At 70.2% G+C, this 57671-nt stretch carries 45 protein-coding genes and 3 rRNA genes (2 of these 48 cut by a window edge); 22 read left to right on the top strand and 26 right to left on the bottom strand.

Going from position 1 to position 57671, the window contains the following annotated elements:
• From SMD20_RS20900 to SMD20_RS20880, 5 genes are all read right to left on the bottom strand, one after another.
• Nucleotides 1–95, bottom strand: the start of a protein-coding gene (locus tag SMD20_RS20900; RefSeq protein ID WP_329583671.1) for a cytochrome P450. It extends 661 nt beyond the left edge of the window; the window shows 95 of its 756 coding nt (coding positions 1–95); its start codon is at nucleotides 93–95; its stop codon lies beyond the left edge, outside the window.
• A gap of 53 nt (nucleotides 96–148) precedes the next feature.
• Nucleotides 149–910 carry a DUF998 domain-containing protein gene (locus tag SMD20_RS20895; protein WP_329583669.1) on the bottom strand — a complete coding sequence of 254 codons (762 nt, stop codon included), beginning with the start codon at nucleotides 908–910 and terminating at the stop codon, nucleotides 149–151.
• Entirely contained in the window at nucleotides 907–2118 is a 1212-nt protein-coding gene (locus SMD20_RS20890) for a glycosyltransferase (protein WP_442942490.1), read from the bottom strand. The genes SMD20_RS20895 and SMD20_RS20890 overlap by 4 nt, the downstream gene beginning before the upstream one ends.
• An 81-nt stretch (nucleotides 2119–2199) precedes the next feature.
• Entirely contained in the window at nucleotides 2200–3012 is an 813-nt protein-coding gene (locus SMD20_RS20885) for a DMT family transporter (protein WP_329583667.1), read from the bottom strand.
• Nucleotides 3013–3049: 37 nt separating this feature from the next.
• The gene (locus SMD20_RS20880; protein ID WP_329583665.1) at nucleotides 3050–3667 is read right to left on the bottom strand and encodes a DedA family protein; all 618 of its coding nucleotides are present in this window, start codon (nucleotides 3665–3667) and stop codon (nucleotides 3050–3052) included.
• A gap of 391 nt (nucleotides 3668–4058) precedes the next feature.
• Here SMD20_RS20880 and SMD20_RS20875 point away from each other — a divergent pair, with 391 nt between their 5' ends.
• Complete coding sequence (locus SMD20_RS20875) at nucleotides 4059–5195, top strand: sensor histidine kinase (protein WP_329583662.1); 1137 nt, start codon at nucleotides 4059–4061, stop codon at nucleotides 5193–5195.
• 55 nt (nucleotides 5196–5250) lie between these two features.
• On the opposite strand, the gene SMD20_RS20870 is transcribed toward SMD20_RS20875, so the two are convergent.
• Nucleotides 5251–5877 carry a VC0807 family protein gene (locus SMD20_RS20870; protein WP_329583660.1) on the bottom strand — a complete coding sequence of 209 codons (627 nt, stop codon included), beginning with the start codon at nucleotides 5875–5877 and terminating at the stop codon, nucleotides 5251–5253.
• A gap of 246 nt (nucleotides 5878–6123) precedes the next feature.
• Nucleotides 6124–6798, bottom strand: coding sequence for a leucine efflux protein LeuE (gene leuE / locus SMD20_RS20865; protein ID WP_329583658.1), 675 nt, complete (start codon nucleotides 6796–6798; stop codon nucleotides 6124–6126).
• A 151-nt stretch (nucleotides 6799–6949) separates the two neighbouring features.
• Between leuE and SMD20_RS20860 the strand changes: the two genes are divergently transcribed.
• On the top strand, nucleotides 6950–8779 hold the full coding sequence (locus SMD20_RS20860; RefSeq protein ID WP_329583656.1) for a M14 family zinc carboxypeptidase: 1830 nt from the start codon (nucleotides 6950–6952) through the stop codon (nucleotides 8777–8779).
• Between the two features lie 42 nt (nucleotides 8780–8821).
• Here the strand turns inward: SMD20_RS20860 and SMD20_RS20855 are convergent, their stop codons facing one another.
• Nucleotides 8822–9688: a sigma-70 family RNA polymerase sigma factor gene (locus tag SMD20_RS20855; protein WP_329583654.1), complete on the bottom strand. Its 867-nt coding sequence runs from the start codon at nucleotides 9686–9688 to the stop codon at nucleotides 8822–8824.
• Nucleotides 9685–10077 carry a VOC family protein gene (locus tag SMD20_RS20850; RefSeq protein WP_329583651.1) on the bottom strand — a complete coding sequence of 131 codons (393 nt, stop codon included), beginning with the start codon at nucleotides 10075–10077 and terminating at the stop codon, nucleotides 9685–9687. The genes SMD20_RS20855 and SMD20_RS20850 overlap by 4 nt, the downstream gene beginning before the upstream one ends.
• 263 nt (nucleotides 10078–10340) lie before the next feature.
• Here SMD20_RS20850 and SMD20_RS20845 point away from each other — a divergent pair, with 263 nt between their 5' ends.
• The gene (locus SMD20_RS20845; protein WP_329583649.1) at nucleotides 10341–11918 is read left to right on the top strand and encodes a chitinase; all 1578 of its coding nucleotides are present in this window, start codon (nucleotides 10341–10343) and stop codon (nucleotides 11916–11918) included.
• Nucleotides 11915–13612, top strand: a complete 1698-nt coding sequence (locus SMD20_RS20840; RefSeq protein ID WP_329583647.1) for a fibronectin type III domain-containing protein — start codon at nucleotides 11915–11917, stop codon at nucleotides 13610–13612. The genes SMD20_RS20845 and SMD20_RS20840 overlap by 4 nt, the downstream gene beginning before the upstream one ends.
• Here the strand turns inward: SMD20_RS20840 and SMD20_RS20835 are convergent.
• On the bottom strand, nucleotides 13596–15191 hold the full coding sequence (locus tag SMD20_RS20835) for a molybdopterin-dependent oxidoreductase (RefSeq protein WP_329583644.1): 1596 nt from the start codon (nucleotides 15189–15191) through the stop codon (nucleotides 13596–13598). The genes SMD20_RS20840 and SMD20_RS20835 overlap by 17 nt on opposite strands.
• Nucleotides 15192–15307: 116 nt before the next feature.
• On the opposite strand from SMD20_RS20835, the gene SMD20_RS20830 reads away from it, so the two are divergent.
• Nucleotides 15308–16690: a hypothetical protein gene (locus tag SMD20_RS20830; RefSeq protein ID WP_329583641.1), complete on the top strand. Its 1383-nt coding sequence runs from the start codon at nucleotides 15308–15310 to the stop codon at nucleotides 16688–16690.
• On the opposite strand, the gene erm is transcribed toward SMD20_RS20830, so the two are convergent.
• Nucleotides 16679–17503: an ErmE/ErmH/ErmO/ErmR family 23S rRNA (adenine(2058)-N(6))-methyltransferase gene (gene erm, locus SMD20_RS20825; protein WP_329583639.1), complete on the bottom strand. Its 825-nt coding sequence runs from the start codon at nucleotides 17501–17503 to the stop codon at nucleotides 16679–16681. The genes SMD20_RS20830 and erm overlap by 12 nt on opposite strands.
• 300 nt (nucleotides 17504–17803) lie before the next feature.
• Here erm and SMD20_RS20820 point away from each other — a divergent pair, with 300 nt between their 5' ends.
• Both SMD20_RS20820 and SMD20_RS20815 read left to right on the top strand, forming a co-directional pair.
• Nucleotides 17804–18661, top strand: coding sequence for a hypothetical protein (locus SMD20_RS20820; protein WP_329583636.1), 858 nt, complete (start codon nucleotides 17804–17806; stop codon nucleotides 18659–18661).
• A 37-nt stretch (nucleotides 18662–18698) separates the two neighbouring features.
• Entirely contained in the window at nucleotides 18699–19676 is a 978-nt protein-coding gene (locus SMD20_RS20815) for a DUF6597 domain-containing transcriptional factor (RefSeq protein WP_329583634.1), read from the top strand.
• On the opposite strand, the gene SMD20_RS20810 is transcribed toward SMD20_RS20815, so the two are convergent.
• Complete coding sequence (locus SMD20_RS20810; RefSeq protein WP_329583632.1) at nucleotides 19650–20654, bottom strand: AI-2E family transporter; 1005 nt, start codon at nucleotides 20652–20654, stop codon at nucleotides 19650–19652. The genes SMD20_RS20815 and SMD20_RS20810 overlap by 27 nt on opposite strands.
• A gap of 507 nt (nucleotides 20655–21161) precedes the next feature.
• Between SMD20_RS20810 and SMD20_RS20805 the strand changes: the two genes are divergently transcribed.
• The 3 genes from SMD20_RS20805 to rrf all read left to right on the top strand — a co-directional run bounded on the left by SMD20_RS20805 (nucleotide 21162) and on the right by rrf (nucleotide 26310).
• Nucleotides 21162–22684: ribosomal RNA gene (locus SMD20_RS20805) — 16S ribosomal RNA — on the top strand.
• A 320-nt stretch (nucleotides 22685–23004) separates the two neighbouring features.
• Nucleotides 23005–26110, top strand: a 23S ribosomal RNA gene (locus tag SMD20_RS20800).
• Between the two features lie 83 nt (nucleotides 26111–26193).
• Nucleotides 26194–26310 (top strand): 5S ribosomal RNA (rrf, locus tag SMD20_RS20795).
• The 16S, 23S and 5S rRNA genes sit together here, the layout of an rRNA operon.
• A gap of 58 nt (nucleotides 26311–26368) precedes the next feature.
• Here rrf and SMD20_RS20790 read toward each other — a convergent pair.
• The 3 genes from SMD20_RS20790 to SMD20_RS20780 form a co-directional block, all read right to left on the bottom strand.
• The gene (locus SMD20_RS20790) at nucleotides 26369–28468 is read right to left on the bottom strand and encodes a hypothetical protein (RefSeq protein ID WP_329583630.1); all 2100 of its coding nucleotides are present in this window, start codon (nucleotides 28466–28468) and stop codon (nucleotides 26369–26371) included.
• A 58-nt stretch (nucleotides 28469–28526) separates the two neighbouring features.
• Nucleotides 28527–28985: a GNAT family N-acetyltransferase gene (locus SMD20_RS20785; protein ID WP_329583627.1), complete on the bottom strand. Its 459-nt coding sequence runs from the start codon at nucleotides 28983–28985 to the stop codon at nucleotides 28527–28529.
• 138 nt (nucleotides 28986–29123) lie between these two features.
• Nucleotides 29124–30602 carry a phosphodiester glycosidase family protein gene (locus tag SMD20_RS20780; RefSeq protein ID WP_329583624.1) on the bottom strand — a complete coding sequence of 493 codons (1479 nt, stop codon included), beginning with the start codon at nucleotides 30600–30602 and terminating at the stop codon, nucleotides 29124–29126.
• A gap of 260 nt (nucleotides 30603–30862) precedes the next feature.
• On the opposite strand from SMD20_RS20780, the gene trpS reads away from it, so the two are divergent.
• Nucleotides 30863–31825 (top strand): tryptophan--tRNA ligase, encoded by a 963-nt coding sequence (gene trpS / locus SMD20_RS20775; protein WP_329583622.1) that lies wholly within the window; start codon nucleotides 30863–30865, stop codon nucleotides 31823–31825.
• 16 nt (nucleotides 31826–31841) lie between these two features.
• Here the strand turns inward: trpS and SMD20_RS20770 are convergent, their stop codons facing one another.
• The 4 genes from SMD20_RS20770 to SMD20_RS20755 form a co-directional block, all read right to left on the bottom strand.
• Entirely contained in the window at nucleotides 31842–32960 is a 1119-nt protein-coding gene (locus SMD20_RS20770) for a serine hydrolase domain-containing protein (RefSeq protein ID WP_329583619.1), read from the bottom strand.
• A 115-nt stretch (nucleotides 32961–33075) separates the two neighbouring features.
• Nucleotides 33076–34695, bottom strand: a complete 1620-nt coding sequence (locus tag SMD20_RS20765) for a PucR family transcriptional regulator (RefSeq protein ID WP_329583617.1) — start codon at nucleotides 34693–34695, stop codon at nucleotides 33076–33078.
• A 57-nt stretch (nucleotides 34696–34752) separates the two neighbouring features.
• The gene (locus SMD20_RS20760) at nucleotides 34753–36405 is read right to left on the bottom strand and encodes an AMP-binding protein (protein WP_329583615.1); all 1653 of its coding nucleotides are present in this window, start codon (nucleotides 36403–36405) and stop codon (nucleotides 34753–34755) included.
• A 13-nt stretch (nucleotides 36406–36418) separates the two neighbouring features.
• Complete coding sequence (locus SMD20_RS20755; RefSeq protein ID WP_329583612.1) at nucleotides 36419–37117, bottom strand: TetR/AcrR family transcriptional regulator; 699 nt, start codon at nucleotides 37115–37117, stop codon at nucleotides 36419–36421.
• Between the two features lie 55 nt (nucleotides 37118–37172).
• Between SMD20_RS20755 and SMD20_RS20750 the strand changes: the two genes are divergently transcribed.
• The 4 genes from SMD20_RS20750 (at nucleotide 37173) to SMD20_RS20735 (ending at nucleotide 42650) form a co-directional block, all read left to right on the top strand.
• Nucleotides 37173–38624, top strand: coding sequence for an MFS transporter (locus SMD20_RS20750; protein ID WP_329583610.1), 1452 nt, complete (start codon nucleotides 37173–37175; stop codon nucleotides 38622–38624).
• Between the two features lie 68 nt (nucleotides 38625–38692).
• On the top strand, nucleotides 38693–39973 hold the full coding sequence (locus SMD20_RS20745) for an aspartate aminotransferase family protein (protein ID WP_329583607.1): 1281 nt from the start codon (nucleotides 38693–38695) through the stop codon (nucleotides 39971–39973).
• On the top strand, nucleotides 39970–41478 hold the full coding sequence (locus SMD20_RS20740; protein ID WP_329583604.1) for a CoA-acylating methylmalonate-semialdehyde dehydrogenase: 1509 nt from the start codon (nucleotides 39970–39972) through the stop codon (nucleotides 41476–41478). The genes SMD20_RS20745 and SMD20_RS20740 overlap by 4 nt, the downstream gene beginning before the upstream one ends.
• 68 nt (nucleotides 41479–41546) lie before the next feature.
• A complete protein-coding gene (locus tag SMD20_RS20735) occupies nucleotides 41547–42650 on the top strand; it encodes an extracellular solute-binding protein (protein ID WP_329583602.1) in 1104 nt (367 codons plus the stop codon).
• Nucleotides 42651–42708: 58 nt separating this feature from the next.
• On the opposite strand, the gene SMD20_RS20730 is transcribed toward SMD20_RS20735, so the two are convergent.
• Nucleotides 42709–42909 carry a hypothetical protein gene (locus SMD20_RS20730; protein ID WP_329583599.1) on the bottom strand — a complete coding sequence of 67 codons (201 nt, stop codon included), beginning with the start codon at nucleotides 42907–42909 and terminating at the stop codon, nucleotides 42709–42711.
• Nucleotides 42910–43118: 209 nt separating this feature from the next.
• Nucleotides 43119–44447, bottom strand: a complete 1329-nt coding sequence (gene gabT / locus SMD20_RS20725; RefSeq protein WP_329583596.1) for a 4-aminobutyrate--2-oxoglutarate transaminase — start codon at nucleotides 44445–44447, stop codon at nucleotides 43119–43121.
• Nucleotides 44448–44553: 106 nt separating this feature from the next.
• On the opposite strand from gabT, the gene SMD20_RS20720 reads away from it, so the two are divergent.
• Nucleotides 44554–46095 (top strand): PucR family transcriptional regulator, encoded by a 1542-nt coding sequence (locus SMD20_RS20720; protein ID WP_329583593.1) that lies wholly within the window; start codon nucleotides 44554–44556, stop codon nucleotides 46093–46095.
• On the opposite strand, the gene SMD20_RS20715 is transcribed toward SMD20_RS20720, so the two are convergent.
• Complete coding sequence (locus SMD20_RS20715) at nucleotides 46067–46690, bottom strand: TetR/AcrR family transcriptional regulator (protein WP_329583591.1); 624 nt, start codon at nucleotides 46688–46690, stop codon at nucleotides 46067–46069. The genes SMD20_RS20720 and SMD20_RS20715 overlap by 29 nt on opposite strands.
• 293 nt (nucleotides 46691–46983) lie before the next feature.
• On the opposite strand from SMD20_RS20715, the gene SMD20_RS20710 reads away from it, so the two are divergent.
• Nucleotides 46984–48411, top strand: coding sequence for an aldehyde dehydrogenase family protein (locus SMD20_RS20710; RefSeq protein WP_329583588.1), 1428 nt, complete (start codon nucleotides 46984–46986; stop codon nucleotides 48409–48411).
• 27 nt (nucleotides 48412–48438) lie between these two features.
• Here SMD20_RS20710 and SMD20_RS20705 read toward each other — a convergent pair whose 3' ends face one another.
• Complete coding sequence (locus SMD20_RS20705) at nucleotides 48439–48867, bottom strand: nuclear transport factor 2 family protein (RefSeq protein WP_329583585.1); 429 nt, start codon at nucleotides 48865–48867, stop codon at nucleotides 48439–48441.
• A gap of 116 nt (nucleotides 48868–48983) precedes the next feature.
• Here SMD20_RS20705 and SMD20_RS20700 point away from each other — a divergent pair, with 116 nt between their 5' ends.
• Nucleotides 48984–49436, top strand: a complete 453-nt coding sequence (locus SMD20_RS20700) for an RNA polymerase sigma factor (RefSeq protein ID WP_329583583.1) — start codon at nucleotides 48984–48986, stop codon at nucleotides 49434–49436.
• Here the strand turns inward: SMD20_RS20700 and SMD20_RS20695 are convergent.
• Complete coding sequence (locus tag SMD20_RS20695) at nucleotides 49372–49812, bottom strand: helix-turn-helix domain-containing protein (RefSeq protein ID WP_329583580.1); 441 nt, start codon at nucleotides 49810–49812, stop codon at nucleotides 49372–49374. The genes SMD20_RS20700 and SMD20_RS20695 overlap by 65 nt on opposite strands.
• A 98-nt stretch (nucleotides 49813–49910) precedes the next feature.
• Between SMD20_RS20695 and SMD20_RS20690 the strand changes: the two genes are divergently transcribed.
• Nucleotides 49911–50777, top strand: a complete 867-nt coding sequence (locus SMD20_RS20690) for an alpha/beta fold hydrolase (RefSeq protein ID WP_329583578.1) — start codon at nucleotides 49911–49913, stop codon at nucleotides 50775–50777.
• Nucleotides 50778–51630: 853 nt separating this feature from the next.
• On the opposite strand, the gene ispG is transcribed toward SMD20_RS20690, so the two are convergent.
• Nucleotides 51631–52806: a flavodoxin-dependent (E)-4-hydroxy-3-methylbut-2-enyl-diphosphate synthase gene (ispG, locus tag SMD20_RS20685; RefSeq protein WP_329583575.1), complete on the bottom strand. Its 1176-nt coding sequence runs from the start codon at nucleotides 52804–52806 to the stop codon at nucleotides 51631–51633.
• A 39-nt stretch (nucleotides 52807–52845) separates the two neighbouring features.
• Nucleotides 52846–54048, bottom strand: a complete 1203-nt coding sequence (gene dxr / locus SMD20_RS20680) for a 1-deoxy-D-xylulose-5-phosphate reductoisomerase (protein WP_329583572.1) — start codon at nucleotides 54046–54048, stop codon at nucleotides 52846–52848.
• Nucleotides 54049–54244: 196 nt separating this feature from the next.
• Here dxr and SMD20_RS20675 point away from each other — a divergent pair, with 196 nt between their 5' ends.
• From SMD20_RS20675 to SMD20_RS20665, 3 genes are all read left to right on the top strand, one after another.
• Nucleotides 54245–55462, top strand: coding sequence for a trypsin-like serine peptidase (locus SMD20_RS20675; protein WP_329583570.1), 1218 nt, complete (start codon nucleotides 54245–54247; stop codon nucleotides 55460–55462).
• A 55-nt stretch (nucleotides 55463–55517) separates the two neighbouring features.
• Complete coding sequence (locus SMD20_RS20670; RefSeq protein ID WP_329583568.1) at nucleotides 55518–56633, top strand: trypsin-like serine peptidase; 1116 nt, start codon at nucleotides 55518–55520, stop codon at nucleotides 56631–56633.
• Between the two features lie 136 nt (nucleotides 56634–56769).
• On the top strand, nucleotides 56770–57671 hold the 5' portion of the coding sequence (locus tag SMD20_RS20665) for an alpha/beta hydrolase (protein WP_329583565.1). 721 nt of this gene lie beyond the right edge of the window; the window shows 902 of its 1623 coding nt (coding positions 1–902); the start codon lies at nucleotides 56770–56772; the stop codon falls past the right edge of the window.

Raw genomic sequence — 57671 nt, 5'->3', positions numbered from 1 at the left:
AGCGTCCCCTCGGGGGCGTCCTGGCGCACGGGCGGCGGCACGTACCGGGGGTCGGCGAGCACCGCCAGGGCTTCGGCGTGACGGGTGATGTGCATACGGTCCACGCTAGGAGCGCGATCCTTCGGCGGCGGCCGAAGCGTGCCCGCCCTCAGGCGGCCAGCTCGGGCGCGTCCTCGGCGGACGCGGTTCCGGCGGGCGCGGATCCGGCGGGCGCGGGATGAGCGGGCGCGCTCTCGGCGGGCCCGGTCGCGGTGGGCCCGGTCGTTGTGGGCGCGGTCGCGGTGGGTGTGGCCGCGGCGTTCGAGGAGACCCGGCGGGAGGCCGCGGCCACCGCCATCGTCACGAGAAGCACCATCTCGGCCAGCACCACGGCCCGCTCCAGCGGCCCGTAGTAGGCGACCCCGTTGATCAGCGGCGAGGTGACGGTGGCCGGATGCGCGGCCAGGTACGCCGCCAGCGTCAGCGCCGCGGTCACGCTCATCGCCCGCACCGCGTTCCAGCGGGCGGCCCCCGCCCGGCCCCTGGCGAACGTCCAGCCGGCGACCGGCAGCGAGGTGAACACCACGGCGGCCGCCCAGCGGTGGATCTCCCCGGCGAGCGTACCGACCTGGGAGGAGCCGGGATCGGTGGGGAAGACCGCGCTCAGCATCAGCCCGGCGGCCCCGGCCAGCAGCAGCACCCGGGTGGCCGCGGTGCGCGCCGGGTCGGCCACGACCAGCCCGTACGCCAGGCTCAGGCACGCTCCCGCGAGCGCCAGCATCCCGACGAGCACCGGCACCAGCCCGCCGGCGACCAGCGCGTAGTCGCTGATCAGCGGCTGGGCGGGCAGGGTGAGCTCGGTCCAGGTGAGCGCCGCCGCCGAGACGGCCGTGCCACCGGCCGTGGCCCACAGGCTCCACCGAGGGATCAACGCGCCACCTCATCGTAGATCGCCTCGAACCGGGCCAGCGACGCCTGGTCGTCGTGGGTGAGGGCGAGCTCCCTGCTGGCCTTGCCGTACCTGGCGCGCAGCTCGTCGTCGGCGAGGACGCGGGTCAGGTGGCGGGCCAGCTCGACCACGTCGCCCGGCTGGAACAGGTGGCCGTTGCAGACCACCAGGTGCGGCAGCGCCATCGCGTCGGCCGCCACCACGGGCAGGCCGGTCGCCATGGCCTCCAGCGTCGCGATGCTCTGCAGCTCGGCGATGCCGGGCATGGCGAAGACGTCGGCGGCGGCGTACGCCTGCGGCATGTTCTCGTCGGGCACGAAGCCGAGGAAGAACACCCGGTCGCCGACCCCGATCCTGGCGGCCAGCCGTTCCAGCTCGGCCCGCTGGTTGCCCTTGCCGACCAGCGCCACCTGGGCGTCGGTCTCGTTGAGCACGAGCGGCAGCGCCCGGACCAGCTCGTCGATCCGCTTCTCCTCGTCCAGGCGGCCGACGAACAGCACGGTCGGCCGGTCGGGCAGGCCGAACAGCTTGCGCGCCCACGCCTTGGGCTCGGCGTGCGGGTGGAACCTGCTCAGGTCGATGCCGCAGGACACCGGCTCCACCTCCCGCGCGAACCCCTGGTCGGCGAGGAGCCGCGCGGCCAGCGGGGTGGGCGTGGTGACGTGGTCGGCCCGGTTGAAGATGCGGCTGAAGTCGCGCCAGGCCAGCCGGCCCGCCCCTGCCCGCAGCCGGTCGGGGATGTGGGCGAACTGGAAGAGGTTGTCGGGCATGAAGTGGTTGGTGGCCACGACGGGGACACCGGCCCGCCGGGCGGCGGCGATGGCGGCCCGGCCGACCACGAAGTGGCCCTGCGTGTGCAGCACGTCCGGGTTGATGTCGGCGACCAGCCGGTCCAGCCTGGCCGGAACGGTGACGCGCATGGTCGGGTGCACCAGCAGCGGCGCCGAGCGCAGCCGGTGCACGATGACGCCGTCCACGACGTCGGCGCTGGCCGGGCCGTGCTCCGACTGGCAGACCACGTGCACCTCGTTGCCGCGCGCGGCGAGGCCGGTGGCCAGGCGGTGGGTGAAGTAGGCGGCGCCGTTGACGTCGGGAGGGTAGGTGTCGGACGAGATCAGCACCCGGCGCGGGCGCTCGGGGGCGGGGGCGAGCTGGGCGCGGTCGGTGACGCTGTGCAGGGGCATGGCCATGACGGTGACTCCACAATCGCAAGGGAACCCGGCCCGGGGAGGGCCGGAGGGGGAACAGGGGACGACGAGCCGGGAACGGGGTCAGGCGAGATCGTTGCGCGCCTCCAGCGGACTGGTACGCGCCAGCGCGACGGTGCCGGCGGCGGTCAGCAGCGCGGCCACGACCGGGACGGCCCCGGTGGGCAGCGGCTCGCCGAGCAGCAGCGCGCCGAACGCCACCGCCGTCAGCGGATCGGCGACCTGCAGCGAGGCGAACGACACGCCGAAGTGACCGACGGCGTAGGCCCGCTGCAGCATCATCAGCGCGAGCAGCGCGGGCACCGGCAGGGCCAGCAGGTACCACCAGTTCCAGCCGCCGTCGACGAGCACCCGCATGAGAGTGGCGGTGGCGCCGTACAGGACGCCGGAGCTGGTGGCCAGCAGCGCCGCCCGCCAGGCCGGCGCGGCCGCCCTGGCGCCGGCCCACAGCAGCACCGCCGCGATCCCGGCCACGCCGAGCAGGACGAGGACGCCGTCCGGGTCGAGCCGGGTCGGCCCTTCGGACTCCGGGACCATCAGCACGAGCCCGACCAGCCCGGCCGCCACGACCGCCGCCGCGCCCAGCTCCTCGCGGGTGGGCCGGCGGCCGTGCAGCGCGGCGGCGAGCGGCAGGGCGAACAGCAGGCTCGCCACGCCCATCGGCTGCACCACGGTGAGCGGGCCGAGCCCGAGCGCGACGATGTGCAGGCCGCCACCCGCCAGGATGGACGCGCCGCCGATCAGCCAGCGCGGCCGGCGCAGCAGGGCGAGAAGCCCAGGCTTCGCCGAGCCGGCGGCCTCGAACTGCTGAAGGGCGGCGCCGAGCGCGAAGAACAGCGACCCGACCAGGGCGATCGCCGCGGCCAGCACAGTCATGCGCACTCCTCTCGAATCGGATGGTCGCCGGACAGGGTCAAACGGACGTGTCCGCGGGAAGACCTTCCGGGGAAGGCTGGATGGCGCGGCGCTTCCGCGCCCACCGCACGATCTCGACCACCGCCGTGACGGACACCGCGATGCCGAGGCCCAGCAGCAGGCCCTTGATGGGGTCGTTCTCGAACGCCATCCCGCCGAAGAACCCGATCAGCCCGGAGTAGACCGCCCACGAGCTCGCCGCGATCGCGTCGAAGAAGGTGAACGAGCGCAGCGGGTGGCGTACCGCGCCCATGGTGAGCGTGGTCGCCGTCCGGCCGCCGGGGATGTACCTGGCCACGACCAGCACCAGACCGCCCCGCTCCTCCAGCGCGCCGCGCGCCCAGACGAACGCCTTCTTGTCCCGCAGCCGCCCGCCGGACAGGCGCCCGATCAGGTACGACACGTGGTCGCCCGCGAACGCGCCGAGCGCCGCGACCACCATCACCAGGGCGAGGTTCGTCTCCCCGGAAGCGGCGAACACCCCCGCCGTGATCACCGACGTCTCGGCCGGGACGATGGGGAAGAACCCGTCGAGCAGGGCCAGGGCGAACAGGGCCACGTACAACCAAGGGGATGACATGACCTGCTGGACGAGGTCGAGGATGGCATGTGACATGGGGCGTTGACTCCGATCTTCACGGCACACGGACAGCGTCTCGGTACGCGGGGTCCCGGGGCATCGGGGATGCCCCCGGTCGAACGCGGACCCGTCCCCTAATCGGGTCAGGGCCGTAGCTCATGAAGCTAGAAACTCCGCTGGTCATGGCACATCGGCCGATCGGCAGCCGGTGCCCCCGACTTTCGTCGGGGGCGGTGCCGCCCGCCCCGGCCGACACCTTCGATCCAACCCGTTCGCGCAGGCCGGCGCAGGAGTGGAGGTAGGCGAATCGGGGGTGGGGCTAGCACTACCAGGACGGTGCCACGCGCCCTACCCTGACTTTCGTCAGGGTCGCTTCCTGCCTGAGGACGAGGGCGGGCCTCCACCCGGCCCCCATAGGGTCGACGGCGTGAGAGTTCCGCCGTCGATCCGCAGGGAGAGCCGCCGCGAGGTGGTCGTCGACCTGCTGCTCTGGATGTTGCTGTGCGCCTTCGTCGCCGCCATGGGGCCCGATCCCTTCAAGGATCCGGCCGCGTTCGGGATGGTGACCGGGCCGCGGCTCGCCCTGGCGTCGGCGGTGGTGCTGGTGGGCCGCCGGCGGCCGCTCGTCGCCCTGGTGCTGCTGCTGCCGCTCGGCCCGTGGCGCTTCAGCGAGGGGTTCGCCACCGTGGACCTGAGCTGGCTGCTGCCCCGGACCGGGGTCAAGATCCTCCCGTTGGTGCCGGCCTCGCCGTTCATCATGGGGTACGCCTACCTGACCGGACGGCGGGAGGCCGGGCCGTGGCGGCCGGTCGCCGCGTTCGGCCTCATCGCGGCGGTCGGCGTGGCGGTCGTGCTCGCGGCGGGCGGCGACCTCGCCCTGTGGGTGTCGATGGTGACCGGGCTGGTGGGCACCTATCTGATCCCGTACCTGATGGGGCTGGTGCGGCGGCTGGTGATCCGGCAGCGGGGCCAGGCCAGGCTCTCTGCCGAGGCGCAGGCCCGGCTGCGCGAGCGGGCCAGGATCGCGCGGGAGATGCACGACTCGCTCGGCCACGACCTGGCCCTGATCGCGGTCCGGGCCGCCGGGCTGGAGCTGGCCCCCGGCCTCGACCCGGCGCAGGCGCGGGCGGCGGGGGAGCTGCGGGAGGCGGCGGGCGACGCCACCGAGCGGCTGCGGCAGATCATCGGGCTGCTGCGCGAGGACGCCGACGCCGCGCCGCTGGCGCCCGTGGACGAGGACGTGACCGAGCTGGTCCGCCGGGCCAGGGACTCCGGCATGACCATCGACCTCGACGTGGCCGCCGGGCCGCCGCCCGCGCTGGCAGGGGCCGTCGTCCAGGAAGGGCTCACCAACGCGGCCAAGCACGCGCCGGGGGCCGCCGTGCGGATCTCGGTGGGCCCCCGCCGGGTGAGCGTGCGCAACGGGCCCGCGCGCGGCCGGCCGGTCGCCAGGCGGGGCGGCATGGGGCTGACGGGCCTCGCCGAACGGGCCCGCCTGGCGGGCGGCACGCTCACCGCCGGAGCGGTGGACGGCGGCTACGAGCTCGTCGTGGAGCTCCCCTGAACGAGCTCCCCCTGAACGAGCTCCCCCTGAACGAGCTCCCCCTGAACGGCGCCGCTCAGGCGTGCGCGACGTGCAGCCGGCGCAGCACCCGCTTGAACGCCCAGATCGAGAACGCGATCGCCAGCCCGCTGATCACGGCCACCGCCGAGGTGCGCAGGATCATGAACGCGCCGAGCGAGCCGCCCAGGCTCTCGTAGACGGCCAGCGCGATGCTGAGCGTGGAGTTCATCAGCAGCACGAACGCCCACAGCAGCGTGATCCTGGCGAAGAACCGGCGGATGCGCTCGTGCTTCAGCACCGCCGACGGCAGGTGGATGTAGTCGAGCGTGAGCTTCTGCACCAGCGGCCGGTTGAGCCGCACGGAGGCGAGGAACGCCATGCTGATGCAGATCGTGCCCAGCTCGGGCTGGATGAAGAACCACATCCAGGTGCCGGTCCAGAACGACACCAGGGCGCGCACGGTGATCGCGAACGCCGCGAGGAACATGGTGGCGGGCACCTTCACCCGCCGGACGAGCCGCCAGGCCACACCGAGGTAGACCCAGGCGACGGTGGCGATCAGCGCCCACTTGAACCCGAGGACCACCATGGCGAGGTAGAAGACCGCCAGCGGGGCGACCACGGCTTCGAGCAGCTTGGGCGCCGCCTCGCGGGCGAGGGCGCCGAGGCGGGGGAGGGTCACGGGCGGATGGTTCAAGACTGCTCCGCAGATAGGCCGACGATCAGCGACTACCCGGGCTTCGAGGGACCAGGGCTACCCTGATGGACCGCTCGCACTTACCGAGGCGGGCACCGCACCGGCGTCCCGGGAAGCACGCCGGTGGCCTACCGTACCCGAGGGCCGGCGGTGCGACCGCCTCTTTCGCCACGCTCCATCTGTGCCCTACCGAACCAGCATGTCCTTGAACCGAACTTTCAGCCCAGTGACTCAGCTCAGTGACGCGGTGGCCAGTTTCGCGCCGAACCCCAGGAAGACCGCGCCGACGCACGAGGTCAGCCCCGCACTGAGCCGCTTGTGGCTGCGGAACTGGGCGGCGAGGAACGTGCCGCCGAAGATCAGCGACGTCAGGTAGAGGAAGCTGAAGACCTGGATCACCGCGCCGAGGATCAGGAACGACAGCGCCGGCGCCGGATAGGCCGGATCCACGAACTGCACGAAGAACGAGACGAAGAACAGGATCGCCTTCGGGTTGAGCAGGCTGATCGCCAGGGCCTTGCGGAACGGCCGCGGCCGGCTCTCCACAACCCGCTCCACCGCCTCCTCCGCCGCCTTCGCCGGGACGGCCTCGGCGCCTCGCGCCCGCCAGGAACGCCAGGCGTCCCTGATCATCTGGAAGCCGATCCACGCGAGGTAGCCGGCGCCCGCGTACTTGACGATCGTGAACAGGACGGCGTTGGAGCGCAGCAGGGAGGCCGCGCCGGCGGCGGCCAGGAACATCAGCACCGTGTCGCCGACGAACACGCCGGCCGCGGCCCGATAGCCTTGCCGCACACCGTGCTGCGCGGCGAAGCTGAGGACGTAGATCGAGTTGGGGCCGGGGAGCAGGATGATCAGGAAGGCTCCGATCACGTAGGCCCAGAAATCGGTGATGCCGAAGAACACGCCTCACACGGTACATCCAGGCATGGTCCTGACAGTCACCTGTCAGGAATCCGGATGTCCGCAACTTTGGGCCTTTGCGGGCGATCGGCAGATCTTCACTCTCGGTTCAGGCGCCGGCACCATCCCATCCCGAGCGCCCTAGGAGGACCAGGTGATACGCCGTTTCGTCATCCTGCTCGCCGCCCTCTGCCTCGTCGGCCTCACCGGCATGACGGGCGTGGGGGCGGCCGCCGAGCCCCCGCCCAACAAGCAGTACCGCGTGCAGGGGCCGTCCGACGCGCAGCAGCGCAGCGCCGTCGCCGCGACCGGCGCGGCCATCGAGGAGGTGGCCACCGGCTCGGTGCTGGTCACGGCCACCACGGCGGAGGTGGCCGCCATCAGGAAGCTCGGCTACCGGGTCGTGGAGGTGCCGCGGCCGGCGGCGCCGTCCGGCGTCGAGGCGTTCGACTTCCCGCCCGCCGACTCGGCGTACCACAACTACGCCGAGATGAACGCCGAGATCAACGCCCTGGTCGCGGCCCATCCGAACATCGTCAGCCAGTCGACGTACGGGACCTCGTACGAGGGCCGCGCCCTGCGCGTGGTCAAGATCAGCGACAACGTCGGCACGGACGAGGCCGAGCCCGAGGTGTTGTTCACCGCCCACCAGCACGCCCGTGAGCACCTGACGGTGGAGATGGCGCTGTACATCATGCACCTGCTCGCCGACAACTACGGCACCGACTCCCGGATCACGAACCTGGTCAACACCCGCGAGATCTGGATCATGCCGGACCTCAACCCCGACGGCGGCGAGTACGACATCGCCACCGGCAGCTACCGCTCCTGGCGCAAGAACCGCCAGCCCAACTCGGGCTCCTCGGCCGTCGGCACCGACCTCAACCGCAACTGGGCCTACAACTGGGGCTGCTGCGGCGGCTCCTCCGGCACGACCTCCAGCGAGACCTACCGCGGCCCGAGCGCCGAGTCCGCCCCCGAGGTGCGGGCGACGGCCGACTGGGTGCGCAGCCGCGTCATCGGCGGCGTGCAGCAGCTCAAGTCGCACATCGACTGGCACACCTACAGCGAGCTGGTGCTCTGGCCGTACGGCTACACCCTGAACAACACCGCGCCCGGCCTCACCCAGGACGACCGTGACGCGCACGCCACGCTCGGCCAGAACATGGCCTCCACCAACAGCTACACCCCGCAGCAGGCCAGCGACCTCTACATCACCGACGGCACCATCGACGACTGGCTGTGGGGCCAGTACAAGATCTTCAGCTTCACGTTCGAGATGTACCCGACCGGCGCCAGCCCCGGCTTCTACCCGCCCGACGAGCAGATCGTCCCGCAGACCACCCGCAACCGGGAGGCCGTGCTCCGCTTCCTCGAATACTCCGACTGCGTCTACCGGATCATCGGCAAGGAGAGCCAGTACTGCGGCACCGGCACGCCGCCGGTGACCGTCTACTCCGACACGTTCGAGACCGCCACCGGCTGGACCGTCAACCCGGCGGGCACCGACACCGCCACGTCCGGACAGTGGGAGCGGGGCGACCCCCAGGACACCTCGTCCTCGGGCGCCAAGCAGCTCGGCACGACCGTCAGCGGCACGAACGACCTGGTGACCGGCCGTCTCGCGGGCACCGCCGCCGGTGACTACGACGTGGACGGCGGCGTCACCACGATCCAGTCCCCGCCGATCACGCTGCCCGCCTCGGGCACGCTCAACCTCTCGCTGTCGTGGTACCTCGCGCACGGCTCGAACGCCTCCAGCGCCGACTACCTGCGGGTCCGCGTGGTGGGCGGCTCGACCTCGACCGTGCTCAACCAGGCGGGCGCGGCCTCCAACCGCAACGGCGCGTGGGCCACGGCCACCGCGAACCTGACCGCCTTCGCCGGCCAGACCGTCCGCATCGTCGTGGACGCCGCCGACGCCGGCACCGCCTCCCTGGTCGAGGCCGGCATCGACGACGTCAGGATCACCCAGCAACCCTGACCTGCCATGACCTCCCGCCGTACGATCCCGTACGGCGGGAGCTCAGGCCAGGTGGATCGCCGCGAGCTTGGCCGGGTCGACGACGATGTGGATGCCGGTGATCCGGCCGTCGTCGACGGTGAAGGCGATGACGGAGAGCGGCGTTCCGTCGGCCCGCCAGGACATGTGGCCGGGAACGCCGTTGACCAGCACCGGGCGCTGGCGGGCGACCTCGCCGGCGAACCTGCGGGCGCCGGCCGCGACCTCGGTGGCGCCCAGGGTGACGACCAGGCCGCCGGGGGTGTCGACGGTCAGCCGCACGTCCGGGTCGAGGACGCGCAGGAGCGCCTCGAAGTCGCCGCCGGCCGCGGCCGCGCGGAACGCCTGGACGACCTCCTGGTGCTCGCGGCCCGTGCCCGCCGGCCGGTCCGCGGCCCGGACCTTGCGGCGGGCGCGGCTGGCGATCATCTTGGCGGCGTCGGCGGACTTGCCCAGGATGTGGCCGATCTCGTGGAACGGCACCGCGAACATGTCGTGCAGCACGAACGCCAGGCGCTCGCCCGGGGTGAGCGAGTCGAGCACGACGAGCAGGGCGAAGCCGACCGAATCGGCCAGCGCCACCTGCTCGTCCGGTGCGGGCTCGTCGGCGGGCGTCACCACGAGGTCCGCGAACTCGTGCCCGTACGCGGTCTCGGGGTGGGCCTGGCGGGACCGCAGCACGTCCAGGCTGATCCGGCCGACCACCGTGGTCAGCCACCCCGCCAGGTTGCCGATGGCCGCCTCGTCCTGGCGGGAGAGGCGCACCCAGGCTTCCTGGACCACGTCCTCGGCGTCGGCGTGCGAGCCCAGCACGCGGTAGGCGAGGGCGCGCAGCCGATCGCGCTGGGCTTCGAACGCCTCGGTCACGAGGCCGGACGGGTGCGCGGTCACGGCTTCCGCTGCTGGCGGAGGGAGATCCGGTTGCCGTCGGGGTCCACCGCCTCGACGCGGACCCCGAACGGATAGTCCTCGGGCTCGGGCTCCTCGAAGGTGACGCCGCGCGAGCGCATGATCTCGAAGTCCTTGCGCAGGTCGTCGGATTCGAGGATCAGCGGGCCGGGCGCGCCGTCCCGGTCCGCGCCGCCCGGCTGCCCTGCGCCCGCCGCGTGCGACCACAGAAGGATCTGCACCGGGCTGCCGGGCACGCCGACGGTGAGGAACCGGCCGTCGGGCCCGGTGACGTCGATCCGCTTCTCCAGCCCGAGTCCTCCGGCGTAGAACTCCAGCGCGCGGTCCTGGTCGGTGACGTAGATCGTCACGTACATGATGGTGGTCAGCATTCCTGTCCTCTTTTCACTCGTCGATCCCATGACGAGCGCCGGCGGAAGAAGGTAACAGGGAGCGCCCCTTTTTTGGGCCTTGTAAGGGCGAGGTGTCAAGGCTACGATCGGCCCACAACTCTTAGGAAACTTTCCTAACAGTAAACGACCAACCGGACAAAACCTTACAGCCCCCGCAAAACGCGTGGCTCGTGCCGTACGGCTCGCTCTCTCACCCCCCGGCGCGAGGCGTACGGCACGTCACCCCCCGTAAGGAAGAGCCCGTGAGAAAACGCGCGACCCTCCTGGCGTTCGCCAGCCTCGTCCTCGCTCTCATCGCCGCCCCGGCCCCCGCCCACGCCGCCACGGCGACGGCGACCTTCACGAAGGTCTCCGACTGGGGCTCCGGCTTCGAGGGCAAGGTCACCGTCACCAACGCCACCACCACGGCCATGAACGGCTGGAACGTGCAGTTCGACGTCCCCGCCGGCTACTCGATCCCGTCCGCGTGGGACGCGGTCATGACGAGGAGCGGCCAGCACTACACCTTCACCAACCCGTCCTGGGCCCCCGCACTCCCCGCCGGCGGCAGCGCCAGCTTCGGCTTCAACGGCAGCCCCGGCGGCTTCCCCGGCATCACCGGCTGCACACTCAACGGATCACCCTGCGGCGGCGGCGGACCGTCACCCGGGGTGCCCGGCAGGCCGGGCGCCGCCTCCGCCACCTCCACGACCGGCTCGATCACCCTCACCTGGGGTGCGTCCTCGGGCACGGTCACCGGCTACCGCGTCTACGAGGGCGCCACTGTCAAGGCCACGGTCAGCGGCACGACCGCGACGATCGGCGGCCTCGGAACCTGCGAGAGCCACACCTACACGGTCAAGGCGTACAACGGCGAGGGCGAGTCGGCGGCCGGCGACCCCGTGACCGCCACCACCACCGGCTGCACGGGAAGCGGCGGCACCCTGCCGAAGCACTTCCTCACCGGCTACTGGCACAACTTCGTCAACGCCGCGACCGAGCTCAGGCTCTCGGCCGTCCCCGCCGAGTACGACCTCGTCGCCGTCGCGTTCGGCGAGGCCACGGCCACCGCGGGGCAGGTCGCCTTCGCCGTGGACGCCGGCCTGTCGGCCGCGCTCGGCGGCTACACCGACGCCCAGTTCAGGGCCGACGTCCAGGCCCTGCACCAGCGGGGCAAGAAGGTCATCCTGTCCGTGGGCGGCGAGGCCGGGCGGGTGCAGGTCGCCGACGCGGCGGCCGCGACCCGCTTCGCCGACTCGGTGTACGCCCTCATGCAGAGCTACGGCTTCGACGGCGTGGACATCGACCTGGAGAACGGGCTCAACGCCACGTACATGGCCCAGGCACTCCGGTCGCTGCGCGCCAAGGCCGGCGCGAACCTGATCATCACGATGGCCCCGCAGACCATCGACATGCAGTCCACCGGGATGGAGTACTTCAAGCTCGCCCTGTCGATCAAGGACATCCTCACGGTCGTCCACACCCAGTTCTACAACTCCGGTTCCATGCTCGGCTGCGACCAGGCGCAGGCGTACACGCAGGGGACCGTCAACTTCATGACCGCGCTGGCCTGCATCCAGCTCGAGAACGGCCTGCGCCCCGACCAGGTGGCGCTGGGCCTGCCCGCCGGGCCGGGCGCGGCCGGCGGAGGCGTGGTCACCCCCGCCCTCGTCAACCAGGCGCTCGACTGCCTGGCTCGGCGTACCAATTGCGGATCTTTCACGCCGCCCCGTGCGTACCCGGACATCCGGGGCGCGATGACCTGGTCCATCAACTGGGACGCCAGCGCCAACTGGTCCTTCAGCAAGACCGTCAAGCCGCACCTCCAGGGAATGCCATGAGATTTCGCAGCAGACTCGCCGCATCGTTCGCCTGCGCGGTCCTCGCGCTGACCGGCGCCGGCCTCCCGGTCGCCCACGCGGAAAGCCAGACGGCCGGCCAGAGCGCCCGGCTGCTCGCCGCCGCCTGGGCCCCGTGGACCGCCTACGCCACCGGCGCGGTCGTCACCTACAACGGCGTCGACTACGTCTGTCTCCAGGGCCACACCTCCCAGCCCGGCTGGGAGCCGCCGAACGTCCCCGCCCTCTGGAAGGTCTCCACCGGCGGCGGCACCGACACGACCGCGCCGTCCGTGCCCGGCAACCTCCGCTCGACCGGCGTCACCTCCAGCAGCGTCTCGCTCGCCTGGAACGCCTCCACCGACAACGTCGGCGTCACCGGCTACAACGTCTACCGGGGCGGCAGCCTGGTCACCACCGTGACCGGCACCACCTACACCGACACCGGCCGCGCCGCGAACACCGCCTACACCTACACCGTCCGGGCCCGCGACGCCGCCGGCAACCTCTCCGGCGTCAGCAACTCCGTCACCGCCACCACCTCGGGCGGCAACACCGGCGCGCCCGGCCAGCCCGGCACGGTCAGCACCTCGGTCACCAACTCCAGCGTCTCGCTGAGCTGGGGCGCCTCCTCCGGCACGGTCACCGGCTACCGCGTCTACGAGGGCTCGACGCAGAAGGCGCAGGTCACCGGCACGTCCGCGACGATCTCCGGCCTCGGCGCGTGCACGACCCACACCTACACCGTGAAGGCGTACAACTCGGCGGGCGAGTCGGCCGGCCGGGACGCCACCGCCACCACCAGCGGCTGCACCGGCAACCCGGCGAAGATGGCCGGCGCCCCCTACCTCTACATGGGCTGGGGCAACCCGCCCAACCCGGCCACCGTCATGGACGCGACCGGCGTGAAGTCGTTCACGATGGCGTTCATCCTCTCCAGCGGCGGCTGCACCCCCGCCTGGGACGGCAACCGCGCCCTGACCGGCGGCGCCGACCAGCAGGCGATCAACACGATCAAGTCGAAGGGCGGCAGCGTCCAGATCTCCTTCGGCGGCTGGCAGGGCAACAAGCTCGGCCCCAACTGCGGCAGCCCCGAGGCGTTCGCCGGCGCCGTGCAGCAGGTGATCAACGCCGTCGGCCCGGCGGTCGTCGACTTCGACATCGAGAACACCGACGAGTTCGAGAACTACACCGTCCAGGACCGCATCCTGAACGGCATCAAGATCATCAAGGCCAACAACCCGAACGTCAAGGCCGTCGTCACCTTCGGCACCACCACGACCGGCCCCAACTCGCACGGCGTCCGCCTGATCAACCAGGCCAGGGCGCTCGGCGTGCCGATCGACAACTTCACCATCATGCCGTTCGACTTCGGCAGCTCCAACATCTACCAGGACACCGTCAACGCCTCCGAGGGCCTGAAGAACGCGCTCAAGAACGCCTACGGCTGGACCGACGCCCAGGCGTACGCGCACATGGGCATCTCGGGCATGAACGGCCTGTCCGACCAGCAGGAGCTGACCACCACCGCCGCCTGGACGCAGATCCGCGACTGGGCGAAGTCCAAGGGCCTGACCAGGCTCGCGTACTGGGCCGTCAACCGCGACCGGGGCTGCCCCGGCGGCGGCGTCACGTCCAACTGCAGCGGCATCTCCCAGTCCGACTGGGACTTCACCAGGATCACCGCCGGTTTCTGACCAGCTGCGTCGGTTTGAGCGGCACGCCGAGACCCGGCGGCCGGTAGACCGGCAGGGCCTCGCCGAACTCGCGCATCCAGGCGTGGTCCACCAGCAACCGCATGCGCCCGTCCACGGCCCGGCCGGCAGGCCCGGCCGGGGACGGGCGCCCGCCCAGCCTGGCGACCGCCGCGCCCACCAGCTCAGGGCTCGGCGGCGCCAGGTCGCAGTGATCGTCCGGCCCGATCAGCAGGTCCACGTCAGGCGGCAGCGGATAGATCGGCCGGGGGAGCGCCAGCACGCGCGGCGGCGGAGCCATCGGCCAGCCGTCGCGCACCGCCTCCAGCAGCACCGACCGCGACGTGCGGCGCGCGAACAGGCCCTCGGCGAGCGCCCAGCTCAGCGCCCCCACGTCCGAGCGGTCCTCGCCACAGGCGTGCAGGCACAGGTACGGCACCAGCGGGATCCCCGCCGTGCCCACCTGGGCCCACCCGCCGCCGCACCCCGTCAGCACCAGCAGCGCCAGCATCGCCCGGTAGGCGGTGTCGGCGTGCGGCGTGTCCAGCCGGCCCGGCACGATCACGCACCGGCCGTCCGTCTTCTCCGCCGTCACCCCCAGCTCACGAGCGATCTTCACCGCCCGCGAGGCGGGCACGCCCGTGCACGCCTCCTGCCAGGCCGGCGTGTACGGCTCCGCACGGTCGCCGTACCCGTCAGGCCACCGGCCCGGCAGACCGGGCCTGACCACCCCGTAACCGGCCAGCAGCAGGTCGAACACCGTGGTCAGCAGCTCATCCCCGTCCCGCAGCACCGGCACGCCGCGCCGCAGCACGCCCGGCCCGTCGTCGAAGCGCGGCAGCAGCACCTCCACCGCCTCGTCCGGCCCCTCACGGTCGTACAGGCTGAGCCGGTCGCACACCTGCCCCGTCGCCTCGCCCGGCACGTACGCGCCCTCCCGCTCCCGCAGCCGCACCAGGAACGGCAGGTCCGTGAACTCCGCCGCGTGCGCGTCGAACGGCGTGCGGTCCAGGAAGAACTCCTTGAGCAGCACGTGCCCCATGGCCATCGCCAGCGCGCCGTCCGTGCCCGGCCGCACCACCAGCGTCTCGTCCGACAGCCGGGTCGGATGCGTGCCGATCGCGACCACCTTCTGCCCCTTGTACCGCCCGGCGATCACCCAGGGCGTGTCCGCGGTCCGCGCCAGCCGGTTGTTCTCCCCCCACAGCAGCACGTACGCCGCCCGCGCCCACTCCTCCGCCCGCGGCGCGCCACCGAACCTCCTCCCGAGCACCTGCTCGGGCGCGCACGGATGCTCGGTCAGCACCGCCCCGCCCAGCCCGCCCACCAGCTCCGCCAGCGGCGAGGTCGCCAGCGCCGCCACCCGCTCGCGACCGTGCTCGGCCGCCGTGTGCACGATGGCCGCCGCGGCTATCTCGGCGGCGGTGCCGTCGTCGAGCGGAACCCGCCGCTCGCCGCGCGTCCCGGCGTACTGCTGAGAATTCCCTGTGAGTTTCGCCCACGCCGCGACGGGGTCGTGCAGCCCATCCCTCACCTCGAAATAGAGCCTGACCAGTGCCTGGTTGACCTGCGATCCCCCCATGCAAAAAGTTGAACACACAGGGTGAGGTCGTATCGCGATACGTGTCGGCATGTCGGGGATAAGAATCGGAAGCCCAGGTGGCAGCACCCAGATTGATACGGCAGGCTAGTTCCGCCATGGATTACGCAGTCCTCACGGGGATCGTCCTCGTCGCCGGTGTCCTGTCCGCTCTCGTCGCGCAGTGGCGCGACTGGCGCCCGCCGCTCGCCGTCGCCATCGCGGTCGGCGTCGCCGTGCGGCTGCTCATCATGTTCACCTCGGCGATCGACACCTGGCAGCCCGTCGACTTCGTCGAGAGCTTCAAGCCCGCGGGCGAGGCGGTGCTCCGCGGCCAGGACCCCGTGCTGGCCAGCGAGGGCGGCTGGCACTTCCTGCCGACCATCCCCTACGTCTACGGCATCCTGCTCTGGCTCGGCATCCCCTGGGAATACGCCGGTCGCCTGGTCACCGTCGTCGCCGACATCGTGCTCATCCCGCTGGTCGCCAAGCTGGCCGGCGGCCCCAAGGCCAACCTGCGCGCCCTCCAGTACGCGCTCAACCCGCTCGCCCTGCTCGTCGCCTGCGTGCACGGCCAGGTCGAGCCGGTGGCGCTGGTGTTCGGCGTGGCCGCCTTCGTGGTCGCCCGCGGCCCCGGCGCGCCCGAACGGCCCGGCATCACCACCGACGTCGTCGGCAGGGCGCGGGCCGGCCTGGCCGCCCACGGGCTGAAGGCCGCGGCCCTGCGCGTGCTCGGCCCCGGCGGCCTGCTGCACCGCGCGCTGAAGCCCGGCCCGGACGACCGCGCCCACCTCAAGCGCGGGGCGCTCGCCGGCGTGCTCATGGGCCTCGCGCTGTGCGCCAAGAGCTGGCCCATCTGGCTGGTCCCCGGCATGCTGCTGCTCCTGCCCAACCTGCGCTCACGCATCGTCGCGCTGTTCACCACCGGCGCCGTGCCGCTGTTCTTCTTCGTCACGCTGCCGGTCTTCGCCGGCACCGCGATCGAGGATCTCCCCAAGGTCATCGACACCATCCGGTCCATCCGGCCGATCGTCGGCGAATACGGCTGGACGCCGTGGTTCACCGGCGGCGACTGGGCGCTCCGCGACGACCTGGCCTCGTTCGGGACGAACCTCATCTACGTCTGCGTGATCGCGGCCATTCTCCTGTGGCGGCGGGCCGACCCGATCGACATGACCACCGCCATCCTGCTGATCTTCATGGTGGTCACGCCGCGCCTCGGCGCCCAGTACCTCCTGTGGTTCATGCCGTTCCTGGTGGCCCGGCCCACCAGGTTCGCCTGGCCGGCCATCCTCGCCGTCTCGCTCTGGACCGGCTACGGCTACCTCTACATGACCCAGTTCGACACCAACACCTGGTGGCACCTGCACTCGCTGTGGTCGCGCGCCTCGATCGTGCTGCTGCCGATCCTGCTGCTGGCCATGCCGTGGGGCCGCCGCGACGCGACGGCCCCCGCCCTGGCCCGCTCGTCCGAGCAGGCCAAGGTCACCTCAGCGGCATAGCCGCTCCCACAGCGTCACCCACTGGGCGGGGTGGACGTGGCCCACGACGGCGTCGCGGTCCACCCCCGCCGCGCGCAGCGCGGCGTCCACCCCTTCGTAACGGGCGCGCAGCGAGGCGCGCACCGACCCGCCGGCCCCGCCGAAGCCCAGCTCCACCAGCTCCTGCCAGGAGCGATGGCCCTGGACGAGCGGCTCAGGCCGCCGCCGGATCAGCAGGATCGCCGAGTCCACCGACGGCACGGGACGGAAGCTCTCCCTGCCGATCGGGTCGCCGAGCCGCCAGTCGAACCACGGCCACGACTCCACCGTGACGAGGCTCCAACGGCCGTAGTCGCCGGTCCGCTTGCGGGCGTACTCGCGCTGCGTGAGCAGCGTCGCCCCGGTCAGTCCTGGCGCCCGCAGGCACCAGTCCACGATCCGCGACGTGGCCGCGTACGGGATGTTCCCCGCCACCGCGAACGGCTCGCGCGGCGCCCGCGCCGCCGTGAAGTCGCCCCTGACCACCTCGATCCTCGGGTCGGAACGGGTGCGCGCGGCCAGCCGCCCGGCCAGCAGCGGATCGAGCTCGTAGCCGAGGACGCGGGCCCCCGCCTCCGCCAGCGCGAAGGTGAGCGCCCCTTCGCCCGGCCCCGGCTCCAGGACCAGCCCCTCCGGCGCGGCGGCCTTCACGACCAGATCGACGGCACGCCGGTCCACCAGGAAGTTCTGCGAGAGCGTGCGCCGCGCCCGATCCCGGGGCGTACGGTCGCCGCCGCTGTTCCTGGCCTTCTTCTGAGTGTGTGAATAGTTTCCGTGCGCGAAATTCTGCGCCACAGCACTGCCCTTTCGGGTCCTCGAGAGTGAACAGGTCTCGAAGGGCCCTGGGCACGCGTGCGGACGCGCTGCCTCAGCTCGTGTTCGACGCGTCCGCTAGCGGGCCAGAGCCCGGCCGCGGCGGATGCGGATGAAAACCTGGCAGCAGAACATCGAGGTCATGGCGCCACCCTAGGAGCGCCCCTCGCGACCGGGCAACGCAATTTCCGCCCGCCGCTCGCGTCCGATTCCGACAAGAACCCGGCGAGAGGCGGCGGCTAGCGTCCTGGTGACGGACCCGCTCGCGAAAGGACCTTGACGATGGACGTGCTCGATCGCGCCGAGAACTACCTTCACCTGAACGCCAGGCTCCTCGACCGGCTGCGCTTCGCCGCGCTCTTCCGTGACGGCGACCGCCTGCGGGTGCTGGAGACGCTGCGCTGCTACCAGAACCCCGACGGCGGCTTCGGGCACGCCCTCGAACCCGACCTGCGCGGCCCCGGCAGCCAGCCCGAGCCGGTCGAGGTGGCCTTCTGGATCCTCGACGAGCTGGACGCCTTCGACTCGCCCATGGTGCCCGCCGCCTGCGACTACCTCGCCCGCGTGACCGCCGCCGACGGAGGGGTGCCGTTCGTCCTGCCCTCCGTACGGAACGACCCGCGCGCGCCCTGGTGGCAGACCGGGGACGACCCGCCCGGCAGCCTCGTGCCGACGGCGTCCATCGCCGGGCTGCTCCACAAGCACGGCGTCAGCCATCCGTGGCTGGGCCCCGCGACCGCGTTCTGCTGGTCCGCGATCGCCGCCGTGACGGAGCCGAACCCGTACGAGGCCCGCGCCATCGTGACCTTCCTCGACCTGACGCCCGAACGGGACCGTGCGGAGCGCGAGTTCGCGCGGCTGCGCGAGGCCATCCTCGCCACGGTCGCCTTCGATCCCGGCGCGCCCGGCGCCGCCCACTTCCCGCTCGACTTCGCCCCCGCCCCGCTCCGGCTGCCGCTCTTCGGCGAGGACGTCCTGGACCGTCACCTCGACGCGCTCCTCGCCCGACAGTCCGCCGAGGGCGGCTGGAGCGGCAACTGGCAGATGTGGACACCCCTGGTCGAACACGAATGGGGCGGCCACGTCACGGTCCACACCCTCAGGACCCTCCGCGCGTACGGCCGGCTCCCGTCCTCCTGACGCACTTCCTGTCGGCGCCGTCCCGTACGTTGAAGGCATGTACGAGGAACGGCCGCCGGCACCCGACCTCGCCGCCCGCGTCGCCTGCCACTGGCATCACGTCAGCGAGTCGAGCAGCACCCAGCTCGTGGTGCCCGACGCCTGCGTGGACCTCATCTGGGGCCCCGGCGGCCTGTTCGTCGCCGGTCCCGACACCGGCCCCATGCCGACGGAGATGACGGCCGGAGACGTCTTCGTCGGCGTCCGGTTCCGGCCGGGCGCGGCGTCCGACCTCTTCGGCGTCCCCCTCCACACCCTCCGCGACCAACGCATCCCCCTGCCCGCCCTACCCACCGCCGCCCTCCTCGCCCCCTTCACGACCCCTGACCCCGCCGCCTTCACCACACCTCCCCCCGCCTCTTTCGCCACGTCCCACCCCCAGCCAGCCCTCCAGTCCGAGCCGACCTTCCCCGCCACCCGCACCCCACCCGACCTCGCCACGAGGCACGCCGCCCTGGCCGCCGCGACCCGCACCTTGCTGACCCACCTGACCACCCCCGGCCGCTCAGCCGCCCACTCAGCCGCCCCGGCCGGCTCGACCGCCTCCACTCGGCTGCCCGACCCTGCCGCCCGCTTGACCAACTCGGCCCGCTTGCCCGACTGCGCCCGGTTGCCCGACTCCGCTCGGCCGGCCGACCCCGCCGCCCCGTTCATCGCCCGCGCCCTCCGGCTCGGCCGGTCGGTGTCAGAGGTGGCCCGCGACCTCGGCCTCAGCGAACGCCAGCTCCACCGCCGCAGCCTGACCGCCTTCGGCTACGCCCCGAAAACCCTGCAGCGCATCGTCCGCTTCCAGCGCGCCCTGCGCCTGGCCCGCGCCGGTGTCCCGCTCGCCACCGTCGCCGCCGAAGCCGGCTACGCCGACCAGGCCCACCTCTCCCACGAGGTCAAGCGCCTGAGCGGCGTCTCCTTGCGCACCCTGGCCCCACCCTCACCGGTGCCCCCGCCGGCCTCATCCGTCCTGCGGCACCTTGCCTGACACCAGCGCCGCCGCCCACTTCGCACTCGGATCGCTGTCGATCAGCAACGCCCGCGCCAGCAAACTCAACGGAATGGCCAGAATCGCGCCCAGCGGCCCGAGCACGAACGTCCACAACAACAACGACATGAACGTCATCGTCGTCGAGAGCCCCACCGCGTCCCCCAGGAACTTGGGCAGGATGAACGACTGCGTGACGACGTTGATGACGACGTAAGCGATGATCACCAGCACCATCGTCTTCACCCCGCCGTCCAGCAGCGCCAGCATCGCGGGCGGCACGAGCCCGATCACGAACCCCACGTTCGGGATGTAGTTGGTGATGAGCGCCAGCACCCCCCACAGCAGCGGAAGCGGCACGTCCAGAATGGACAGCGCGATGACGTCGAGCACCGCGTTGAGCAACCCGAAAATCGTGGAGATGATCAGATAACGCCGCGTCTTGTGCGCGAACGTCGCCAACGCCGTCACCAACTGTCCTCGGTTGCGCATGCCGGCGGCGAGTATCTTCGCCGTGATCGGCGCGTCCAGGCACATCGCCAGCAACAGCACCACGATGAGGAACAGCCCCGTCAGGGCTCCGACCAGGCTCCCCAGCAAGGTCTGCGCCACCCCCAGCAGCGTGCCAGGGTCGAACGTCTGCAGCGCCCGGTTGAGCACGCTGCTGCTGAGCCCGTACGAGGCCGCCTGCTTCTGCGCCTCCTCGAGCAACTGCTGGAACTGGTGCGTATACCTGGGAAGCAACGAGGTGAGCTGCATGATCGAGATGGTCAGGATGCCCACCATGGCCAGCAGCACCATCACCACGATCAGGAAGGGCACGGCCACCTGCAGCCAGGCGGGCGCCTTTCTGGCGGCGAGCCAGCTGCGCACGGGCGCGACCGCGATGACGAGGACCAGCGCCAGCACGACAGGCCCGATGATCGAACTGACCTCGCGCAGGCCGAACAGGGTGACCACCGCACCGCCGATGCCCACGAGAATGATGAGTGCCCTGGGTAGGGGTTGATCTCGCACGCCCGGTTCCTACCCCGAGTACGCGGGAGGAGCCGTCGATTTGACGGTTGCGAGGACCGTACATAGAGTTCACCAGTCCCGAGAGGACGGCAGTGATCGCCGGCCTCACTTCGGGGACGACCTCCAGACACCTCCGCTTCGGTGGACGTACTCGTCCATGCGAATCGGCTGGTAAGTTAGAGGGGTTGCCCCGGAAACGGGGTGCGGATTAATTCCAGCAGGTCGAGCAAGTCCGGTCAATTTGACAGAGACTTGAACGGCTGAAAGAATTAAGACACAACGAAGACGAAACGAAACGCCTCCGAGGCGGGGCCCGCAAGGGATTCCGGTGAGGAAGTACGCGTCCGTTTCTTGAGAACTCAACAGTGTGTTAAAAGCCAGTGCATGTGCATCACACATGTATGACCCCGTCATTTTTGACGGATTCTTGCTTGGATGATTCATCCGGACAAGCTGTATAACAGACATTGTTTGGAGAGTTTGATCCTGGCTCAGGACGAACGCTGGCGGCGTGCTTAACACATGCAAGTCGAGCGGAAAGGCCCTTCGGGGTACTCGAGCGGCGAACGGGTGAGTAACACGTGAGCAACCTGCCCCTGACTCTGGGATAAGCCCGGGAAACTGGGTCTAATACCGGATATGACCGCCTCCGGCATCGGATGGTGGTGGAAAGTTTTTCGGTTGGGGATGGGCTCGCGGCCTATCAGCTTGTTGGTGGGGTAGTGGCCTACCAAGGCGACGACGGGTAGCCGGCCTGAGAGGGCGACCGGCCACACTGGGACTGAGACACGGCCCAGACTCCTACGGGAGGCAGCAGTGGGGAATATTGCGCAATGGGCGGAAGCCTGACGCAGCGACGCCGCGTGGGGGATGACGGCCTTCGGGTTGTAAACCTCTTTCAGCAGGGACGAAGTTGACGTGTACCTGCAGAAGAAGCGCCGGCTAACTACGTGCCAGCAGCCGCGGTAATACGTAGGGCGCAAGCGTTGTCCGGAATTATTGGGCGTAAAGAGCTCGTAGGTGGCTGGTCGCGTCTGCCGTGAAAGCCCGCAGCTTAACTGCGGGTCTGCGGTGGATACGGGCCGGCTAGAGGTAGGTAGGGGCAAGTGGAATTCCTGGTGTAGCGGTGAAATGCGCAGATATCAGGAGGAACACCGGTGGCGAAGGCGGCTTGCTGGGCCTTACCTGACGCTGAGGAGCGAAAGCGTGGGGAGCGAACAGGATTAGATACCCTGGTAGTCCACGCTGTAAACGTTGGGCGCTAGGTGTGGGACCCTTCCACGGGTTCCGTGCCGGAGCTAACGCATTAAGCGCCCCGCCTGGGGAGTACGGCCGCAAGGCTAAAACTCAAAGGAATTGACGGGGGCCCGCACAAGCGGCGGAGCATGTTGCTTAATTCGACGCAACGCGAAGAACCTTACCAAGGTTTGACATCACCCGGACCGCTCCAGAGATGGGGCTTCCCTTTTGGGCTGGGTGACAGGTGGTGCATGGCTGTCGTCAGCTCGTGTCGTGAGATGTTGGGTTAAGTCCCGCAACGAGCGCAACCCTTGCTCCATGTTGCCAGCAACACCTTCGGGTGGTTGGGGACTCATGGGGGACTGCCGGGGTCAACTCGGAGGAAGGTGGGGATGACGTCAAGTCATCATGCCCCTTATGTCTTGGGCTGCAAACATGCTACAATGGCCGGTACAGAGGGTTGCGATACCGTGAGGTGGAGCGAATCCCTAAAAGCCGGTCTCAGTTCGGATTGGGGTCTGCAACTCGACCCCATGAAGTCGGAGTCGCTAGTAATCGCAGATCAGCAATGCTGCGGTGAATACGTTCCCGGGCCTTGTACACACCGCCCGTCACGTCACGAAAGTCGGCAACACCCGAAGCCCGTGGCCCAACCAGCTTGCTGGGGGGAGCGGTCGAAGGTGGGGCTGGCGATTGGGACGAAGTCGTAACAAGGTAGCCGTACCGGAAGGTGCGGCTGGATCACCTCCTTTCTAAGGAGCACTCTCACCCGTCACCACCGAGCGTGTGGTGGGGTGACAGCTCACTAGTGGAGCACTGGCTACTCGACCAGGCCTGGTCGTCTGCGCGCTAGTACCGCCTGTCTTCCTTCGGGGAGAACGGGAGTGGGAACGGGCGTCGAGAAGGCCGGGACTGGTCGGACACACTGTTGGGTCCTGAAGGAACGGGCACATTGGTTGCGCTCGTCTTCTTCGGAGCACAGGGCCACTGAAGCGTCAGAGAAGTCTCTCTGGTGTGGATGTGGTTGCTGTTTGTTGTTTGAGATTTGCATAGTGGACGCGAGCATCTTTGTGGCCAAGTTTTTAAGGGCACACGGTGGATGCCTTGGCATCAGGAGCCGATGAAGGACGTGGGAGGCTGCGTTAAGCCTCGGGGAGTCGCCAACCAGACGTTGATCCGGGGATGTCCGAATGGGGAAACCTAGCACCAGTCATGTGGTGTTGCCTCCGCCTGAATGTATAGGGCGGTTGGTGGTAACGCGGGGAAGTGAAACATCTCAGTACCCGTAGGAAGAGAAAACAAGAGTGATTCCGTGAGTAGTGGTGAGCGAAAGCGGATGAGGCTAAACCGGGCGTGTGTGATAGCCGGCAGGCGTTGCATGTCCGGGGTCGTGGGACCCGCCTGAAGTGGCTGCCGCTGCTTCGAGAAGTTATAAACCTTTGGGGTAGTTGAAAGCTCTGGGAAGGGCTGCCGTAGACCGTGAGAGCCGGGTAGACGAAACCTTGAAGGCTTCTGGAGGGGATCCCAAGTAGCACGGGGCTCGAGGAATCCTGTGTGAATCTGCCAGGACCACCTGGTAAGCCTAAATACTCCCTGATGACCGATAGTGCACGAGTACCGTGAGGGAAAGGTGAAAAGTGCCCCGGTGAGGGGTCGTGAAATAGTACCTGAAACCGTGTGCCTACAAGCCGTAGGAGCTTAGCTGGTCTTCGGATCGGCTGTGATGTGACTGCGTGCCTTTTGAAGAATGAGCCTGCGAGTTATGGTGTGTGGCGAGGTTAACCCGTGTGGGGGAGCCGTAGCGAAAGCGAGTCTGAATAGGGCGTTTGAGTCGCATGCTGTAGACCCGAAGCGGAGTGATCTACGCATGGGCAGGTTGAAGCTCAGGTAAGACTGGGTGGAGGACCGAACCCACCAGGGTTGAAAACCTGGGGGATGATCTGTGTGTAGGGGTGAAAGGCCAATCAAACTCCGTGATAGCTGGTTCTCCCCGAAATGCATTTAGGTGCAGCGTCGCGTGTTTCTTGCCGGAGGTAGAGCACTGGATGGCCGATGGGCCCGACAAGGTTACTGACGTCAGCCAAACTCCGAATGCCGGTAAGTGAGAGCGTGGCAGTGAGACTGCGGGCGATAAGGTTCGTAGTCGAGAGGGAAACAGCCCAGATCACCGACTAAGGCCCCTAAGCGTGTGCTAAGTGGGAAAGGATGTGGAGTCGCAGAGACAACCAGGAGGTTGGCTTAGAAGCAGCCACCCTTGAAAGAGTGCGTAATAGCTCACTGGTCAAGTGATTCTGCGCCGACAATGTAGCGGGGCTCAAGCACACCGCCGAAGTCGTGGCATTGATCCTCTTTGGGAGGGTTGATGGGTAGGGGAGCGTCGTGCAGCCGGTGAAGCGGCAGAGTGATCTAGTCGTGGAGGCTGTGCGAGTGAGAATGCAGGCATGAGTAGCGAATCGAGGGTGAGAAACCCTCGCGCCGGATGACCAAGGGTTCCTGGGGCAGGCTAATCCGCCCAGGGTAAGTCGGGACCTAAGGCGAGGCCGACAGGCGTAGTCGATGGACAACGGGTTGATATTCCCGTACCCGCTTCAATGCGCCCATACTGAACCTCGTGATGCTAAGAGTCCTTAAGTCGGCCGGCCCTTCGGGGCGGGTGTCAGGCTGAACGCTCGGTCCGATCGGGTAGTAGGTAAGCGATGGGGTGACGCAGGAAGGTAGTCCAGCCCAGGCGATGGTTGTCCTGGGGTAAGCATGTAGCCCGTGTTGTAGGCAAATCCGCAACACATGCAGGGTGAGATGTGATGCCGAGCCGATTGTGGTGAAGTGGATGATCCTATGCTGCCGAGAAAAGCCTCTAGTGAGTGTTGTGGCGGCCCGTACCCTAAACCGACTCAGGTGGTCAGGTAGAGAATACTAAGGCGATCGGGTGAACTGTGGTTAAGGAACTCGGCAAATTGCCCCCGTAACTTCGGGAGAAGGGGGACCTCTGCTGGTGATGGGCTTTGCGCCTGGAGCTGGTGGGGGTCGCAGTGGCCAGGGGGAAGCGACTGTTTACTAAAAACACAGGTCCGTGCGAAGTCGTAAGACGATGTATACGGACTGACGCCTGCCCGGTGCCGGAACGTTAAGGGGACCGCTTAGTCAGCGTGAGTTGGCGAAGGTGAGAACTTAAGCGCCGGTAAACGGCGGTGGTAACTATAACCATCCTAAGGTAGCGAAATTCCTTGTCGGGTAAGTTCCGACCTGCACGAATGGCGTAACGACTTCCCCGCTGTCTCAACCACAGACCCGGCGAAATTGCACTACGAGTAAAGATGCTCGTTTCGCGCAGCAGGACGGAAAGACCCCGGGACCTTCACTACAGCTTGACATTGGCGTTTGGAGCGTCTTGTGTAGGATAGGTGGGAGACTGGGAAGCTCGGACGCTAGTTCGGGTGGAGTCATTGGTGAAATACCACTCTGGTCGTTTTGAACGTCTAACTCTGGTCCGTGATCCGGATCGGGGACAGTGTCTGGTGGGTAGTTTAACTGGGGCGGTTGCCTCCTAAAGGGTAACGGAGGCGCCCAAAGGTTCCCTCAGCCTGGTTGGCAATCAGGTGTTGAGTGTAAGTGCACAAGGGAGCTTGACTGTGAGACTGACGGGTCGAGCAGGAGCGAAAGCTGGGACTAGTGATCCGGCATCGGCGTGTGGAAGCGGTGTCGCTCAACGGCTAAAAGGTACCCCGGGGATAACAGGCTGATCTTCCCCAAGAGTCCATATCGACGGGATGGTTTGGCACCTCGATGTCGGCTCGTCGCATCCTGGGGCTGGAGTAGGTCCCAAGGGTTGGGCTGTTCGCCCATTAAAGCGGTACGCGAGCTGGGTTTAGAACGTCGCGAGACAGTTCGGTCCCTATCCGCTGCGCGCGCAGGAGACTTGAAAGGGGCTGTCCCTAGTACGAGAGGACCGGGACGGACGAACCTCTGGTGTGCCAGTTGTATCGCCAGGTGCACGGCTGGTTGGCTACGTTCGGAAGGGATAACCGCTGAAAGCATCTAAGCGGGAAGCTCGCCTTGAGATGAGGTCTCCCACCCGAGAGGGGTAAGGCTCCCGGTAGACGACCGGGTTGATAGGCCGGAGGTGGAAGCGCGGTAACGTGTGGAGCTGACCGGTACTAATAGGCCGAGGACTTGACCACAAAGCATACTTTCTAGTTTTTGCTCGCGTCCACTAGGCAATTCTGAGACAGCAAACACTGTGTGTTTGTTTGTTTCGGAGGGTTACGGCGGTTATGGCGGGAAGGAAACACCCGGTTACATTCCGAACCCGGAAGTTAAGCTTCTCTGCGCCGATGGTACTGCACTCGGGAGGGTGTGGGAGAGTAGGTCACCGCCGGACAATCTTTATGGAGGGCCCCGACTGGTTCAGTCGGGGCCCTTCTGCATTTCTGGCTGTGTCAGGTGGGCAGGTCGTACGGCTGGAGAGCGCACGCTCGCCGGGCCGCGGAAATCGTCCGCCAGGCGAGGCGGGTGTCGATGGCGAAAGCGTGGCGGGCGGCGGCGAGGTCGTCGAAGGTCTCCGCGTTGCGTGACCCGGTCAGCTCGCCTGTGAAGATCTCTTCCAGAGTCGCGCAGAAGTAGGAGTAGGCGGCGAACTCGAGAGCGGGCCCGTTCAAGGGACGGTTCAGCAGGCTCTGCGCGAGCTCGCGAGGTGTCCGGTCGGAGCGGCGATGCGTCTGCGCGTGGAGCAGATCGAGGACGTCGCCGGGCAGATCGGAAGCCGCTTCCATGAGAGCGTGTGCCTTCTTGCGGATCTCCTCCTTCAGGACGGCGAGGCAGATCGGGGCCAGAGCGGGGGAGGGCAGCGCGTACGCGGTGCGGACGACGGCGCGGGCGGCCCGGAGGAGATCGCGGGAGAGCCCGCCCGACAGGCAGTGGCAGAAGGCGATGTAGGGCTCGGTGAGTCCGACGACCCGGCGGTAGAGAAAGCGCGTGGACTCGGCGTAGGAGAGCGGTCCGACCCGGATGATCTCGTCGAAGGAGCTGTCGAAGGCGTCGCGGAAGGGAAGGCCACGGCGTTCGAAGGCGCTCATCGCGTCGTCGGACACGGAGATCATGAAGTAGGTGTGCGGGATGCCGAAGATGCCTTTGATGTCGTTGAGGAACCGTTCCGCCCGCTCTCCTGATCCGATCTTGTCGAGCTCGTCGATGCCGATGTACACGTTGTGGTCGGGCTGGAGCAGGCCGGCCACGTCCCGGACGTAGGACCGGAAGGCGGAGACGATTTCCGGATAGCTGCGAGGTTGCTCCGTGCGGCTTCGCCCGCCGCTCAGTTGCGCGTCCACCCACACGGGGAACTTGATCGTGCCGGACCAGCCGCCGCTCCGGGTCTGCAGGTAACGGATCTGCGCGAGGTTGCGACGCGCCCGTGCCTTCACCTCGTCGACGGGATCCCGGCCTTGGCGGCGGATCGACAGGACGAAGTGGACCAGGCCGAGGAGCATGACGAGGCCGGAGGACCAGTGGGCAAGGACCGCGGGCGTGAGGCGGTCACCGTAGCGGTCGACCACGTCGGCCAGCCACTGCGGTGCGGGGCCTGTCCAATACATGAGCTGCGTGAGCACATCGACGGCGACTTCGGCCAGGAAGACGGGCCAAATGGCCAGAGCCGCGGCCGCCAGCCAGTACACGAGCAGGACGAGGGCCTGACCGGGTCCGACGCGCCGCCGCCGGCCGGCCCCGAAGTGCCGTAGAGCGGCGCTGGAGAACGAGGCGAACAGGTGAAGGACGAAGTCGCGCGGGGCGTACTCCACCGGAGCCGACACCAGCAGCCGCAGATCACCTGACCTCGGTCCGAGCGGGAGGTCCCCGCAGTGTCGCAGGAGCAAGGTCGACTTACCGGATCCTCGCGGTCCTGCGATGCCCACGCTGGCCCCGGACAGGCGTCCGAGGAGTTCTTCCAGCTCATACAGGGCCTGCGTCGGCACATGGTAAGCGCTGTCGAAGGACTCGCTCAGCCCCGGGCCGGCCACCACGCCGAAGGTGGGGTCCAGACGGTTCCGGCGGGCGTTGATCCGTTGGCGGATCTGCGCGGTGAGCTCGCCGTCCTCCAGACCTCGCACGAGCTGTACCTTGGCGGGGGAGTACGGGAAGGACCGCAGCCGGTCGAGCGTTCTCGCCCAGACGCGCGCACGCGCCAGGGCCACCCACGAGGGCATCGCGAGGCCGATGACCAGGCCGAGCACTACGGGCACCCGCCAGTCCGCCGTCACCACGCCGAGCACGAGCAGTCCGAGTCCCGTCAGGATGAGGGGTCGCCGCGACACCGATACGGCGCGCCTCGGAGCGGCTCCGGCCCGTGGCTCCTGGACCGGGGTCAGCACGGCAGCGAAGACCTCAGCCGCCTGCTCCATCATCTCCAGGCGGATGTGCAGCGGCTTCACCGTCACGTAGTCGAACGCGTCGCGGATCTCAGGATCGTGCAGTGCCCGGGTGAGCGCGGCCGAATAGAGGTCGAGCAGAGCGGGATCGTCGTGCAGGGGGTTGGGTTGCACCACAGGAGCACGATGCGTGGCCGTCGCCTGCGGGTCAAGGCGATGGGCGCCGGCGCGAGGCTCAGCGCGGGTGATAGGTGACCGACGCGAAGGGCCAGTGCGCGGCGAGCCAGGCCGTCACGGCCTCGTACACGGGCAGGTCCAGTTCGGCCCGGTCGGCCCGGACCCAGGAGGACACGGTGGCGTCGTGGTCGTCGCGGCGGGAGGGATAGATGTAGACGCATCCGATCACGTCGCCGGTGGCCGGGTCGAGGACGGTGTAGGTGAATCCGCGACGCCGGGCGAAGTCGTCGGCGTGGCGTTCCAGGTCGGCGAGGTTCGCCTCCAGGGTCATGCCGTCCACGGGAGGCCATCCTCGGTCGCGGAAGCCCGGAGTGGCGCGGATGTGCTCGATGCTGCCGGTCCAGGCGGCGTGGTCGGCGGCGTTGTGCTGGGGGCCCAGGGGTTCCAGCCGGAACCGCGGGGTGGCCAGGTGCGAGGGGACGGCGAAGTCGTCGGGGACGAAGGCATGATCGCTCATGCGGCCGAGGTTACGAGCTCATGGGGTGCGGGAGGAAGGCCGGCGGACCCGGCGCCGGGCCGTCCCGGTGAGCGGGGGGCCCGGCGCGAGGTGCAAGGTGCCCGGTCGCTGAGGACTTCAGCGGCTGCGAGCCCGGTGCTACTGGGGCAGGATGAGCAGGGAGTCGCCGACGCCGCGTTCCACGCCGTCCGAGGGCCGGTTGACCAGTTTGTTCTTCACCACCATGGCCGTCGAGCCGCCGCCGTCGAGGTTGACCGCCTGGCGGGCGCCGAGCCAGCGCATGAGCTGGGCGGCCTCGTGGAAGTTCGCGCCCACGGTGACGCCCGGCTGGCGGCCGTCGATGGTGGCGAGGATGAGGCTGCCGTTCCTGGTGACGCCGAGCAGGGTGCGCGGGTGGCGGCGCAGGATCATGTTGATCGAGTCGTGGCCGTCCCGCTTGGCGGTGATCTGCACCTGGCCGTTGCGCACCAGGTTGACGTTGCCCGCGATGACGTGCAGGTCGGGGGTCAGCTTGAGCGCCTTCCTGGTACGCAGGTCCACGACCCTGGTGTCGACGCGTACGGTCCAGTCCTGCCAGGCGTGCTGGTTGAGCCAGTCGGCGGAGATGCCGTTGCCGTGCAGCACCCGGGTGCCCTTGGCGACGGCGGCGCCGGAGGCGCGCAGGCCCAGGACCTTGCCGTTGGCGTCGAGGACGGCGTCGGTGCCGCCGGTGGGGGTCTTGGCGCCGTACTCCTCGGTGTAGAGGATGAGCTCGTCCACGGCGGCGGCCCGGTTCACCCCGTTGGCCTGGGCTTTCTCGCCGTCCTGGGAGATCACGGTGATGGTGGTGGCGAGCTCGGTGATCCTGACGGAGCGGCCCTGGAGGACGACCGCGGTACGGCCGGGCACGGCCTCGCTGAGCAGTTTGCCGCCGACCACGGACGCGCCGACGGGCTCGCCGCGCAGGTTCTTGGCGGTGTGGATGTTGAAGAAGCCGCCGTTGACGCCGACGATCGCGCCCGCGGCCTTGGCCATCGCGGAGACCGTCTCGCGCTTGGCGACGCTCGTGCCGAGCGAGGCGGCGTACGAGCCGCGGAACGCCTTCGCGTCGATCATGACGACCTTGACGTCCCAGGGGCCGGTGGTCTGCAGCCCGTCGTCGCCGAGGTAGTCGACCTTGACCTTCAGCCCCGCCTCCTTGAGCGCCTTGGCCGCCTCCTCGGCCTTCTTCTTGTCCTTGAGCGACCACAGGCCGACCCGGACCATGTAGACGGTCTGCGAGGGGGCGTCGGCGACGCTCGGCCGGATCACCTCCTGCACGCTCGGGGTCTGGCCGGCGGCCTCGACCTCGGCGGCGACGGCCTCCGCGGTGGGCCGGGTGCCGTAGTCGCGGCCGCTCGGCATCAGGAGGGTGAGCGTGTAGCCGTCGGTGGCGCTGCCGGCTTTGACGTCGTACAGGTCGATGCCCGGGGCGACGGCGGTCATCGCCTTGGTCGGCACGGACTTGGTTCCCAGCGGGAACCTGGCCGACGGGAAGGCCACCGCCGCCTGTTCCGCCGCGACCGAGGCGGCGGGCAGCGTGGTGACGGTGATCGCCGCGGCTATGGCCAGGCCGCCGGCGAGGGTGCGTCGAGACATGAACTCTCCAGAGGGCACGAAAAGGGACCGCACCATACTGACGAGATCAAGGTTCGCCGGACAGGCGAACACGCGAATTGGCCGCAGGGATTACGAAATAGACAGTCGCCTTGGTTACAATTGCGATATGAAGCGCATCTGCCTGTGGTGGCGGCCGACGGACGGCCGCTGACACCGCATGCAGAGGGCCGTCTCCGGACGGCCCGCCGACCATGCGCCGGGGTCCTCCTGGGACGGCATCGACCAAGGAGGAGACCCCGATGGACCACGTCGTGCTCACCGGCGACCGCCCGACCGGGCCGCTGCATCTCGGCCACTACTTCGGCTCGCTGGCGAACCGGGTGCGGATGCAGGACGAGCACCCCATGTACGTCCTGATCGCCGACTACCAGGTCATCACCGACCGCGACCGGCCCGGCGAGATCCAGGCGAACATCACCGATCTGCTGCTCGACTACCTGGCCGTGGGGCTCGACCCGGCCAAGGTGACGATCTTCCAGCACAGCGCGGTGCCCGAGCTCAACCAGTTGATGCTGCCGTTCCTGAGCCTGGTGTCGGTGTCGGAGCTGAGCCGCAACCCCACGGTGAAGGACGAGATCGCGCACAGCTCGCAGGCGGCCGTGAGCGGGCTGATGTTCACCTATCCGGTGCACCAGGCGGCCGACATCCTGTTCTGCAAGGGCACGCTGGTGCCCGTCGGCCGGGACCAGCTGCCGCACGTGGAGGTGACGCGGCTGGTCGCGCGCCGGTTCAACGAGCGTTACGGCGAGGTGTTCCCGCTGCCCGAGGCCGTCATGGGCGAGCGTCCCCTGCTGAAGGGCCTGGACGGCGGCAAGATGAGCAAGAGCCGCGGCAACGCGATCGCGCTGAAGGCCACCGAGGACGAGACGGCCGCGCTCATCAGGAAGGCCCGCACCGACACCGACCGGCTGATCACCTTCGACGAGGAGCGCCGCCCCGAGGTGGCGAACCTTCTCACGCTGGCGGGCCTCTGCCTCGGCCGCAAGCCGCGGGAGCTGGCCGATGAGATCGGCGACGGCGGCGGCCTGGCGCTCAAGCGCCTGACCACCGACGCGGTCAACGACTTCCTGCGGCCGATCCGGGCGCGGCGGCGCGAGCTCTCGGCCGCCGGCGTACGGCGGGTGCTGGAGGAGGGCAACGCGCGGGCCCGCGAGCGGGCCGCGGACACCCTGCGCGAGGTACGCGACGCCATGGGCTTCTGAAGGTGCCCTCCCGCCGTTACCGAACCGGTCCGGCGTCGTCGGCCTGGCCGCTCCGGTCGCAGAACACCTCGTTGACGAGCCGCTGCGTCGCCTTCTGGAACGTCTGCGCCAGGGACAGCGCGGCGTCGTCCACGTAGGTCAGCCCGGCGGTCATGGTCGTGCGGCCGTCGGGCGTGCTGTACATGAGCGCCGCCGAGCCCGCCATGCCGCCGTTGTGGTGGAAGATCGTGCCGCCGCACTCCGTCTCCTGCGCGAACACCCCCAGGCCGTAGCCGATCTTCGGGTCCGGCCGGCGCATCTCGGCCAGGAGCGGGGCCGGGAGGAGCCTGCCGCCCATCAGCGCGGAGAAGAACGTGTGCAGATCCAGGGTGGTGGAGATCATGTCGCCGCCGGCGGAGATCCAGGAGGGGTTCTGGCGGGTGACGTCGACCGTCTTCTCCTGGCCCGCGTCGTCGTACCGGTAGTAGCTGTGGGCGTGCGGCCCGGGGATCTCCGTGCCGGTGCCCGGCGCCACGGTCTCCGTCATCCCGAGCGGCCCGAGGATCAGCCGCTGCAGCTCCTCGGCGAACGAGCGGCCGGTGACCTTCTCGATCAGCAGCCTGGCCAGCACGTAGTTGGTGTTGGAGTAGCTCCAGTCGGCGCCCGGCTCGAACCGGGCCGGCTTGGACAGCGCCAGCCGTACGAGCTCTTCCGGCTGGTAGGTCTTGAGGCGGTTGTCCACCCACTCCTGGCCCGACCAGGGGATGCCCGGCGCGAAGGTTCCGTCGTCGTAGTACTCGCCGGTGAAGTTGAACACGCCGCTGGTGTGCTGCAGCAGCATCCGCGCCGTGATCCGCCGGTCCAGGCCGAACTCGGGCAGGTGGTCGTCCGCCGGGGCGTCCAGCCCGACCCTGCCCTCGGCCACCAGTCGCAGCACCGTTGCCGCGACGAAGGTCTTGGTGGTGCTGCCGATGCGGAAGCGCCCGTCCGTCGACGGCCTCTCGCTCTCGCCCAGCTTGCGTACGCCGGCGCTGCCGGTCCACTCGCCCCGCTCGTCGTGCACGCGCAGCTGCAGCCCGACGATGCCGGAGTCGACGATCTCCTGGATGGTCTGCCGCAGCTCCGGACGGTCCTGGCCGGTGAGGGTGTTGGACATGATGTGCGCTCCTTCAGGATCTTGCCGTGTTCTTGGCATTCACCATCGCGGGGCGCGCTGACACGGGGCCGTCGCCGTGCTGACACGGGCGCTGAGACGGGCGCTGAGACGGGCCTCAGGTGCGGCTGTCGCGGCGGAAGGACTCCAGGGCGAGGATCGCGACGTGCAGCGACAGGCACGACTCGACGTCGTCGAGGTCGGTGTCGAGGATGCGTTCGAGCCGGCGCAGCCGGTCGTAGAAGGCGGGCCTGGACAGGTGCGCCTTCTGCGCGGCGACCGCCTTGTTGCGCCCCGAGTCGAGGTAGACGCGCAGGATGCGGGTGAGGTCGCCGCCGCGCTGGGCGTCGTGCGCGAGCAGCGGCCCCAGCTCCCGTTCGGCGAACGTCTGCAGCCGCGCGTCGTCGCGCAGCAGGTGGAGCAGCCCGCGCAGGCGCAGGTCGGGCAGGCGGTAGAAGGCCCGGCCGTCCGGCTGGCGGACGGCCACGTCGGCGACCTGCTCGGCCTCCAGGAAGCTGCGGCGTACGTCGCGGATGGACTCCACCACGGACCCGGCGGCGAGCACGAACGCCGCGCCGGGCGGCCACAGCATGCGCAGCCGGTCGGCGAGGGTGGTCAGCGCGGCCTCGGCCTGCGTGCGCGGCGGCAGCGGCAGCAGGACGCCCACCCGCTCCTGGTCCAGCGCGCCGACGAGGGCGGGCAGCCGGGCGTCCCTGCAGGCCCCGGCGGTGGCCTCGGCCAGCTCGCCGAGCTGGGCCTGGCCGTCGAGCGCCTGGTCGGCCGGGTCGGTCGGCCTGATGACGACGCTGACCAGCTTGCGCCCGGTCAGCGGCACGCCGACGGCGCGGGCGCGGGCGGCGGCCTCGTCGGGGTCGGCGTAGGCGTGGGTGAGGATGCCGGTGATGATCGTGCCGTGGGCCTGGCGCTCCAGCGACTCCTGGTGGCGTTCGAGCAGGCGGCCGAGGGCGAGCGTGGTGGCGGCGCGTTCGGCCAGCACCAGGTCGCGCGGCGACGGCGGGGCGTCGCAGACCAGGATGAGCCTGCCCCAGTCCTGGCCGCGCGCCCCGACGGTGGTGACGAGCCAGCCGGAGGCCGGGTCGTAGGCCGTCCGCCCGGCCGGCGCCACCGCCCGCGACCGGGTCTCCCAGCCGGCCAGCAGGATGCCCGCGTCGCGCCCGGCGGACTCGCAGGCCAGCACCTGGTGGGCGAGGTTCTCCAGCAGCACCGGGCGGCCGGCCAGCCTGGCCACCTGGGCGAGGACCTCCGTCGGCGAGGCGCCCTCGACGGACAGCTCGGTGAAGACCTCGTGGAGCTGCTCGGAGGCTCGTAGCTCCTCAAGCTGGATGTCGATGATCCGGGCGTGCACCGACTCGGTGATCTGGACGAACGGGGTCTCCCTGGTCAGCACGATGACCGGCAGCCCGTGCTCCTCGGCGGACTTGAGCACCGCCCGCGGCAGCTCGCCCACGAACCGGCGGCCGAGCTCCACGACCAGCCCGGAGGCGCCGACGTCGGCCAGCGCGCCGATGTAGTCGGCCAGCTTTTCGGGGTCGTCGGGCAGCGCGACGCCGGTGGTCAGCACCAGCTCGCCGCCGCGCAGCAGGCCGGCGATCTCGGCGATCTCGCCGACGTGCACCCACCGCACCCGCGTGTCGAGCCGGTCGGCGCCCGCGACCACGCGCGGGCCGCCCCGGCGCACGGTTTCGAGTTCGAGGACGTCGGCGATGGTGGGGAGCACGGGGCAGAGCCTAGCCGATCGATCTGTAAGAACGGGAATACGTCGCTTTACGCTCTGTCAGGAGCCGAGGTCGTCCTCACGGAATTCCCCGCGGGGCTCGCGTACCCGGAGCTCGACCCGGCGGATCTTGCCGGAGATGGTCTTGGGCAGCTCGCCGAACTCCAGCCGCCGCACCCGTTTGTACGGGGCCAGCCCCCGCCGGCAGTGCTCGAAGATCGACCGCGCCAGCTCCTCGCCGGGCTCGAACCCGGGGGCCGGCGTGACGTACGCCTTGGGCACCGCCAGGCGCACCGGGTCGGGGGCGGGCACCACGGCGGCCTCGGCCACCCCCTCGTGCTCCAGCAGCACGCTCTCCAGCTCGAACGGCGAGATGCGGTAGTCGGAGGCCTTGAAGACGTCGTCGGTGCGACCGACGTACGTGATGTAGCCGTCGGCGTCGCGGGTGGCGACGTCGCCCGTGTGGTAGTAGCCGTCGCGCATCGCCTCGGCGGAGCCGTCCAAGGGGCCGTCCAAGGGGCCGCCCACGTAGCCGGCCATGAGGCCGAGCGGCCGGCGGCCGTCGAGGGGGAGGCAGATCTCGCCGTCGTCGCCCTCCTCGCCGGTGTGCGGGTCGAGCAGCGCGATCTCGTAGCCGGGCAGCGGGCGGCCCATCGAGCCCGGCTTGACCGGCTCGCCGGGCGGGTTGCCGATCTGCGCGGTGGTCTCGGTCTGGCCGTAGCCGTCGCGGATGGTGATGCCCCACGCCTTGCGGACCTGGTCGATGATCTCCGGGTTGAGCGGCTCGCCGGCGGCCACGGCGGCGCGCAGCGGCAGCTTCCAGGCGGTGAGGTCCTCCTGGATGAGCATCCGCCACACGGTCGGCGGGGCGCAGAATGTGCTCACGCGCTCGTCCCGCAGCACTTCGAGCAGCGCCGGGGCGGAGAAGCGGCGGTAGTCGTGGACCAGCACGGTGGCGCCGGCGTTCCACGGCGCGAAGACGTTGCTCCAGGCGTGCTTGGCCCAGCCGGGCGAGGAGACGTTGAGGTGCACCTCGCCGGGGCGGACGCCGATCCAGTGCATCGTGGACAGGTGGCCCGCGGGGTAGGAGGCGTGCGTGTGCTCGACCAGCTTCGGCTGGGAGGTGGTGCCGGAGGTGAAGTAGAGCAGCAGCGGGTCGCCGGCCCTGGTGGGCCCGTCGGGCTCGAAGCCGGGCGGGGTGTCGTACGCCTCGTGGAAGGGCAGCCAGTTGTAGGCGTCGCCGACGGCGATCCTGGTGAACTCGCCCGGCCCGAACTTCCCCGCGTCCTCGGCGTTGGCGATCACGTGGGCGACGCCGCCGCGCTCGACCCGCTCGGCGACGTCCTTGGCCGTGAGCAGCGTGGTGGCGGGGATGACGACCGCGCCCAGCTTCATCGCGGCCAGCAGCGCCTCCCACAGCTCGGGCTGGTTGCCCAGCATGAGCAGGACGCGGTCGCCGCGGCGCACGCCCTGGCGGCGCAGCCAGGTCGCGACCTGGCCGGAGCGGGCCGACAGCTCGGCGAAGGTGTAGCGGGCCGGGTGGTCGCCGACGATCTTGAGCGCCACGGCGTCGGGGGTCTCGGCGGCGAGCACCCCGTCGAACCAGTCGAGCGCCCAGTTGAACTCCGTCAGCTCCGGCCAGCGGAAGTCGCGGCGGGCGGTGGCGGGGTCGGCGTTCAGCAGGAGGTCGCGGGCGGCGCGGAAATCGCTCATGTCCGGGATCCTGCTACGCCGTCAGCCGTCGCTCAAGGCCGTCGAGCACCGACACCAGGCCGAAGTCGAAGGCCATCGCGCGCATGACCCGCGGGTCCTCGGGGGCGGCGGTCTCGATCGCGCGCATGAGCTCGGGGTGCCCGTCGGCGACCTTCGCGAGCGCGGCCTGCGCCGCGGTGGTGTCCCAGACGCCCTCCACCGTGGTCTCCCAGGCGATCTCCGGGATGGTCATGCCGAAGATGTAGGCGGTGAGCGTGCTGCCGGCGAAGTCGATGTCGGCGCCGGCGAACCCGGCCAGCCGGAACGCGCGGCGCATGCGCTCACTGACGTTCATCGCGTTCGGGCCGAGCGCGGGCAGGCGGCCGAGGAGGTCGGCCGACCAGGGGTGGTTGAGCATCGCCCGGCGCATGCTGTGGGCCAGGACGGAGGCGACCTCGCGCCAGTGCGTCTCGTCGGGGTCGGGGACGGTGATCTCGGACCACACCTCGTCGTAGGCCAGCTCCAGCAGCTCGTCCTTGGTGGCGACGTACCAGTAGATGCTGGTGGCGCCGGACATCAGCTTCGCGCCGAGCTTGCGCATGCTCAGCCCGGTGAGCCCTTCGGCGTCGAGCAGTTCGATGGCAGCCTTGACGATCTCCTCGCGGCTGCGCCCGGGGCCGGCGGGCTTGCTGCGCGGCTCACGGGTCCAGACGGAGGTGAACTGCCTGCTCATGGCTCCAGGATAAATCCACTCGCACGGTGTACGAGGACTGTCGTACAGTGTGCGAGTGACCTCGAACACTGTACGAGACCCTCGCCGCTGGTGGATTCTCGTCGTCCTGTGCCTGGCCCTGCTGGTCCTGGTCGTCGACAACACCGTGCTGAACCTGGCGATCCCCTCGCTCAACCAGGAGATGGGCGCCACCCCGTCGGACATCCAATGGATCATCGACGCGTACGTGCTGGCCTACGCCGGCCTCCTGCTCACCTCGGGAGCCCTGTCCGACCGGTACGGCCGCCGCCGCCTGCTCATCATCGGCCTGGTGTTCTTCGGCGGCGCCTCGCTGCTGGCCGTGCTGGTGACGGAGCCCTGGCAGCTCATCGCCGCGCGGGCGCTCATGGGCGTCGGCGGCTCGCTCGTCATGCCGTCCACGCTGTCGATCCTGCTGACCGTCTTCGACGAGGACGAGCGGCGCAAGGCGATGGCCGCCTGGAGCGCCGTGGCGCTGGTCGGCCTGGTGTCGGGCCCGACCCTCGGCGGCTTCCTGCTCGCGCACTACTGGTGGGGCTCGATCTTCCTGCTGAACGTGCCGATCGCGGCCGTCGCCGTCGTCGCCGCCCTCGTGCTCATGCCCGAGAGCCGCAGCGAGAGGCGGCGGATCGACCCCTTGGGCGTCGTGCTGTCCAGCGCCGGCCTCACCGCCGCCGTCTACGTGATCATCGAGCGCGAGTGGAACATCCCCGTCATCGCGGTGGCGGTGCTCGCGCTGGCCGCCTTCGTGGTGTGGGAGCGCCGGCAGGACCAGCCGATGCTGCCGCTGCACCTGTTCGCCGACCGCAACTTCGGCGGCGCGTCGTTCTCGATCCTGCTGATGTCGTTCGGCGCGGGCGCGGTGATGCTGATGCTCACCCAGTACCTGCAGTTCGTGCTGGGCTACTCCGAGATCCAGGCCGGGCTCGCCATGCTGCCGTACGCCGTGGCCGCCGCCGTCTTCAACGGCGTGGGCGCGGCGCTCGGGCAGCGGGTGAGCAACCGGGTGCTGGTCGGCGCCGGGCTGGCGCTCATGGCGGGCGGCTTCGTCGTCATGGCCCTGACCACCGGCTACGGCGGGCTGCTCGCCGGGCTGGTCGTCATGGGCGTCGGCGGCGGGCTGGCCGGCCCGTCGGCGTACGCCTCGCTGATGAACGCCATCCCCATCGAGCACGCGGGCGTCGGGTCGGCGCTCAACGACACCGTCCAGCAGGTCGGCGTGGCGCTCAGCATCGCGGTCCTCGGCAGCGTGCTGGCCGGGCGCTACACGGCCGAGATGCCCGCCGGCCTGCCGGAGGCGGCCAGGGAGTCGATCGGCGGGGCGCACCTCGCCGGCCTGGTCGAGCCCGCGAACGCGGCCTTCACCTCCGCCATGCACCTGGGCTCGTGGGTGGGCGCGGCCTTCTGTGTGGCCGCGGCGCTGCTCGCCGTGTCGGTGCTGCGCCCGGCGAAGCCCGCCGCCGACCAGGAGCCGGTTTACAGCTCGTAACCCGATTTTCCGGTAAGCCGACATATTGCACGTATGAGGACGGGGAGCGGGACGGGATACTCGATAACATGTCGGAGCTACTAGCGCGCCACCGGGCAGTGATGCCGAACTGGCTGGCGCTCAACTACAACGAGCCCATCGAGATCGTCAGCGGTAAAGGCAACCGGGTCGTCGACGCCGACGGCAAGAGCTACCTCGACTTCTTCGCCGGCATCCTGACCAACATGATCGGCTACGACGTGCCCGAGGTGCGCGAGGCCGTCGAGCGTCAGCTCGCCACCGGCGTCGTGCACACCAGCACGGTCTACCTGCTCCGCGGCCAGATCGAGCTGGCCGAGAAGATCGCCCGGCTGTCCGGCATCCCCGACGCCAAGGTCTTCTTCACCAACTCCGGCACCGAGGCCAACGAGACGGCGCTGCTGCTGGCCACGTACGCGCGCAAGAGCGACCAGGTGCTCGCCATGCGGCAGAGCTACCACGGCCGCAGCTTCGGCGCGGTCAGCGTCACCTCCAACCGCGCTTGGAAGAACAACTCCCTCTCCCCGCTCAACGTGCACTTCCTGCACGGCGCCGACCGGCACCTGACCCAGTTCAAGGGTCTGTCGGACGCCGGCTACATCGCCGCGTGCGTGGACGACCTGCGCCACGTCCTCGCCACGGCCGTCTCCAACGATGTGGCTGCGCTCATCGCCGAGCCGATCCAGGGCGTGGGCGGGTTCACCATGGCGCCCGACGGGCTGTTCGCGGCGTACAAGGAGGTGCTGGACGAGCAGGGCATCCTGTTCATCTCCGACGAGGTGCAGACCGGCTGGGGCCGCACCGGCAGCGCGTTCTTCGGCATCCAGGACCACGGCGTCACGCCCGACGTGATCACTTTCGCCAAGGGCCTCGGCAACGGCTTCGCCGTGGGCGGCCTCGTGGCCCGGGGCGACCTCATGGACGGCCCGCACGCCGTGGGCCTGTCCACCTTCGGCGGCAACCCGATCTCCATGGCCGCCGCCAACGCCACCCTCGACTACGTGCTCGACCACGACCTGCAGGCCAACGCCGCGCGCACCGGGGCCATCATCATCGACGGGCTCAAGGAGGCCGCCAAGCGGCTGTCCGTCGTCAAGGACGTACGCGGCAAGGGCCTGATGTTCGCCGTCGAGCTGGAGAGCCCCGCCCAGGCGGCCCGCTTCATGGAGGAGACCAAGAAGGCGGGCCTGCTGGCGGGCAAGGGCGGCCTCTACGGCACCGCCATCCGCATGGCCCCGCCCCTCACCCTCACGGTGGAGGAGGCGGTCGAGGGCCTCGGCATCATCGTCGGCGCCCTGGAGACCATCGACGCGGAGGCGGCGCAGCAGTGAAGTCGGTCACCCACTGGATCAACGGCGCTCCGGCCGAAGGCGGCTCGGGCCGTACGGCCGAGCTGTTCAACCCGGCCACCGGCGAGGTGTCCGGCCACGTCGCGCTGGCGGACGTCGCCGACGTGGATGCCGCCGTCGCCGCGGCGGTCGCGGCCTTCCCCGCCTGGCGGGACGCCTCCCTGGTCAAGCGCGCGCAGGTGCTGTTCCGCTTCCGCGAGCTGATGGTCGCCCACCGTGACGAGCTGGCCGCGCTGATCTCCGCCGAGCACGGCAAGGTGCACTCCGACGCGCTCGGCGAGGTGGCCCGCGGCCTGGAGGTCGTCGAGTTCGCCTGCGGCATCCCGCACCTCCTCAAGGGCGGCTTCAGCGAGGGCGTCTCGACCCGGGTCGACTCCTACTCGATCCGTCAGCCGCTCGGCGTGGTGGCCGGGATCACCCCGTTCAACTTCCCGGCCATGGTGCCGATGTGGATGTTCCCGCTGGCCATCGCCTGCGGCAACGCCTTCGTGCTGAAGCCGTCGGAGAAGGATCCGTCGGCGTCGCTGCTGATGGCGCGGCTGTGGCAGGAGGCCGGGCTGCCCGACGGCGTGTTCAGCGTCGTCCAGGGCGACAAGACGGCGGTGGACCGGCTGCTGGAGCACCCCGACGTGCGCGCCGTGTCGTTCGTCGGCTCCACCCCGATCGCCCGCTACGTCTACGAGACCGGCACCGCCCACGGCAAGCGGGTGCAGGCGCTCGGCGGCGCCAAGAACCACATGCTGGTGCTCCCCGACGCCGACCTCGACCTGGTGGCGGACGCGGCGGTCTCGGCCGGGTTCGGCTCGGCGGGTGAGCGGTGCATGGCGATCTCCGTCGTGCTGGCCGTGGACCCGGTCGGCGACGAACTGGTCAAGAAGATCACCGAACGGGTGGACAGGCTCGTCCTCGGCCCCGGCGACGACCCGAAGTCCGAGATGGGACCGCTGGTCACCCGCGAGCACCGCGACAAGGTCGCCTCCTACCTGGACCTCGGCGTCGAGGAGGGCGCGGAGCTGGTCGTGGACGGCCGGCACACGGCGGTCCTCGGGGGCGGCACGGCGGCCGACGCGCCGGGGTTCTGGCTCGGGCCGACGGTCCTCGACCGGGTGCCGCCGGGCTCGCGCACGCACACCGAGGAGATCTTCGGGCCGGTGCTGTCGATCGTGCGCGTGGGCTCGTACGAGGAGGGCCTGGAGCTCATCAACGGCGGCGAGTACGGCAACGGCACGGCCATCTTCACCAACGACGGCGGCGCCGCCCGGCGCTTCCAGAACGAGGTGGAGGTCGGCATGGTCGGCATCAACGTGCCGATCCCGGTGCCGATGGCGTTCTACAGCTTCGGCGGCTGGAAGGCGTCGCTGTTCGGCGACACGCACGTGCACGGCACCGAGGGCGTGCACTTCTACACCCGCGGCAAGGTGGTCACCTCCCGCTGGCTCGACCCCTCCCACGGGGGCGTGAACCTGGGCTTCCCCACCAACAAGTGAGCCCCCGGCCCGGGTCCCGGTAAGCTCCTTGGCACCGGGGCGAGGGGACCCGGGCAAGAGGGGGCATCGTGCATCGCCGACGTACGTACGCGCTGGCGCTCGCCGCGGCGGCGCTGGTGGCCGGCACGGGCGCGGCGAGCGCGACCCCGTCCCCGTCTCCCACTCCCACCGCCTCCGTCACGCAGAGCGACGGCACGCTGCAGATCCTCACCTACCGGGGCTTCGCCGAGTACGGCGGCGTCAGCCCCCGCTTCAACTGGGTGGGCGACTTCGAGAAGGAGACCGGCTGCCGCATCGCCAAGCTCGACACCGTGCAGACCGCCGAGGACATGATGGCCCAGCTCCGGGCCCGGCCCTACGACCTGGTCTCGGCCGGCCCCGCGCTCGCCGCCGGCCTCGTGACGGCCAAGCAGGTGCAGCCCGTCGATCCCGCGAAGATCAGCGGTTACGGCGACCTCGACAAGCGCTTCCGCGACATGACGACGGTGTCCGGCAAGGTCTACGGCGTCCCCTACCTGTGGGGCTACCACGAGTTCGTCTACGACCCGGCCCGGGTGAAGGGCGAGCTGAAGGAGGTGTTCACCTCCGAGCGCGCCGCGCTCCGCGACAGCCCGATGACGATCGCCGACGCCGCGCTGGCGGCCGGCCAGGACGACCCCTACGCGCTCACCGAGGAGCAGCTCGACACAGCCGTGGAGCTGCTGGAGGGGGCGAAGGAGCGCACCTACTGGTCCAACCCGCTCGACCTGGTCAAGGGCTTCGCCACGGGGGAGCTCGACTACGCGCAGGCCACGCCTTACTACCGGTCGCTGCTGCAGAAGGCCGGCAAGCAGGTCAAGACGGTCCCGGCGGACGAGACGACCGGCTGGGTCGACTCCTGGATGCTGGGCGCGAACGTCCCCGACACGTCCTGCGCCTACCGCTGGCTCAACTGGATGGCCGCGCCGGAGGCGCAGCGCGACGCGGCCGCGTGGGTGGGCCTCGCGCCCGCCAACGACAAGGCGTGCAAGGGGCGGGCCAGGCAGATCTGCCAGATGTACGGGGTGGGCGACGCCAAGAGGCTGTCGCGGGTGCGTTTCGCGGAGCGGCCGCCGGCGGACTGCCGGGCGGAGGACGGCGGGTGCCCCGACTACGACGCCTGGGCCGAGCGTTGGCGCAAGCTCGCGAAATAGGGCCGGGAAGCAGGGCCGGTCAGGAAGGCCGGTCAGGAGGGCCGGTCAGGAGGGCCGGTCAGCGGGAGGGGAAGGCCACCACGGTGGCGAGCGGCGCGGGCATGAGGGCCTCTGCGCAGTCGGTGCAGGCCAGCACGGCCGAGTCGTCGGGGAGCCGGCCCACGCGCACCCGGGGACGCGGCCACCGCTTGTGGCAGACGACGCACACGTCACCCTCGCGCTGAGCCCAGCTCAGGCCCTCAGGGTCGAACGTCAACATACTCCGCGCCGTTCTTGTCGGACCCCAGTTCATCACGTTCCCAGCAGCCATCGCCCATCCGTACGTCGGATCCGTTATAACCCCTGACCGTGGCCATGAGCGTCCAGCTGAGCGTCAAGTCAGGGTGAATTCTCTACCCACCTGACCGGCTTTACACCAACAAAATCGGGCATCCAGCCACAAGCCGGATGCCCGATATCGAATGGTATCTACAGTTCGGCGATGGCTTTCTCAAGGATCCCCAGGCCCTCGTCGAGCAGGTGCTCGGGGATCACCAGAGGGGGCAGGAAGCGCAGCACGTTGCCGTACGTGCCGGCGGTCAGCACCAGCAGGCCCTCGGCGTGGCAGCGCTTGACGACGGCCTGGACGGCGGTGGGGTTCGGCTCCTTGGTGCCGGGCTCGACCAGCTCGATCGCGATCATCGCGCCCCGGCCGCGCACGTCGCCGATCACGTCGAAGCGCTCCTTCATCGCCTCCAGGCGCGGGAGCATGATCTCGCCGATGCGGCGGGCCTTCGCGACGAGGTCCTCCTCCTCGATGGTCTCCAGCACGCCCAGGGCGGCCTCGCAGGCCAGGGGGTTGCCGCCGTACGTGCCGCCGAGCCCGCCCACGTGCACCGCGTCCATCAGCTCCGCGCGGCCGGTCACGGCGGCCAGCGGCAGGCCGCCCGCGATGCCCTTGGCGGTGGCGATGATGTCGGGCACGACGCCCTCGTCCTCGCAGGCGAACAGGGTGCCGGTGCGGGCGAAGCCGGTCTGCACCTCGTCGGCCACGAACACGATGCCGTTGTCCCTGCAGAACTCCGCGATGCGCGGCAGGAAGCCCCTGGCCGGCACGATGAAGCCGCCCTCGCCGGCGATCGGCTCGATCACCACGGCGGCCACGTTCTCGGCGCCGATCTGCTTGGTGATGGAGTCGATGGCCTGCGCCGCGGCCTCCTCGGCGCAGTTGTCCGGGCCGGTCGGCCACCGGTACGGGTACGCCAGCGGCACCCGGTACACCTCCGGCGCGAACGGGCCGAACCGGTGCTTGTAGGGCATGTTCTTGGCGGTCAGCGTCATCGTCAGCAGCGTGCGGCCGTGGTAGCCGTGCTCGAAGACGACGACCGCCTGGCGGCCGGTGGCGTGCCGGGCGACCTTCACGGCGTTCTCGACGGCCTCGGCGCCCGAGTTGACGAGGAAGGTGCGCTTCTCGTGGTCGCCCGGGGTGAGCTCGTTCAGCTTCTCGCAGACCCGCACGTACGACTCGTACGGGGTCACCATGAAACAGGTGTGGGTGAAGTCCGCCACCTGCTTCTGGACCCGCTCGACGACCTTGGGCGCGGCGTTGCCGACGTTCGTGACGGCGATGCCGGAGCCGAAGTCGATCAGCGAGTTGCCGTCGGCGTCCTCCACGACGCCGCCGCCGGCGCGGGTGACGAAGACCGGCAGCGTGGTGCCGATGCCGGCGGGGACGGCCGCCTGCTTGCGGGCCAGCAGCTCCTGGGACTTGGGGCCGGGGATCGCGGTGACGACGCGCCGCTCCTGCGGAATGCTCATGGCTTCGACGCTACGGTGGCCTTCTACCTGCGCCGATACGTCGATATGGCACACTGGGGGTGCTCGTCTTCGCCGGAATGGACAAAACCCGAACGGATCAACCCGTATGCCGCCTACGCTGCAGACCGTCGTGCGCCGGATGGGCCTGCGGCCGCTGGCCGGAGGGCTGCCGGCGGACACCGTGGTGCGCTGGGTTGCGGTGAGCGAGCTGGCCGACCCCACGCCCTACCTGGAGGGGGACGAGCTGCTGCTCACCACCGGGCTGCGGCTGGAAGGCGACCTGGCCGGATATGTCGGGCGGCTCGTGGCGCGGGGCGTGGCCGGGCTCGGCTTCGGCGTCGGGGTCTCCCACGCCGAGGTGCCCCCGGCCCTCGTCGACGCGGCCGGGCGGGCGGGGCTGCCGCTGCTGGAGGTGCCGCGCGAGACGCCGTTCATCGCCATCGGCAAGGCCGTCAGCGAGCTGCTGGCCGCCGAGCAGTACGAAGAGATCACCCGGGCCTTCGCCGCGCAGGGGCGGCTCACCCGGGCGGCGCTGCGGCCCGAGGGCATGCACGCGGTCATCGACCGGCTGGCCAAGGAGGTCGGCGGATGGGCGGCGCTGCTCGACGAGACCGGAGCGGTGCGCCACGCCACCCGCGGGGCCCGTACGGACGGGGTCACGGCCGAGCTCGGCCGGCTCCTCACCGGCGGGGGACGGCCCTTGCCTGCCGGGCCGGGGGAGGAGCGGCAGAGGGAGGGCGGCCGGGGGCGATGGCCGGCCAGCCTGGCGCTGTCGGGGCCGGGGGAGCACATCGTGGTACAGCCGCTGGGCGGCGGCGGGGCGCGGCCACGCGGGTTCTTCGCCGTGGGGGCCAGGGAGGCGTTCTCTCCGGTCACCCACACGGTGATCAACGCCGCGGGCTCGCTCCTCACGCTCGCCATGGAGCAGGGACGCACCCAGGCGGCGGCCGAGCGCCGCGTCCGGTCGGCGGCTCTGGACCTGCTGCTGTCCGGGGCCGGGCAGCAGGCGCGTGACGTGCTGGCCGCTCTCGGCGGGCGGCTGCCCGAGCCGCCGCTCGCGGTGCTCGCCGCGCGGGCCGACGCCCTCGACGTGCTGGAGACCCGGGTGTTCGCGGCCCCCGAGCCCCACGCCGGTGACGTGGTGTTCGCGTTCGTGCCGGAGGCGCTGGTGGAGGAGGTGGCGGGGGAGGCGGACACGCCCGTCGGCGTCAGCCTGCCCGCCACGTACGACCCGGCGTCCCTGTCCACCGCCCTCGACCAGGCCAGGCGCGCCCTCGCCGCCGCCCTGGTCTCGACCGGCCCTCGGGTGGTGCGGTTCGGGGAGCTGGCCGGGCAGGGCCTGCTGGGGCTGCTGGACCAGGCCACGGCCCAGGCGTTCGCGACCGCGCTGCTGGCGCCGCTGACCGCGTACGGGTCCCGGGCCGACCTGGTCGAGTCGCTGCGCGCGTACCTGGAGAGCAACGGCCACTGGGACGCCGCCGCCCAGCGTCTCGGCATCCACCGGCACACCCTGCGCTACCGCATGCGCCGGGTCGGCGACCTGCTGGGCCGCGACCTCGACGATCCGGGAGTGCGCGCGGAGCTGTGGCTCGCCCTGGAGGCGGCCCGCCGTTATCCGGTTACTTCTTGCGCGGCCGGTAGCAGCTGATGACGGCCATGGTCACGGTCTCGTACGTGCTGCCGTCGCGCAGGTGCCCGGCCCGCTCCAGGCTGATCGCCCCCTGGGCGGCGGCCCACAGCGCGTCGGCGACCTTGCGCGGCTGGGTCGGCGCGAGATAACCGGCCGAGATGCAGTCGGCGATCACCCGGTCGAGGATGTTGAGCGCGGCCCGCGCCAGCGTACGGGCGCGCTCGCTCGGCTCGAAGCCGGGGATGGCCCGCTCGAACATCAGGCTGTAGTAGCCCGGCTCGGCCAGGCACGCCTCCCGGTAGGCCGGCCCGAGGGCGGTGAGGTGCTCCAGCGGGTCGCGCCGCTGCGGCACGGACTCAAGAAAACGGCGGAAGCGCTCGAACCCCTCCAGATAGAGCGCCTCCGCCAGGCCCTCCCGGTTGCCGAACATCGTGTAGATGACCGTCGTCGTGCAGCCCGCCTCGGCGGCGATGCGGCGCATCGTCAGGCTCTCGGGCCCGTCCGTCTCCAGCAGGTTGACCGCCACGTCGAGCAGGCGGGAACGCAGTTCGTCATGGCCGGCGCGCTCTCCCAGGAGATAGGCGCCCTGTAGCCCCATGGGCGCTGAGGTCATGAGGCCACCTCCCCGGCGGCCGAGGACTTTGTCGTCCTGGTGACCTCACGCTGCTCGGTCACGGGGCCCACGCCTTTCTGATCGGGGGCCCGCCGCGCTGGAGACCCGCACTCGATGACTTAGCCAAGGGCGAGTTCCCTCAAACCCCTTCCCACGGTAAACATCCCGAATTAGGTCTACTTCTGTTACATCCTGGGTATACAGAGGGGCTTGTACTTAACGGTGAGCGGTCACGAGGCTCTTGTGCAACGTGGTGTAAATCCCCGGTCCCGAGCGTGACATAACGTTCCCGTATGGACGTGCGTAGCTTCTGGCTGAACGGCAGCCCGGCGACCGGGGACTCCGAGCTCACTGTGACCAACCCCCACGACGGCCGGGAGGTCGGCCGGCACTCCGTGCCCACCGACGCCCAGGTGGAAGAGGCCGTCGCGGGCGCCCACGCGGTCGCGAAGGAGGCCGCCGCCCTGCCCGTGCACGTACGGGCCGAGGCCCTGGCCCACGTCTCGCGCCGGCTGGCCGAGCGGGCCGACGAGATCGCCCAGCTCATCTCCGCCGAGAACGGCAAGCCCATCTTCTGGGCGCGCGGCGAGGTCTCGCGGGCCGTCGCCACGTTCCGCTTCGCCGCCGAGGAGGCCCGCCGCTGGTCGGGCGAGGTCCAGCGGCTCGACACCGAGCCGGCCGCGGCCGGGCGCCTGGCGTACGTGTCGCGGGTGCCGAAGGGCCCCGTGCTGGCGATCACCCCGTTCAACTTCCCGCTGAACCTCGTCGCGCACAAGGTGGCCCCGGCCCTCGCCGTCGGCGCGCCGGTCATAGTCAAGCCCGCGCCCGCCACCCCGCTGTCGGCGCTGGTGCTCGGCGAGATCCTGGCCGAGACCGACCTGCCCGCGGGCATGTTCTCGGTGCTGCCCCTGCCGAACGAGCGCGCCGCCGTCCTCGTCGCCGACCCGCGCCTGCCGGTCGTGTCGTTCACCGGCTCCGCGCCCGTCGGCTACGCCATCGCCGACCAGGTGCCGCGCAAGCACGTGACGCTGGAGCTGGGCGGCAACGCGGCGGCCGTCGTCCTCGCCGACGCCGACCTCGACTGGGCCGCCCAGCGCGTCGCCCTCTTCTCCAACTACCAGGCCGGGCAGAGCTGCATCGCCGTCCAGCGGGTGATCGTCGAGCAGCCGGTGTACGACGCCTTCGTCGAGCGTCTGCTGCCCGCCGTGGAAGCCCTCGTCACCGGCGACCCGGCCGACGAGAAGACCCAGGTGGGGCCGCTGGTGTCGGAGGCCGCCGCCGAGCGGGTCGAGCAGTGGGTCCAGGAGGCCGTGGCCGGCGGTGCCCGCCTGCTGGCCGGCGGCACCCGCGACGGCGCCACGATCGCGCCGACCGTGCTCGCCGACGTGCCGCACGACGCCAAGGTCGCCTGCGAGGAGGTCTTCGGCCCGGTGCTGATCCTGCAGCCGGCCGCCTCGATCGACGAGGCGTACGCGATGGTCAACGACTCGAAGTACGGACTGCAGGCCGGCGTCTTCACCCGCTCCCTGGACGCCGCCTTCCGCGCGAACCGCGAGCTGGAGGTGGGCGGCGTCATCATCGGCGACGTGCCCTCCTACCGGGCCGACCAGATGCCGTACGGCGGCGTCAAGGACTCCGGGATCGGCCGCGAGGGGCTGCACTCGGCGATGGAGGACTACACGTACGAGAAGGTCATGGTCCTCACCGGCCTGTCCCTCTGATCTCCCCGCCAGCCATGGCGCGTGCCCTCACCCCTGAGAGCTGAGGGCGCGCGCCACCGTCAGGCTGTCCTCATAAATGTGGTAGCGGGTGATGAACCCGCCCTCGACCGTCAGCCGCAACGCGAACGGCGAGGTGTACGCGACCCCGCCCTCTCCCCGCACCGTCTGGACGATGTCGCCGAACACGACGGCGTCGGCCCCGTCCACCAGGATCTGCGCCACGGACGTGCCGTTCAGCTCGGGCACGTGATGCGCCTCCAGGGCCCGGAAGTGGTCCGCGACGTCCGCCCTGGTCCGGCGGGGCCGGATCCACGGCACCGCCGGGTGCCCCTCGTCCGGCCAGTCGAGCCGCCAGTCGACCGGCTCGGCGAACAACGCGGCGACGCGCTCGTGATCGCCCTCGGCCATCCTGCGCAGCAGCTCTTCCACGACCTCACGGGTGCTCTTCTCGCTCATGCCCCGACCTTCCCACCTCTGAGGTCAAGCCGTCGATTACCTCCCAGGTAGCCCCGGCTCGGCGGAATTCAGGGGAAGGCGACAGCGGACTGTCCCCACCGCCGCAAGGCTTTCGCATGCATGAGCCCTACCTGACCGCTCCTCCGGATGCACCGCCGCAGGACGACGCCGTGTGGATCGAGCGGTCCTGGGACGAGCCCGAGTGTTTCGGCGCCGTTTTCGACGCCCACTACGCGGAGATCCATCGGTACGTCTCCCGGCGGCTCGGCCCGCACGCGGCCGACGACGTCGCCGCCGAGACGTTCGCCCTGGCCTTCCGCCGGCGCCGCCGCTTCGACCTGAGTCATCGCAGCGCCCGCCCCTGGCTGTACGGCCTCGCGACCAACCTCGTCAGCCGGCACCGCCGTGACGAGGTGCGCCTCCTGCGAGCCGTGGACCGGCTGAACCCCCTGGCGGAGCCGCCCCGGGGCCACGAGGACGAGATGGCCGCCAAGGCGAGCATCCTCAGAGATCCCTTCCGGCCTCTGACTTGGACAGTCGGTGCGCCAGGGACTCCAGCGTGGCGATGATCTCTGTGACCTCCGCAGGCTCGACGCCCAATGCCCTGGCCAGGACGCCGTCCAGCGTCGCCGCGTCGGCCTGCCGCTGTCCTTGCTCACGCATGCCCGGCGCGGGGCGTACCAGAGTGCGCCGCCGGTCGGTGGGGTCCGGCTCGGTGACCATCACACCGGTGTCGCGGAACTTGGCGACCGTCGCCGACACCAGGCTCTGCGGGAAGCCGGTGCGATCGGTGATCTCGCCGATGGAACTGCCGGAGTGCTCGAAGACGTCGACGAGGATCGTGCGGGCACTGGCCGGCAGCGCGTGGAAGCCCGACCGGGGAATGGCGTCCTGACCGATCCGGATCAACTTGTGTCCCAGCAGGAACAGTTCGAGCCCGTTCATGACGTCCATGATGCACCAATCGACAGATGTATCTGTAATCTGATACATCTATTTCCTGATGTATCTCTGAGTCGATGCATCACGGATGAAGGGCACCGATGATGATCTCGAAAAATCTGCACGTCCCCGGAGCGCGACTGCGCTACCTTCTGCGCGGCACCGGTCCGCTGCTCCTCCTGGTCGCGGGCGGGGACGGAGATGCCGCCGCCAGTGACGACCTGGCCGCCCAGCTCGCCGACAGGTACACGGTCCTCACCTACGACCGCCGTGGCCTGTCCGCCAGCACCCTCGACGACCCCAGCGACCCTCCGACCGTCACCACCCATGCCGATGACCTGCACCACCTGCTCGCCGCGATCACCACCGAGCCCGCCTACGTCTACGGCAGCAGCATCGGCGCGCTGATCTGCCTCGAACTGGTGTCCCGCCACCCCGAGCAGGTCAGCGTCCTGGTCGCGCACGAGCCTCCCGCGACGCAGTTGCTTCCTGAGCCGGAGCGCAGCCGCGCCAGACAGGAGCAGCAAGAGGTCGAGGACGTCCACCGGGCACAAGGCGCTCTCGCCGCCCTGCGGACGTTCGCGGCTCTCGCGGCCATCGACCCGGCCGACCGTGAACCCGACGTCGCGGCGACGCCGCCTGGGCCGGAGCGTCTGCCCAATCTGGAGTTCTTCCTGACCCACGACGCGCCGGCGGTCCGCCGTCATCTGCTGGATCTGTCCGCGCTCAAAGCGGCGTCCACCCGCATCCTGCCCGCTGTCGGTGATGCCTCCGCGCACATCTGGGCGCACCGATGCGGCCGCCTGCTCGCGGAGGAGCTCGGTGTCTCGTACGTGGAGTTTCCCGGCGGCCACAACGCGGGTGTGTTCCGGCCGCGCGCCTTCGCGGCACGTCTCCACGAGGTGCTCGACTCGTCGGGGGCTGCGCCCGGCCCACTCGGGACGGACCGGCCGGTCAGCCCTCCCTGACCACCGTCGCCGTCGGATGGCCGCAGCTGGACACTGGCAGATATCCGTCCCTTGACCGCACCGCGAACGGCGAGGTGTACGCGGCTCCGCCTGGACGATGTCGCCGAACAGGACGGTGTGGGCTCCGTCCACCAGGATCTGTGTCATGGAGGTGCTTTCCAGCTCGGGCACCTGACGCTTTCTCAGGCGAAAACGGCCCGCCTCCCGGTTGACCCCGGCTCGCCGCTCAGGCCAGGGTCGCCCGCAACTCGCCCACCGCTGGACGCGATTGCTGTTCGACGGGCACCGCGTGCAGGACCATCCTGGCGGTCTCCGTCGCCCCTTGCTCCACTCCGCCTCTGGCGATGGCGGCCCAAGCCTCGTGCAGTTGGATGTTGGTCGCGTACACATAGTCGCGCGACCGGCGGAGCAGTTCCTCGCGGGCTCGTGCCGCTGCATCCTCCCTGCCCATGGCGGCGTACACCCAGCTCTGGGCGAAGTAGACCTAACTCGGCGTCCAGAAGCCCTGTGTGTCGCCGCGCACGCCTCGATCGGCGAGGTCGGTCATCCTGTTCGCGCTTCCTCGGCCTCGGCCAGGAGGCGCAGGACGGACTGAGGTGATCGCTGCCCGTACAGGCCGTGGCCCGCTTCCTCGGCGCGTACCAGGAGGCGGACGTCGAGGTCGCGGCTGGCGTCGGCCGAATCTTAATCGTGACGTCGCGTTCGATGATCAAGGGGACCAGCGATTCAACGAAGGTTTGACGCGGAAGCTGGAGCAGCAGGCTGGCTGACATCCGGGCCGACCCGGGCGTCCGTAGAGGAGGGCGCACTCGCGCCCTCCCTCGATGACAGACCCGACCTCGCGGCGGGCCGGTCAGCCGACCGTGACGACCGGGCCCGAGGTGGTGGGGGAGTCGTCGTCGAGGTCGATCTCGACGCCCATCTCCTCGGCCAGGCGCAGCGCCTCCTCGATCAGCGTCTCCACGATCTGCGACTCGGGGACGGTCTTGATGACCTCGCCCTTGACGAAGATCTGGCCCTTGCCGTTGCCCGAGGCGACGCCGAGGTCGGCCTCGCGGGCCTCGCCGGGGCCGTTGACGACGCAGCCCATCACGGCCACCCGCAGCGGCACCTTCAGGCCCTCAAGGCCGGCCTGCACCTGGTCGGCCAGGGTGTAGACGTCGACCTGGGCCCGCCCGCAGGACGGGCAGGAGACGATCTCCAGGCCGCGCTCGCGCAGGCCCAGCGACTCCAGGATCTGGGCGCCGACCTTGACCTCCTCGACCGGAGGGGCGGACAGCGAGACGCGGATGGTGTCGCCGATGCCCTCGGCGAGCAGGGCGCCGAAGGCGACCGCGGACTTGATCGTGCCCTGGAAGGCCGGGCCCGCCTCGGTCACGCCCAGGTGCAGCGGGTAGTCGCACTTGGCGGCGAGCAGGCGGTAGGCGTTGATCATGACGACCGGGTCGTTGTGCTTGACCGAGATCTTGATGTCGCGGAAGCCGTGCTCCTCGAACAGCGAGCACTCCCACAGGGCGGACTCGACCAGCGCCTCGGGGGTGGCCTTGCCGTACTTCTGCAGCAGGCGGGGGTCGAGGGAGCCGGCGTTGACGCCGATGCGGATCGGCACGCCGTGGTCGGCGGCGGCCTTGGCGATCTCGCTCACCTTGTCGTCGAACTTCTTGATGTTGCCCGGGTTGACCCGGACGGCCGCGCAGCCCGCCTCGATGGCGGCGAAGACGTACTTCGGCTGGAAATGGATGTCGGCGATCACCGGGATCTGCGACTTCTTCGCGATGATGGGCAGCGCTTCGGCGTCGTCCTGGGACGGCACGGCCACGCGTACGATCTGGCAGCCGGACGCGGTCAGCTCGGCGATCTGCTGCAGGGTGGAGTTGACGTCGGCGGTCACCGTGGTCGTCATCGACTGCACCGAGACCGGCGCGTCACCGCCCACGGGCACGTTGCCCACCATGATCTGGCGGGAGTGGCGGCGTTCGGCGAGCGGCTTGGGACGGACCGACGGGATGCCGAGAGCTACGGAAGACATTTCAACCCTTACTGTGGCGACGAGTTCAAGTTTATGTAGCTAGCGGGACTGCCCCGCCGTGAGTTCGGCCGCACGGGCGCGGGCCCAGGCGTCGGCGGCGAGCACCTCGTCGACGGACTCGGCCGCGGTGACCTGGTGCTCCTCCACCACCTTGGCGACCGTGTCGACGATGGCCAGGAACGGCAGCCTGCCCCCCAGGAACGCCTCCACGCACACCTCGTTGGCGGCGTTGTAGACGGCGGGCGCGGTGCCGCCCTCGGTGCCGACGTGCCTGGCCAGGGCGACCGACGGGAACGCCACGTCGTCGAGGGGCTCGAAGGTCCAGGTGTGGGCCTTGGTCCAGTCGACGCCGCGGGCCGCGCCGGGGACGCGGTGCGGATGGCCGAGCGCGAGCGCGATCGGCAGGCGCATGTCGGGCGGGCTGGCCTGGGCCATGGTGGAGCCGTCCACGTACTCGACCATGGAGTGGATGATCGACTGGGGGTGGACCACCACGTCGATGCGGTCGAAACCCAGGTCGAACAGCAGGTGCGCCTCGATGACCTCCAGCCCCTTGTTGACCAGGGTGGCGGAGTTGACGGTGATGACGGGACCCATCGACCAGGTGGGGTGGGCCAGCGCCATCTCGGGCGTGACCTCGGTCAGCTCCTCGCGCCGCCGCCCGCGGAACGGGCCGCCGCTGGCGGTGACGACGAGGCGGCGGACGCTCGCGGGGTCGTACGCGCCGGGCCCCGCCGCCCACAGGCACTGCTGGAGCGCCGAGTGCTCGGAGTCGACGGGCAGGATCTGGCCGGGCGCGGCCAGCCGCTTGACCAGCGGGCCGCCGATGATCAAAGACTCCTTGTTGGCGAGGGCGAGGGTGCGGCCCGCCTCCAGCGCCACCAGCGTGGAGGTGAGGCCGAGCGCGCCGGTGATGCCGTTGAGCACGGTGTCGCAGCGCCAGGCCGCCGCCTCGGCGACGCCCTCGGGACCGGCCAGGACCTTGGGCCGGACGCCGTGCCCGGCCAGCGCCTCCTTCAGCGCGGGCACCGCCGCGGGGTCGGCCACCGCCACCGCCTCGACGCCGAACTCGGCCGCCTGCCGGGCGAGCAGGTCGACCTTGGCGCCGCCGGCGGCCAGCGCCACGACCTCGAAGCGGCCGGGGTCGGCGGCGACGACGTCGAGGGCCTGGGTGCCGATGGAGCCGGTGGAGCCGAGCAGGACGACGGACCTTGCGGGGGGACGGTGGGTCTCTGCGTGCACCTGTCCATTGTCCCCGGTACGGGACGCGCCCGGGCACGGGGTGCGGTACGTCCCGAAATTCGTTTACGCATGTGACGGCAGAGAATGGGCCGTATTTGTGCCGGAATATAACTATATCGGTATGCGCATATCTTGAGAAATTCGGATATTGCGGCGGCTACCTTCCAACCTCACGTCCGGTTTCGGGAGGTACGTAATGCACCGCAGACTCGCTCTGCTCTCCACCCTCGCCCTCGCCGCGGGGAGCGCCGCCGCGCTGCTGCCCGCGACCGCGGCGCAGGCCCAGCCCCCGGCCGGAGCCTCGCCCAGATCATCGGCGGGAGCCTCGGCTCAGCCCTCGGCCGGGGGCCTGGTCCGGGGCTCGGTCCGTGGCCAGGTTGCAGTCCCGGTCCGGGAGCAGGCTCCGGTCCGGGGGCAGGCTCCGGTCCGGGGGCAGGCTCAGGCTCAGGCTCCGGCTCGGGGGTCGGCGGCGGCCCGGCCCAGGCCCGCCCAGCACGCGGCCACGGACTCGGCCGGCGAGCGCCGGCAGGTCGTGCGCTACTGGACGGAGGCGAGGATGGAGGCGGCCGAGCCGCTGAACCCGCCCAACCCGGCCAAGGGCGCCGAGTCGTCACCCGCCGACGTGAGAGCCCCGTCCACGGCGGCGGCTCCCTCCACAGCGGCTCCCTCCGCGGTGGCCCCGACCGCGGCGGCCTCCTCCTCGGTGGCTCGCGCGCTTCAGGCCGCCCGCAGCGGTGGCGCCGCCTGGATCGGTGGCGGGGCGGTGGTGAGGACCACCGGCCGGATCTTCTTCACCACCCAGGGCCGCAACGCCTCCTGCTCGGGCTCGGCGGTGACCAGCGCGAACAAGAGCGTGGTGATCACCGCAGGCCACTGCGTCAAGGTGAACGGCGCCTTCCACACCAACTGGGTCTTCGTCCCCGGCTACGACAGGGGCGCCCGCCCGTTCGGCACCTGGGCCGCCACCAAGCTGCTGACCACCCCGCAGTGGAACGCGAGCGAGGACGTCGACCACGACGTGGCCGCCGCCGTGGTCGCCCCGCTGGACGGCAAAAGCCTGGTGGACGTGGTGGGCGGCCAGGGCGTGGCCTTCAACCAGCCGCGCCGCCGGCAGATGTACGCCTTCGGCTACCCGGCGGTGGCCCCGTACGACGGCTCGAAGCTCGTCTACTGCAGCGGTCGCGCCTTCGACGACTACTTGCTCTCCGGCGACCTCGGCCTGACCTGCGACCAGACCGGCGGCGCCAGCGGCGGCCCCTGGATGCTCGATTTCGACGAGTCGACCGGCCTCGGCACGCTCAATTCGGTGAACAGCTTCAAATACGGCTTCGCCCCCAACTGGATGTTCGGCCCCTATTTCGGGAACGAGGCCCAAGCCGTCTACCAATCAGCGCAAACCAGCGGCGTACTCTGAGTAATTCACCGAAAGTAGTCACAACGACACGGCGGGTGGTGCAAACTCGGGGGACATGACCTTGAGCACCCCCCTGCTTGCGGCGGCTCCGCTGGTGGCGGGGCTGATGGGCCCCGCACTCATCGGCGCGGCCACCGGCCCGCGGCAGGCAGACCCCGTCGTCCCGGCGTCCCATCCGGCCCGGCAACTGGCCGCGGGATCGGCCGCCCCGCCCGCCAAGCCCGTCACCGAACGCGTGGTCGAGCACGTGGCCGCGCGCACCGAGGCCGAGCAGCAGCGCGTGCTCGACTACTGGACGCCGCAGCGCATGGCCGGGGCCCTGCCCATCGGCCTGCTCGACCTGGTGACCGGTGACGACCTGCTGGGCGGGCTGACCGGCCGGCCGCTCGCGAAGTCCGGGCAGGGGGGCGCGCTGACCCTGCCCCCGCCCGCCGCCTCCAAGCTGCCCATGCCGCGCCGGCAGGCGGCGGCAGTGCCCTCGGCCAGCACGATCGGCGCCCGCTGGGGCGCGGGCGGCGCGGTGTCCAGGACCACCGGGCGGGTGTTCATGACGCTGAACGGCGCCGACTTCGTCTGCTCGGCCAGCACCGTGAAGAGCGCCAACCGGGACGTCGTCGTCACCGCCGGCCACTGCGTCAAGGACGGCGCCGGCGAATGGGCCCAGAACTGGACGTTCGTGCCGGGCTACGGCAGTCGCGGCGGGCAGCCGTACGGCCGCTACGCCGCGCGCCGCATGTTCGTCGCCGGCTCGTGGGCGCGCAAGGCCGACGACGACTACGACATCGGCATGGTCGCGCTCGCCGCCTCGGGCGGGCGGCACGCGGCCGACGTGGTGGGCGCCCAGGAGATCGCCTTCAACGCGCCGCGCGGCGGCCAGGCGTACGGCTTCGGCTATCCCGCGGACCCGCCGTACCGTGGCGACCGCCTGGTCTACTGCGCGGGGCGGCTGCGTGACGACCCGTACAAGCAGACCCGCGACCAGGGGCTCGGCTGCGACATGACGGCCGGCTCCAGCGGCGGCCCCTGGCTGACCGGGTTCGACCCGGCCACCGGGCGCGGCCGGATCACCTCGCTGAGCAGCTTCAAGTACACCGACGACGCGCGCACGATGTACGGCCCGTACTTCGGCGCCGCCGCCAAGGCCCTCTACGACACCGCGCAGCGCGCCTGAGCACGGACTGTCACTCTCTGTCATCGTGTCATTACAGATTGGCAAGCTTTTCGCCATACCCGCCGTCTTCGCCCGTGACCCACGGGAGCATCGCAGGGCCCCGCGAAGGGGGCCAAGGAACAGGAAAGGGGGCCGGGTGAAGCGGGTACTTGGGATGGTCGCCGGGATGGCGGTCCTGGTCGCGCTGGTCGCGAGCGTGGAGCAGCCGGCGATGGCCGGAAACACCGCCGTGGGGACGGCGCGGACGGCGCCGGCGGTCTGGGGCGCGTGTCCCCGGGTGGCGGGCAAGGCGGTCAACGCCGCGCTCGAGTGCGCCACCGTTCAGGTGCCGCTCGACTACAGCCGGCCCTCGGACGGGTCGATCAAGGTGGCGATCAACCGGATCAAGGCCAAGACGTCGCGGAGCGCCGACCGCCTGGGCGCGCTGCTGATCAACCCGGGCGGCCCGGGGGCGTCCGGGCGGGCGCTGACCGAGTACGTCGCCGCCGGGCTGCCGGCCGGCGTGCGCGAGCGCTACGACATCATCGGCTTCGACCCGCGCGGCGTCGGCGGCAGCGAACCGGCGGTGCACTGCGTGGACCCGGAGGTCTTCTACAAGGCGCCGCGTCAGGACGCCGTGCCGCACAGCGTGGCCGACGAGCAGCGGCTGCTCGCGCGGGCCGCCGAGTACGCCCGCAGCTGCGGCGAGCGCTACTCCTGGCTGCTGCCGCACCTCACCACCGAGAACGCGGCCAGGGACCTCGACCGGATCCGCGCCGCCCTCGGCGAGGCGAAGATCAGCTACCTGGGCTTCTCGTACGGCACCTACCTCGGCGCCGTCTACGCCACGCTGTTCCCCAAGCGGGTCAAGCGGCTGGTCCTGGACAGCATCGTGGACCCGACCGCGGTGTGGTACCGCTCGAACCTGGCCCAGGACCACTCCTTCGAAAGCCGCCACCGCCAGTTCCTCACCTGGACCGCCGAGCACAACGACGTCTACAAGCTGGGCCGTACGCTCAAGCAGACGCAGTTCGCCTACTACGCGATGCGTGACCGGCT

The sequence above is a fragment of the Nonomuraea sp. LP-02 genome, from assembly GCF_036289125.1.
GTDB classification, from domain to species: Bacteria; Actinomycetota; Actinomycetes; order Streptosporangiales; family Streptosporangiaceae; genus Nonomuraea; species Nonomuraea bangladeshensis.
This window is presented reverse-complemented; position numbering and strand designations above follow the sequence as displayed.

What these genes read in the sequence shown, in the direction of transcription:
- SMD20_RS20890 (WP_442942490.1), bottom strand. Translation starts at nt 2,118, where the DNA reads ATGGCCATGCCCCTGCACAGCGTCACCGACCGCGCCCAGCTCGCCCCC.
- SMD20_RS20885 (WP_329583667.1), bottom strand. Translation starts at nt 3,012, where the DNA reads ATGACTGTGCTGGCCGCGGCGATCGCCCTGGTCGGGTCGCTGTTCTTC.
- SMD20_RS20880 (WP_329583665.1), bottom strand. Translation starts at nt 3,667, where the DNA reads ATGTCACATGCCATCCTCGACCTCGTCCAGCAGGTCATGTCATCCCCT.
- SMD20_RS20850 (WP_329583651.1), bottom strand. Translation starts at nt 10,077, where the DNA reads ATGCTGACCACCATCATGTACGTGACGATCTACGTCACCGACCAGGAC.
- SMD20_RS20840 (WP_329583647.1), top strand. Translation starts at nt 11,915, where the DNA reads ATGAGATTTCGCAGCAGACTCGCCGCATCGTTCGCCTGCGCGGTCCTC.
- SMD20_RS20835 (WP_329583644.1), bottom strand. Translation starts at nt 15,191, where the DNA reads ATGGGGGGATCGCAGGTCAACCAGGCACTGGTCAGGCTCTATTTCGAG.
- SMD20_RS20830 (WP_329583641.1), top strand. Translation starts at nt 15,308, where the DNA reads ATGGATTACGCAGTCCTCACGGGGATCGTCCTCGTCGCCGGTGTCCTG.
- SMD20_RS20820 (WP_329583636.1), top strand. Translation starts at nt 17,804, where the DNA reads ATGGACGTGCTCGATCGCGCCGAGAACTACCTTCACCTGAACGCCAGG.
- SMD20_RS20815 (WP_329583634.1), top strand. Translation starts at nt 18,699, where the DNA reads ATGTACGAGGAACGGCCGCCGGCACCCGACCTCGCCGCCCGCGTCGCC.
- SMD20_RS20785 (WP_329583627.1), bottom strand. Translation starts at nt 28,985, where the DNA reads ATGAGCGATCATGCCTTCGTCCCCGACGACTTCGCCGTCCCCTCGCAC.
- SMD20_RS20780 (WP_329583624.1), bottom strand. Translation starts at nt 30,602, where the DNA reads ATGTCTCGACGCACCCTCGCCGGCGGCCTGGCCATAGCCGCGGCGATC.
- trpS (WP_329583622.1), top strand. Translation starts at nt 30,863, where the DNA reads ATGGACCACGTCGTGCTCACCGGCGACCGCCCGACCGGGCCGCTGCAT.
- SMD20_RS20770 (WP_329583619.1), bottom strand. Translation starts at nt 32,960, where the DNA reads ATGTCCAACACCCTCACCGGCCAGGACCGTCCGGAGCTGCGGCAGACC.
- SMD20_RS20760 (WP_329583615.1), bottom strand. Translation starts at nt 36,405, where the DNA reads ATGAGCGATTTCCGCGCCGCCCGCGACCTCCTGCTGAACGCCGACCCC.
- SMD20_RS20755 (WP_329583612.1), bottom strand. Translation starts at nt 37,117, where the DNA reads ATGAGCAGGCAGTTCACCTCCGTCTGGACCCGTGAGCCGCGCAGCAAG.
- SMD20_RS20745 (WP_329583607.1), top strand. Translation starts at nt 38,693, where the DNA reads ATGTCGGAGCTACTAGCGCGCCACCGGGCAGTGATGCCGAACTGGCTG.
- SMD20_RS20730 (WP_329583599.1), bottom strand. Translation starts at nt 42,909, where the DNA reads ATGTTGACGTTCGACCCTGAGGGCCTGAGCTGGGCTCAGCGCGAGGGT.
- gabT (WP_329583596.1), bottom strand. Translation starts at nt 44,447, where the DNA reads ATGAGCATTCCGCAGGAGCGGCGCGTCGTCACCGCGATCCCCGGCCCC.
- SMD20_RS20720 (WP_329583593.1), top strand. Translation starts at nt 44,554, where the DNA reads ATGCCGCCTACGCTGCAGACCGTCGTGCGCCGGATGGGCCTGCGGCCG.
- SMD20_RS20715 (WP_329583591.1), bottom strand. Translation starts at nt 46,690, where the DNA reads ATGACCTCAGCGCCCATGGGGCTACAGGGCGCCTATCTCCTGGGAGAG.
- SMD20_RS20710 (WP_329583588.1), top strand. Translation starts at nt 46,984, where the DNA reads ATGGACGTGCGTAGCTTCTGGCTGAACGGCAGCCCGGCGACCGGGGAC.
- SMD20_RS20705 (WP_329583585.1), bottom strand. Translation starts at nt 48,867, where the DNA reads ATGAGCGAGAAGAGCACCCGTGAGGTCGTGGAAGAGCTGCTGCGCAGG.
- SMD20_RS20700 (WP_329583583.1), top strand. Translation starts at nt 48,984, where the DNA reads ATGCATGAGCCCTACCTGACCGCTCCTCCGGATGCACCGCCGCAGGAC.
- SMD20_RS20695 (WP_329583580.1), bottom strand. Translation starts at nt 49,812, where the DNA reads ATGAACGGGCTCGAACTGTTCCTGCTGGGACACAAGTTGATCCGGATC.
- SMD20_RS20690 (WP_329583578.1), top strand. Translation starts at nt 49,911, where the DNA reads ATGATGATCTCGAAAAATCTGCACGTCCCCGGAGCGCGACTGCGCTAC.
- ispG (WP_329583575.1), bottom strand. Translation starts at nt 52,806, where the DNA reads ATGTCTTCCGTAGCTCTCGGCATCCCGTCGGTCCGTCCCAAGCCGCTC.
- SMD20_RS20675 (WP_329583570.1), top strand. Translation starts at nt 54,245, where the DNA reads ATGCACCGCAGACTCGCTCTGCTCTCCACCCTCGCCCTCGCCGCGGGG.
- SMD20_RS20670 (WP_329583568.1), top strand. Translation starts at nt 55,518, where the DNA reads ATGACCTTGAGCACCCCCCTGCTTGCGGCGGCTCCGCTGGTGGCGGGG.